50 protein-coding genes (2 of these 50 only partly in view) are annotated in these 57,671 nt (G+C 66.8%); 31 read left to right on the forward strand and 19 right to left on the reverse strand.

Annotation, left to right across the window (positions count from 1 at the left end):
• The 21 genes from CFB34_RS35925 to CFB34_RS36025 all read left to right on the forward strand — a co-directional run.
• Positions 1-549, forward strand: the 3' portion of a protein-coding gene (locus CFB34_RS35925) for an ABC transporter permease (protein WP_089444415.1). The gene continues 669 nt to the left of window position 1, outside the view; the window shows 549 of its 1,218 coding nt (coding positions 670-1,218); its start codon lies off the left edge, out of view; the stop codon is at positions 547-549.
• Positions 546-1,286 carry an outer membrane lipoprotein-sorting protein gene (locus CFB34_RS35930; protein WP_089444416.1) on the forward strand — a complete coding sequence of 247 codons (741 nt, stop codon included), beginning with the start codon at positions 546-548 and terminating at the stop codon, positions 1,284-1,286. The genes CFB34_RS35925 and CFB34_RS35930 overlap by 4 nt, the downstream gene beginning before the upstream one ends.
• Positions 1,276-2,595 (forward strand): hypothetical protein, encoded by a 1,320-nt coding sequence (locus CFB34_RS35935; protein ID WP_089444417.1) that lies wholly within the window; start codon positions 1,276-1,278, stop codon positions 2,593-2,595. The genes CFB34_RS35930 and CFB34_RS35935 overlap by 11 nt, the downstream gene beginning before the upstream one ends.
• Before the next feature lie 15 nt (positions 2,596-2,610).
• Entirely contained in the window at positions 2,611-3,720 is a 1,110-nt protein-coding gene (locus CFB34_RS35940; protein WP_089444418.1) for a hypothetical protein, read from the forward strand.
• A 58-nt stretch (positions 3,721-3,778) separates the two neighbouring features.
• The gene (locus CFB34_RS35945; protein ID WP_011350104.1) at positions 3,779-4,033 is read left to right on the forward strand and encodes an acyl carrier protein; all 255 of its coding nucleotides are present in this window, start codon (positions 3,779-3,781) and stop codon (positions 4,031-4,033) included.
• A gap of 7 nt (positions 4,034-4,040) precedes the next feature.
• The gene (locus tag CFB34_RS35950) at positions 4,041-4,925 is read left to right on the forward strand and encodes a hypothetical protein (protein ID WP_089444419.1); all 885 of its coding nucleotides are present in this window, start codon (positions 4,041-4,043) and stop codon (positions 4,923-4,925) included.
• A 1-nt stretch (position 4,926) separates the two neighbouring features.
• The gene (locus CFB34_RS35955; protein ID WP_089444420.1) at positions 4,927-5,550 is read left to right on the forward strand and encodes a hypothetical protein; all 624 of its coding nucleotides are present in this window, start codon (positions 4,927-4,929) and stop codon (positions 5,548-5,550) included.
• Between the two features lies 1 nt (position 5,551).
• Positions 5,552-6,535 (forward strand): ferritin-like domain-containing protein, encoded by a 984-nt coding sequence (locus tag CFB34_RS35960; protein WP_179243789.1) that lies wholly within the window; start codon positions 5,552-5,554, stop codon positions 6,533-6,535.
• 3 nt (positions 6,536-6,538) lie between these two features.
• Positions 6,539-7,522: a ketoacyl-ACP synthase III family protein gene (locus tag CFB34_RS35965; RefSeq protein WP_089444421.1), complete on the forward strand. Its 984-nt coding sequence runs from the start codon at positions 6,539-6,541 to the stop codon at positions 7,520-7,522.
• The gene (locus tag CFB34_RS35970) at positions 7,512-8,687 is read left to right on the forward strand and encodes a PLP-dependent decarboxylase (protein ID WP_089444422.1); all 1,176 of its coding nucleotides are present in this window, start codon (positions 7,512-7,514) and stop codon (positions 8,685-8,687) included. Before CFB34_RS35965 ends, CFB34_RS35970 begins: the two co-directional genes overlap by 11 nt.
• Positions 8,688-8,711: 24 nt before the next feature.
• On the forward strand, positions 8,712-10,292 hold the full coding sequence (locus CFB34_RS35975; RefSeq protein WP_089444423.1) for an acyl-CoA ligase (AMP-forming), exosortase A system-associated: 1,581 nt from the start codon (positions 8,712-8,714) through the stop codon (positions 10,290-10,292).
• A complete protein-coding gene (locus CFB34_RS35980; RefSeq protein ID WP_089444424.1) occupies positions 10,289-11,380 on the forward strand; it encodes a hypothetical protein in 1,092 nt (363 codons plus the stop codon). The genes CFB34_RS35975 and CFB34_RS35980 overlap by 4 nt, the downstream gene beginning before the upstream one ends.
• A complete protein-coding gene (locus CFB34_RS35985) occupies positions 11,380-13,230 on the forward strand; it encodes an acyl-CoA dehydrogenase (protein ID WP_179243790.1) in 1,851 nt (616 codons plus the stop codon). Before CFB34_RS35980 ends, CFB34_RS35985 begins: the two co-directional genes overlap by 1 nt.
• A gap of 1 nt (position 13,231) precedes the next feature.
• Complete coding sequence (locus tag CFB34_RS35990; protein ID WP_089444426.1) at positions 13,232-14,488, forward strand: citrate/2-methylcitrate synthase; 1,257 nt, start codon at positions 13,232-13,234, stop codon at positions 14,486-14,488.
• 40 nt (positions 14,489-14,528) lie between these two features.
• On the forward strand, positions 14,529-15,191 hold the full coding sequence (locus CFB34_RS35995) for a class I SAM-dependent methyltransferase (RefSeq protein WP_069249723.1): 663 nt from the start codon (positions 14,529-14,531) through the stop codon (positions 15,189-15,191).
• Positions 15,192-15,194: 3 nt separating this feature from the next.
• The gene (locus CFB34_RS36000; protein ID WP_089444427.1) at positions 15,195-16,268 is read left to right on the forward strand and encodes a TauD/TfdA family dioxygenase; all 1,074 of its coding nucleotides are present in this window, start codon (positions 15,195-15,197) and stop codon (positions 16,266-16,268) included.
• 13 nt (positions 16,269-16,281) lie between these two features.
• Complete coding sequence (locus tag CFB34_RS36005) at positions 16,282-17,295, forward strand: ABC transporter ATP-binding protein (RefSeq protein WP_089444428.1); 1,014 nt, start codon at positions 16,282-16,284, stop codon at positions 17,293-17,295.
• On the forward strand, positions 17,288-18,367 hold the full coding sequence (locus tag CFB34_RS36010) for an ABC transporter permease (RefSeq protein ID WP_089444429.1): 1,080 nt from the start codon (positions 17,288-17,290) through the stop codon (positions 18,365-18,367). The genes CFB34_RS36005 and CFB34_RS36010 overlap by 8 nt, the downstream gene beginning before the upstream one ends.
• A 62-nt stretch (positions 18,368-18,429) precedes the next feature.
• On the forward strand, positions 18,430-18,972 hold the full coding sequence (locus tag CFB34_RS36015; RefSeq protein ID WP_059590725.1) for a hypothetical protein: 543 nt from the start codon (positions 18,430-18,432) through the stop codon (positions 18,970-18,972).
• 2 nt (positions 18,973-18,974) lie between these two features.
• Positions 18,975-20,393 carry an FAD-binding oxidoreductase gene (locus CFB34_RS36020; protein WP_089444430.1) on the forward strand — a complete coding sequence of 473 codons (1,419 nt, stop codon included), beginning with the start codon at positions 18,975-18,977 and terminating at the stop codon, positions 20,391-20,393.
• A 32-nt stretch (positions 20,394-20,425) separates the two neighbouring features.
• A complete protein-coding gene (locus CFB34_RS36025) occupies positions 20,426-20,668 on the forward strand; it encodes a hypothetical protein (RefSeq protein ID WP_089444431.1) in 243 nt (80 codons plus the stop codon).
• Between the two features lie 108 nt (positions 20,669-20,776).
• Here CFB34_RS36025 and CFB34_RS36030 read toward each other — a convergent pair whose 3' ends face one another.
• From CFB34_RS36030 to CFB34_RS36040, 3 genes are read right to left on the reverse strand one after another with little or no spacing between them, the layout of a single operon-like run.
• Entirely contained in the window at positions 20,777-22,129 is a 1,353-nt protein-coding gene (locus CFB34_RS36030) for a TRAP transporter large permease (RefSeq protein WP_089429834.1), read from the reverse strand.
• Between the two features lie 4 nt (positions 22,130-22,133).
• Positions 22,134-22,706, reverse strand: coding sequence for a TRAP transporter small permease (locus CFB34_RS36035; protein ID WP_089444432.1), 573 nt, complete (start codon positions 22,704-22,706; stop codon positions 22,134-22,136).
• A complete protein-coding gene (locus CFB34_RS36040) occupies positions 22,703-23,689 on the reverse strand; it encodes a TRAP transporter substrate-binding protein (protein WP_089444433.1) in 987 nt (328 codons plus the stop codon). Before CFB34_RS36040 ends, CFB34_RS36035 begins: the two co-directional genes overlap by 4 nt.
• Before the next feature lie 872 nt (positions 23,690-24,561).
• On the opposite strand from CFB34_RS36040, the gene CFB34_RS36045 reads away from it, so the two are divergent.
• The 5 genes from CFB34_RS36045 to CFB34_RS36065 all read left to right on the forward strand — a co-directional run bounded on the left by CFB34_RS36045 (position 24,562) and on the right by CFB34_RS36065 (position 28,779).
• The gene (locus CFB34_RS36045) at positions 24,562-25,095 is read left to right on the forward strand and encodes a MarR family winged helix-turn-helix transcriptional regulator (protein WP_089444434.1); all 534 of its coding nucleotides are present in this window, start codon (positions 24,562-24,564) and stop codon (positions 25,093-25,095) included.
• A complete protein-coding gene (locus tag CFB34_RS36050) occupies positions 25,092-26,282 on the forward strand; it encodes an MFS transporter (RefSeq protein WP_089444435.1) in 1,191 nt (396 codons plus the stop codon). Before CFB34_RS36045 ends, CFB34_RS36050 begins: the two co-directional genes overlap by 4 nt.
• A gap of 332 nt (positions 26,283-26,614) precedes the next feature.
• On the forward strand, positions 26,615-26,965 hold the full coding sequence (locus tag CFB34_RS36055) for a VOC family protein (protein ID WP_089444436.1): 351 nt from the start codon (positions 26,615-26,617) through the stop codon (positions 26,963-26,965).
• A gap of 343 nt (positions 26,966-27,308) precedes the next feature.
• Positions 27,309-27,887 (forward strand): DUF4337 domain-containing protein, encoded by a 579-nt coding sequence (locus CFB34_RS36060; protein ID WP_089444437.1) that lies wholly within the window; start codon positions 27,309-27,311, stop codon positions 27,885-27,887.
• A 469-nt stretch (positions 27,888-28,356) separates the two neighbouring features.
• Complete coding sequence (locus CFB34_RS36065; RefSeq protein ID WP_089444438.1) at positions 28,357-28,779, forward strand: hypothetical protein; 423 nt, start codon at positions 28,357-28,359, stop codon at positions 28,777-28,779.
• 37 nt (positions 28,780-28,816) lie between these two features.
• Here CFB34_RS36065 and CFB34_RS36070 read toward each other — a convergent pair whose 3' ends face one another.
• Positions 28,817-29,809: an IS5-like element ISBmu2 family transposase gene (locus tag CFB34_RS36070; protein WP_006412423.1), complete on the reverse strand. Its 993-nt coding sequence runs from the start codon at positions 29,807-29,809 to the stop codon at positions 28,817-28,819.
• Positions 29,810-29,930: 121 nt separating this feature from the next.
• Here CFB34_RS36070 and CFB34_RS36075 point away from each other — a divergent pair, with 121 nt between their 5' ends.
• Positions 29,931-30,344 (forward strand): hypothetical protein, encoded by a 414-nt coding sequence (locus CFB34_RS36075; protein ID WP_143329564.1) that lies wholly within the window; start codon positions 29,931-29,933, stop codon positions 30,342-30,344.
• A 70-nt stretch (positions 30,345-30,414) separates the two neighbouring features.
• Here the strand turns inward: CFB34_RS36075 and CFB34_RS36080 are convergent, their stop codons facing one another.
• Both CFB34_RS36080 and CFB34_RS36085 read right to left on the reverse strand, forming a co-directional pair.
• Positions 30,415-30,984 carry a hypothetical protein gene (locus CFB34_RS36080; RefSeq protein ID WP_143329565.1) on the reverse strand — a complete coding sequence of 190 codons (570 nt, stop codon included), beginning with the start codon at positions 30,982-30,984 and terminating at the stop codon, positions 30,415-30,417.
• A 266-nt stretch (positions 30,985-31,250) separates the two neighbouring features.
• Positions 31,251-32,336 (reverse strand): helix-turn-helix transcriptional regulator, encoded by a 1,086-nt coding sequence (locus CFB34_RS36085; protein WP_242808763.1) that lies wholly within the window; start codon positions 32,334-32,336, stop codon positions 31,251-31,253.
• 410 nt (positions 32,337-32,746) lie between these two features.
• Here CFB34_RS36085 and CFB34_RS36090 point away from each other — a divergent pair, with 410 nt between their 5' ends.
• Positions 32,747-33,859 (forward strand): histidinol-phosphate transaminase, encoded by a 1,113-nt coding sequence (locus tag CFB34_RS36090; protein WP_089444441.1) that lies wholly within the window; start codon positions 32,747-32,749, stop codon positions 33,857-33,859.
• A gap of 63 nt (positions 33,860-33,922) precedes the next feature.
• Here the strand turns inward: CFB34_RS36090 and CFB34_RS36095 are convergent, their stop codons facing one another.
• From CFB34_RS36095 to CFB34_RS36105, 3 genes are all read right to left on the reverse strand, one after another.
• The gene (locus tag CFB34_RS36095) at positions 33,923-34,174 is read right to left on the reverse strand and encodes a hypothetical protein (protein WP_089444442.1); all 252 of its coding nucleotides are present in this window, start codon (positions 34,172-34,174) and stop codon (positions 33,923-33,925) included.
• A gap of 350 nt (positions 34,175-34,524) precedes the next feature.
• Positions 34,525-34,851, reverse strand: a complete 327-nt coding sequence (locus CFB34_RS36100; protein WP_143329566.1) for a hypothetical protein — start codon at positions 34,849-34,851, stop codon at positions 34,525-34,527.
• 55 nt (positions 34,852-34,906) lie between these two features.
• Complete coding sequence (locus tag CFB34_RS36105; RefSeq protein WP_089444443.1) at positions 34,907-35,395, reverse strand: RidA family protein; 489 nt, start codon at positions 35,393-35,395, stop codon at positions 34,907-34,909.
• A gap of 281 nt (positions 35,396-35,676) precedes the next feature.
• On the opposite strand from CFB34_RS36105, the gene CFB34_RS36110 reads away from it, so the two are divergent.
• The gene (locus CFB34_RS36110) at positions 35,677-35,976 is read left to right on the forward strand and encodes an H-NS histone family protein (protein ID WP_011350136.1); all 300 of its coding nucleotides are present in this window, start codon (positions 35,677-35,679) and stop codon (positions 35,974-35,976) included.
• Positions 35,977-36,137: 161 nt separating this feature from the next.
• On the opposite strand, the gene CFB34_RS36115 is transcribed toward CFB34_RS36110, so the two are convergent.
• The 6 genes from CFB34_RS36115 to CFB34_RS36140 form a co-directional block, all read right to left on the reverse strand.
• The gene (locus CFB34_RS36115) at positions 36,138-36,470 is read right to left on the reverse strand and encodes a cupin domain-containing protein (protein ID WP_089444444.1); all 333 of its coding nucleotides are present in this window, start codon (positions 36,468-36,470) and stop codon (positions 36,138-36,140) included.
• 192 nt (positions 36,471-36,662) lie between these two features.
• On the reverse strand, positions 36,663-37,502 hold the full coding sequence (gene aroE / locus CFB34_RS36120; RefSeq protein WP_089444445.1) for a shikimate dehydrogenase: 840 nt from the start codon (positions 37,500-37,502) through the stop codon (positions 36,663-36,665).
• A gap of 7 nt (positions 37,503-37,509) precedes the next feature.
• Positions 37,510-38,724 carry a CoA transferase gene (locus CFB34_RS36125; RefSeq protein WP_089444446.1) on the reverse strand — a complete coding sequence of 405 codons (1,215 nt, stop codon included), beginning with the start codon at positions 38,722-38,724 and terminating at the stop codon, positions 37,510-37,512.
• The gene (locus CFB34_RS36130) at positions 38,721-39,182 is read right to left on the reverse strand and encodes a MaoC family dehydratase (protein ID WP_089444447.1); all 462 of its coding nucleotides are present in this window, start codon (positions 39,180-39,182) and stop codon (positions 38,721-38,723) included. Before CFB34_RS36130 ends, CFB34_RS36125 begins: the two co-directional genes overlap by 4 nt.
• Position 39,183: 1 nt before the next feature.
• Entirely contained in the window at positions 39,184-39,576 is a 393-nt protein-coding gene (locus CFB34_RS36135) for a VOC family protein (RefSeq protein WP_089444448.1), read from the reverse strand.
• Positions 39,573-40,523 (reverse strand): 2-dehydropantoate 2-reductase, encoded by a 951-nt coding sequence (locus CFB34_RS36140; RefSeq protein WP_089444449.1) that lies wholly within the window; start codon positions 40,521-40,523, stop codon positions 39,573-39,575. Before CFB34_RS36140 ends, CFB34_RS36135 begins: the two co-directional genes overlap by 4 nt.
• A 104-nt stretch (positions 40,524-40,627) precedes the next feature.
• Between CFB34_RS36140 and CFB34_RS36145 the strand changes: the two genes are divergently transcribed.
• Positions 40,628-41,548 (forward strand): LysR family transcriptional regulator, encoded by a 921-nt coding sequence (locus CFB34_RS36145; RefSeq protein ID WP_089444450.1) that lies wholly within the window; start codon positions 40,628-40,630, stop codon positions 41,546-41,548.
• Between the two features lie 355 nt (positions 41,549-41,903).
• A complete protein-coding gene (locus tag CFB34_RS36150) occupies positions 41,904-42,443 on the forward strand; it encodes a cytochrome b/b6 domain-containing protein (protein WP_089444451.1) in 540 nt (179 codons plus the stop codon).
• Between the two features lie 254 nt (positions 42,444-42,697).
• Here CFB34_RS36150 and CFB34_RS36155 read toward each other — a convergent pair whose 3' ends face one another.
• The 4 genes from CFB34_RS36155 to CFB34_RS36175 form a co-directional block, all read right to left on the reverse strand.
• Positions 42,698-43,864 (reverse strand): porin, encoded by a 1,167-nt coding sequence (locus CFB34_RS36155; protein ID WP_069249746.1) that lies wholly within the window; start codon positions 43,862-43,864, stop codon positions 42,698-42,700.
• Positions 43,865-44,209: 345 nt separating this feature from the next.
• Complete coding sequence (locus tag CFB34_RS36160; protein ID WP_143329567.1) at positions 44,210-44,749, reverse strand: hypothetical protein; 540 nt, start codon at positions 44,747-44,749, stop codon at positions 44,210-44,212.
• Positions 44,750-45,157: 408 nt separating this feature from the next.
• On the reverse strand, positions 45,158-49,129 hold the full coding sequence (locus tag CFB34_RS39145) for a hypothetical protein (RefSeq protein ID WP_256979886.1): 3,972 nt from the start codon (positions 49,127-49,129) through the stop codon (positions 45,158-45,160).
• 112 nt (positions 49,130-49,241) lie between these two features.
• Positions 49,242-57,671, reverse strand: partial view of an autotransporter-associated beta strand repeat-containing protein gene (locus CFB34_RS36175; protein WP_089444452.1) — the 3' portion only. The gene runs 4,293 nt beyond the window's last position; 8,430 of the gene's 12,723 nt are visible here — the last part of the coding sequence; its start codon lies beyond the right edge, outside the window; it ends in the stop codon at positions 49,242-49,244.

Here is a 57,671-nt window from a genome sequence, read left to right on the forward strand (position 1 = left end):
ATCGCGGTGTTCCTGTCGGACACCGCACACACGCCGGCCGCCGCCGCGACGCTGCGCGCCGCGCTGCCCGCGCTCGACGTGAGGACCTGGGACCAGCTCGTGTCGCTCTATCACCAGGTCGTCGCGCTGTACAAGAACCAGTTCTCGGTGTTCGGCGCGATTCTCTGCCTGACCATCCTGCTGTCGATGAGCAACTGGATCCTGATGAGCATCGTCGAGCGCCGCCGCGAGATCTCGACGCTGCGTGCGCTCGGCGTGCCGGCCACGACGGTGCGCGGCGTGCTGATCCAGGAGACCGCCTTCCTCGGCCTGCTCGGCGCCGCCGCCGGCATCGCGGTGGCGCTGCTGACGATGGTCGCGCTCAATCACGCGCAGATCCACCTGCCCCCGCCGCCGGGCCGCGTGAAGTCGATCGTGCTCGAATTCACGGTCTCGCCGGCCGCCGTGGCCGCCGTCGAAGGCGCGTTCGTCGTGCTCGGGGTGGCCGCCGCGCTGCTCGCGACGCTCGGCCTCGCCAAACGCAACATCCTCGAAGGACTCGCCCCATGATTCGCATTCGCCACCTGGCCGCCGCGCTCGTCGCGTGCGCGCCGCTCGTGCATGCCGCCGACGCCCCGACGGCCCAGACCATGCTTGCCCGTGCCGACGCGTACCGCAGCACGGCCGCCGATACGCAGACGAACATCCAGATCACGAACGAAGTGGGCGGCCAGTCCGGCGACGCGACGCGCTACCTCGTCTATACGCGCGGCAACGGCGACACGCTCGCGCTGACGCGCAGCGGCGAGAACGACGGCCAGAAATACCTCGCGACGACGCGCGGCCACTGGTTCTACGTGCCGAACACGCGCAGCGCGGTGCGCATCAATGGGATGCAGCGGCTGCAGGGCGAGGTCGTGATCAGCGACATCACGCGCACGCACTGGGCGGACAGCTATCGCGCATCGGCCGCGCCGGGCGCGACGACGATCGCCGGCAAGCCGGCCACCGAGCTCGACCTGACCGCGACCGATCCCGACAACGTCTACCCGACGATCAAGCTGTGGGTCACGCCCGACACCGACGTGCCGGTGCGCGCGCAGTTCTTCCTCGCGAGCGGCCTGCTGTTCCGCAGCGCCGATTTCTCCGCACCGGTCGACGCGAACGGGCGCAAGGTCATCCGCAAGATCACGTATCGCAACGAGATCGAAAAGCAGCGCGCGAGTGTCGTCGACATCCTCGACGGCCAGCCGCGCAAGATTCCGTCGGGCTGGTTCAACCCCGACACGCTTGCCGATGGCCAGTGACAACCACGCCCATGTCGACGCCCATCGTGACCGCCGCCTTCCATCATCCGGCCGACTCTGGCCCGCCGCCGCGCTCGCCGTCCCGCTTGCGCTCGGCTGCACGCTCGCGCACGGAGAATCGCTGATGGAACAGTTGAGCACGCTGAACGGCATCGCGTACGCACGCACCGTCGACAGCATGGACGGGCACGCGCTGCTGGGCAACCTGATCGGCGACCAGCCGCGCAACCTGCAGGAGGCGGGCCTGCTCGCGCGCATCGACGGCGAGAACCTGTTCATGAACGCGCGTGCCGTGGCCAGCAATCACTCGCTCGGCGGGCAGGCCACCCGTTTCAACGAGGCCGGCGTGCGCTACGCATTCGACAACGGCATCACGCTCACCGCCGGCAAGCGGATCGATCCGCTCGATACGTCGCAGGCGTTCTTCCCGCTCGGCTTCTTCCAGAAGCGGGCCGCGACGGCCGACATCTACGACCGCTACGGCGATGTCGAAGGCACGCCGCTCGTCGAAGCGAAATGGGCCGGCGAACAGACCACGCTGCAGTTCATCGCCGGGGAAAACCGCACGCTGCGCAGCGACGTCGACAACCGCGACGTGCAGGGCGCGACGCAGCTCGTTCGCGGCGCGTACAACTGGTCGGGCGGCTCGGCCGCGTTGCTCGCGGGCCGGCACGCAGGCCGCGGCGGCGCCGGCGCAACGCTGTCGTTCGACGTCGCGCGCTCGAACACCGTCTATGCAAGCGCGTGGCTCGAGCGCGGCACGACGCGTCCGCTGCCCGCCTTCATCGCGAACGGCACGCCGCTCGATTCGCCGGCCGCGTACGACGCGGTCGATCGCCGCAACGATCGCCAGATCATGTGGCGCAGCGCGGTCGGCATGCAGAGCGCACTGCCCGGCAACTTCTCGCTGATCGTCGAGTGGTCGCACGACGAGGCGCGCTACGACGCGAACCAGTGGCGCCAGATGGTCGGCGCGGTCCGCGCGAACAACGCGCTGCTGCCCGTCGCGCCCGGCGCCGCGTTGGGCGGCCTCGGCGGCACGGCCAATTTCGTGAGCGTCGACGGCAACCTGCGCGACTACCTGTTCGCGCGGCTCGGCAAGAAGATCGGCCGCGTCGAATATTCGCTGCGCGGCGTCTATTCGCCGCAGGACAAGGGCCTGCTCGCGATCGCGCAGGTCGTCGCCGACGTGAACAAGCGCGTGAGCGTCGATGTCGCGGTCACCCGCGCGTTCTCCGACAGCAACTCCGAGTACCGGATGGTCGGTCTCGGCACCCGTATCGACGCCGCCGTGCGCGTGCGCTTCTGACAGGAACCCAGCCCCATGTCCACGCTTTCCGCTCCCGCTTCGTCCGCCGCCCCGCTCGCGCCCGCGCCGCTGCTGCTGCGCGTGGCCGACCAGGCCGCGTATCCGGTGCTGCGCCACTTCGACACGATCGCGTCGCTCGGCACGCCGCCGCGCGCGGCGGCCCGGCTCGTCGAAGCCGCTGCCGTGCGGCTGCTCGACAGCGAGATGGTGATCGCGCTGCATGCGGCCACGCCGGACGTGCTGCCCGATTCGTCCGCGTCGACGCCGCTGCGTCACGAGGAAGCGCCGCTCACCGAAGCGCTGCTCGAACAAATCAGCAGCGAAGGGTTTCATCACCTGTTCAAGCCGTTCATGCGCGCGTTCATCCGCATCATGTTCGGGCTGTTCTTCTCGGACGACCAGAACCGTCGCGCGTGCGACTGCATCGACAGCGGTCATAACTTTGCATTCCTGATGAGCGACGGCGGTGGGCCGACGCTCGCCGCGTGGCGCACCGTCGTGCGTAGCGACGACAACGGCCTCGCGCTCACTGTCGACAAGGTGTGGGGCATCGAAGCGCATCGCGACTGCATGGCGGTGGTCGCCGCGCGCTTGCCGGGCGTGATGTTCCCGGCCGCCTACCTCGTATGGCCCGACGAGTACCGCAAGCTGAAGCGCACGACCTGCGGCGCGCCGTTCCTCGCCGGCAACCTGCAGCTCGCGAACGTCGGCGGCCAGGTGCGCGCGCATGCCGAAGACCGCCTGCGCATCGGCGGCCCGACCGTGTTCAACAAGTACCTGACCGTCGTGCGCCCCTACTTCGTCCGCGCGCTGATGGCGCACGTCGGCTGGCTCGCGCAAACGGGCCGCATCGAACTCGACGCCGACGCACGCGCCGTCCACCGGTTCATCGCGGACGCCGCGCGCAGCCAGACCGACGACGCGCACTACAGCTTCGGCAAGGTGCAGCGCGTGCTCGCGATCAAGCTGCTGTCGAACGAATTCCTGACCGCGCTCGTGCGCGACGGCAGGGTGGCGACTTTCGACGACCAGCGCGACCTGCTGGCGTTTTCGAAGATGGAAGGCAGTTCGTACCGTTGTTATCACGAGCTTCGCAAGAGCCTGCGCTGCGAAGCCGGCAGTTGACCCACGCGACAGGCCGATCGATCCCGATCAACCCACTTCATTATCAGGAGCTCCTCTCATGACGACCCAGAACGTTCCGGCCGACGCGCTCGACATCCTGTCCCGCGAAGTCGCGAAGATCCTCAACGTCGAGACCGTCGACACCGACGCCGGCATCGGCGAACTCGGCATCGATTCGCTGAACATCGTCGAGCTGATCGTGTTCTGCGAACAGCTCTACGGTTCGATCGACCCGGAAGCGCTGAACATCACGCAGTACACGACGCTGCAGCAGCTCGACGCGCAGCTGCGCCGCCAGCAGCACGCTGCCTGACCCGACGATGCTCGCGCCCCTTGCGACCGTGGCGGCCCCCGCCGCCCAGCCGGCCCCGGCCACTGCGCTGACCGTGCAGGCGCTCGCGTATCGGCGCGTCGCGCCGTCGCGCGACGGCGCGGCCGTGCCGCTCGACGACACGGCCCGCGCGATCGGCACGCTCGCGTGCGCCGAACGCGAGCGGCTGTGCGGCGCGGTCGGCGCGGACGACTACGTGGTCAGCTCGACGATCCTGTCGATGCTGCTGATGAACGATTCGCCGCAGCATCGCGTGTTCGCGCAGGCACTGGCCGGCGCGAACGACTACACGCCCGACTGGATGACCTGCTCGTACGAATGCGCGGGCTGGGGCTACGTCTTGCGCCGCTCGCTCGCCACCGCGGCCGAGACCGGGCCGCGCACGCTGCTGCTGCAGATCGTCGACATCGACGTGCACGGCTTCACGTACTGGCACGGCAACCCCGCATGGGGCCGCTCGGGTTTCGGCGTGTGCTCGCTGCTCGTCGATGTCGGCCGCGAAGCGGCATCGTCGGCGCCGTCGGTGCTGGCCGAGGCCGCGCCGCCGGCCAGCGCAGTCGTGCGGCTGGGCCGCGACATCCGCACCTTCTGCGCAGCCCGCCCCGGCTTGCACGCGGCGCTGCCGTTCTTTCCGGCGACGTCGCGCCGCGCGTTGCTCGCGTCGGTCGGCAAGACGCCGCTGCTGCCGGACGGTCACGGGCAGTTCGGGCATGCGTTCGGCAGCGATCCGTGGCTGTCGGTGCTGCTCGCACATCGCGACGGTGACACGCCGCGCCGCGCGGCCGTCTGCTCGCTCGCGCTGAACGGCTATTACGCGATCGCCGACGTTGCGTTCGCGCCGGACGCGACGTTCTCTCTCGACGACGAGGCGTGACATGGTGCGACCCGTTCACTTCACCTACCGGATCGAGCGCGACGCGCGGCAGCCGGTCGCGGTTGCCGCGAGCGCGTACCGGATGCCGCTCGACACGCCGGCCGACTACGCGCGCGCCGCGCTCGCGGAAACAGCCGGCGACGTCTATGACGCCGGCGATGCACTCGGCGGCGATCGCCGCGTGTTGCTCGATCACGTCCAGTACTTCGCATTCCTTGCCGAAATCACGGCACGCATCCGCAACGACGTGCATCCGGACGCCCGCGTGTTCATCGAAGTCTGCGCGCCGTACTTCGGCGCGCTGCCGGCCGAACTGCTCGCGCCGCACGTGCTGCTCGGCGTGCACCTGTACGACGAAGCGTTGCGCGATGCCGCGCGCGGCGCCCCGGTCGTGTGGATCGGCGACCGGATCCTGCGCGACGCGGAGTTCGCCGGCGACAACCGCGTGTGCTGCGCGATCTGGCCGGCGCGGCTCGCCGACGCGTTCGACGCGCAGCTGCGCGGCCCGTGGCCGTCGTTTGCGATCCGCCTCGACCCGCACCCGGCCGCGCCGCGCGCCGCCGCCATGACGCTTACCGATTCCGCCCATCATTCCGGCGCCGCCGCGCGGCCGGGGAGACCTTGAAATGACTGACACGCTCACCGTAATGCAGGACACGGCCGACATCCGCTGGTCGATGCCCGTCGACGCCCTGATGTCGAACGACTACGCACTGCGCGAAGAGGCGCTGAACCGGTTGTACGAAAAGGCGAAGGCCGCGCAGTGGGACGTCGCGACCGACGTCGACTGGAGTCACGATCTCGATCCGGCGAACCCGCTCGGCATGCCCGACCCGACGCTGCTGATCTACGGCACCGAGCTGTGGGGCAAGCTGTCCGACACCGACAAGCGCGAGGTGCGCCATCACGCGCAGGGCTGGCTGCTGTCGCAGATCCTGCACGGCGAGCAGGCCGCGCTGATCTGCGCGTCGAAGCTCGCATCGGCCGAGAACGGCCTGAGCGCGCGGCTGTGCGCGGCCGCGCAGATGATGGACGAAGCGCGACACGTCGAGGCGTACGCGAAGCTCGTGAACGAGAAGCTCGACGTCAGCTACCCGATGAGCCGCTCGCTGAAGGGGCTGCTGCACGACACGATCACGAGCAGCGCGCTCGACATGACGAACCTCGGGATGCAGGTGCTCGTCGAGGGCATCGCGCTGTCGATCTTCCAGAGCGTGGTCGCGTACAGCACCGATCCGTTCATCAAGGACCTGTTCGTGCGGATCCAGCGCGACGAATCGCGTCACTTCGCGGTCGGCCGGATCACGCTGTGCCGCGTGTACTCGGAGATGAGCGCGGTCGAGCTGCGCGAGCGCGAGGAGTTCGTCTGCGAAGGCGCGGCCGTGCTGTACGAGCACCTGTGCGCGGACGACATCTGGGAACCGATGGGGCTGTCGAAGCGCGAATGCAGCGCGATGGTGCGCGAGTCGCCGGTCTCCAGCTCGATCCGCCGCTCGATCTTCCGGCGCCTGGTGCCGACGATCCGCGAGATGGGCCTGCTCACGCCGACCGTGCAGGCCACCTTCGAAAAACTCGACGTCCTCGACTACGCGGCGATGCCGCTCAACTGAACCATGACGACGACCTCCTCCCAAGCGTCACGCGATTTCTGGATCGGTATCGACGCGGTGGCCTACGAGCTGCCGGGCCTGCCCGTCGACATCGAGGCCTGGGCCGCCGAGCGCGACTACCCGGCGCAGCGGGCCGCGGCGATCGCGCAGTCGGGCAGCCGCTATTTCCACATGGCGCTCGACACGAGCGAGACCGATCTCGCGATCGCGGCGGCCGGCCGCCTGCTCGACACCGCGCGCGTGCATCCGTCCGACATCGGCGCGATCGTGCACGTGCACACGCAGCAGTTCAGCGTGCCGCCCGCGCCGCGCAGCCTGCCGCACGAGCTGGCCGCGCAGCTCGGCATCGAGCCGTTGTGGCTCGGCTCGGTTGCACAGCTGAACTGCGTGTCGGTCGCGGCCGGCATCGAGACGGTGCGCGCGCTGATGCGCCGCTATCCGCAGCTCGACGCGGCGCTCGTCGTGTCGTCCGACCGCGTGTACGGCGAGGATTACCGGATGCGCCAGATGACGGGCGTGCAGTGCGACGGCGCGGCCGCGATGCTGATCGCGCGCAACAGCACGAAGAACCGGCTCGGCGGCGTCGCGATCGAGACGCATGCGAAATGGCATCGCGGCTCGGACACCGTCGCTGCGAACGAGGCCGACCTGATCATGATGGAGTGGCCATACACCCGCAAGGCGATCGACGCGGCGGTCGCGCTCGAGCCGTACGCGCTCGACGCATACGAACTCGTGCTGCCGCACAACGCCGACCTGCCCGGCTGGAACGCGCTGTGCCGCGCGATGCGCGTGCCGGCCGAGCGGCTCTATGCGGAGAACATCCACGCGCGCGGCCACGCGTGCTGTTCGGATTTTCCGATCAACCTGGCCGACGTCGGGCTCGACGCGGTCGCGCGCGGCCAGCGCGTGCTCGGCGTGATGCAGTCGAACTGCGGCGCGTACGCGGCCGCCACGCTCCATCCGGTGGGCCGCCATGACGCCTGAGCACCCGCTCCCACCCGCCGGCGACCACGCGTGGATCGCCGACCTGCGCACGCCGTGCTACGTGTACGAGCCGGAAGTCGCGATCGCGCGCTACCGGTCGCTGAAGGCGCGGCTCGGCACGCGGCTGATCGTGTCGCTGAAGGCGAACCCGAACCAGGACATGCTCGCGCGCTGCGCGCATGCGTACGAGGATGGCGTCGAGCTCGCGAGCCGCGGCGAACTCGACGCGGTGATCGGCCGGATCAAGACGCCGCGCTACCTGAACAACCCGTCGATGGACGAGATGTTCATGCGCGCCGGGCTCGCGTCGCGCTGCCATTTCGTGCTCGACAACCCCGACGCGGTCGCACGCTTCGTGCCGCTGGCGCGCGAGGCGGCGGCCGGCGGCAGCACGCCGGGCGCCGTGCTGCTGCGCGTGAATGCCGGCGCGCTGGCCGGCGACGATGCACGCGCGCTGTGGCACGACCACTTCGGGATGACGCCGAACGAGGCGCACGACGCGGTGCGCACGCTCGCCGCCGCCGGTTTGCCGGTGGCCGGGCTGCACGTGTTCTCCGGCCCGCATTCGTTCATCCGCCAGGACGCGACGCAACCCGACACACTCGTGCTGCCCGAGCGGCTCGCGGCGCTCGCCCGCGATCTCGCGCCCGCCAACGGCGCGCCGCTCGCGTCGCTGAGCCTCGGCGGCGGTTTTGCCGACGATCATCCGGGCGATGCCGCGTTCGAGCGCTATGCAACTGCGCTCGCGCCGCTCGCCGGCCAGTACTCGCTCGCACATGAATCGGGCCGCGCGATCTTCGCCGATGCGGGCGTGTTCGCGACGCGCGTCGTCGCGGTCAAGACGTGGCAGGACCGCACGATCGCCGTCTGCGACGGCGGGCTGTCGCATGCGTTCCTGCTCGCGCAGACCGAATCGGTGATGCGCCGGCTGGCCGCGCCGTCGCTCGTGCGCCGCAAGCCCGCACCGCCGGAGCGCGGCGTGCCGACGATCTATGTCGGCAGCACCTGCAGCCGCGCGGACGTGATCGGCCGCGACGACACGGGCGCGCCGCCGCAGGTCGGCGACATCGCCGTATTCGCGCGCTGCGGCGCGTATCACCGCACGTACTCGATGGCGCATTTCCTGTCCCACGAAGCCGCGCACGTGTACGTGCGGCCTGCCTAGACCCACCTGAGAGAGAAGCCGATCATGAACGCCCTGATCAGCGTCGCCGACCTGCTCGAACACGGCGCCGCACGCTGGCCGCAGCATCCCGCGTATGCCGACGGCGGCGGCACGATGACCTACGAACAGCTCGCACGCGCGGTCCGCCGCGCGGCCGCCGCGCTCGCGTCGCGCGGCGTGCAGCCCGGCGAGCGCGTCGCCATCTACGCGCCGAAACGCATCGAAACCGTGGTCGCGATGCTGGCGGCCAACGCGCTCGGCGCGATCTTCGTGCCGGTCAATCCGCAGTTGAAGGAAGCGCAGATCGAGCACATCGTCACCGACAGCGGTGCGGCGCTGTTCATGACCGGCGCGCAGCGGTTGAAGCGCCTGCCGGCGCTCGCCGCGCTCGTCGGCGCACGCGCGATGCTGATCGAGGAACTGGCCGACGCGATCCACGCGCCCGGCACCGACACACCGGCACCGACACCGGCCCCCGCCGGCCGGCCGGTGGACGACGATCCGGCCGCCCTGCTCTACACGTCCGGCTCGACCGGCAAGCCGAAAGGCGTGGTCGTGTCGCATCGCAACCTGGTGTCGGGTGCGTTCAGCGTCGCCGCGTACCAGGGGCTGGCCGACGACGACGTCGTGCTCGGCGTGCTGCCGCTCAGCTTCGACGCGGGCCTGAGCCAGCTCACGACCGCGCTGGCCGCCGGCGCGTGCTATGCGCCGCTCGACTTCCTGCAGCCGGCCGAAGTGCCGCGCCATTGCGACGCGTTCGGCGTGACGTCGATCACCGCCGTGCCGCCGTTGTGGATGCAGCTCGCGTCCGCGGGCTGGAGCGACACGGCGCGCACGCGGATCCGCCGCTTCGCGAACACCGGCGGCCATCTGGCGACGCCGCTGCTGCACCGCCTGCAGGCGGTGTTCACGAACGCTTCGCCGTACCTGATGTACGGGCTGACCGAAGCCTTCCGCTCGACCTACCTGCCGCCGGCCGACGCGGCATTGCGGCCGACGTCGATCGGCAAGGCGGTGCCGAACGCCGAGATCCTCGTGCTGCGCGCGGACGGCAGCGAATGCGCGGCCGACGAACCCGGCGAACTCGTGCATCGCGGCGCGTTCGTCACGCTCGGCTACTGGAACCGGCCCGAGCTGACCGCGCAGCGCTTTCGTCCGCTGCCGCGCCGGCACGGCGAGATCCCGCGCCCCGACGTCGCCGTGTGGTCCGGCGACATCGTGCGGCGCGACGCGGACGGCTACCTATATTTCGTCGCACGCGGCGACGACATGATCAAGACGTCCGGCTATCGCGTGAGCCCGACCGAAGTCGAGGACGTGCTGTTCGCACTGCCCCATATCCGCGAAGCCGCCGTGTTCGGTGTGCCGCATGCGTCGCTCGGCGAGGCGATCGCCGCATGCGTCGTGTCGACGCTCGACGCCGACGCCTGCCGCGCCGACATCGCACGCGCGTGCCGCGACGCGTTGCCGACCTACATGAGCCCGCTCGTCGTCGAGCCGCTGCCGGCGTTGCCGCGCAACCCGAACGGCAAGATCGACCGCCCCGCGCTGAAAAACCAGTATCGCGACGCGTTCGCACCCACGAACGAGGAGACCGCCGCATGACCCTGTCGACGCTCGATGAAACCTGCCTCGGCGCGCGCCGCATCGCCGAGCCCGGCACGCTGGCCCTGTCGGGCGGCGTCGTGGTGCTGCCGCCCGCCGTCGTGTTCAGCGCGATCCAGGCGCAGGAACGCCATCCCGGCTACCGGCACCTGCTGCTGCCGCAGGCGCGCTTCGCGCGGCCGCGCGGAATGGGCGCGCTGACGCCCGACGAAAGCACGCGCCTCGCGCCGGGCGGCCGCCCCACGCTGCGGGTCGCGCCGCCCGGGCGCAGCCTCGCCGATCTCGCCGCCGACGCGGCGCTCGACCTGCGCGACCAGCTCGGCTCCGGGCAACTGGCCCGCACGACCCACGTGATCGTCGCGAGCTGCGCGCTCAACGAAGGGATCGGCGATTCGGTCGTCGGCCGCATGCAGTACGAACTCGGGCTGCAGCGCGTGACGCCGTTCGCGCTCGGCCAGAACGGCACGCTCGGCTGGTATTCGGCGCTGATGCTGCTCGACGGGCTGCTCGACGAAGGCGACCAGGCGCTCGTGATCCTCAGCGACAAGTGGCTCTACCCGTTCTTCCGCCAGTTCGGCGACCTGGTCGGCTACGGCGACGCGGCTGCCGCGCTGCTCGTGTCGCGCGCCGGCCCGGCGCCCGAGCCGGCCGACTGGGGCGGCGTGCGGTCCGTCGCGATGGAATTCGGGCCGTCGATCGCCGATCCGTGGGCCGACGCGCCCGGCACGTTGCGCGACACGCTCGCGCCGGTCGCCGCGCGTGCGATCCGCCGCGCGCTCGACCTGACCGGGCTGCGCGCCGGTGAGATCGACTGGTGCGTGCCGCCCGGCTTCGATCCCGGCTTCGCGGCGCGCGTGGCCGACGCCGCGTCGATCCCGGTCGCCGCCCGCATCCAGCACGAAGCGGCCGGCCACCTGTCGTCGGCCGAATCGGCCGCTGCGCTGATCCGGCTCGCCGGCGCGCTCGACGAAGGCGAACGCCGCACGGTGCTCGTGTGGGATGCGGCACTGCACGGCGCGGCGGCGGCGGCCGTCGTCGACCTCGCCGGCGGCCTCGATGCCGCGCTCGATATCGAAGGAGACGCGTGATGAGCGCCTACAAGGTGAGCCTGCGCGAGCTGCGCTTCTTTCTGTGGGAACTGTTCGAAGCCGACAAGCGGTTCCTCGCGGAGCACGGCCTGTACGGCACGCACGACCGCGCATCGATCGACGCGCTGCTCGAACGCGCACGCGATTTCGCGCTCGACCTCGGGCGCAGCTACCAGCAGGCGGACGTCGAGGGCTGCACGCTGCTCGACGACGGCCAGGTGCGCATTCCGTCGCATTTCCACGCGTTGTGGGCACGCTTTCGCGACGAATGGTCGAACACGCTGTTCGGCACCGCGCACGGGCTGCCGCCGATCGTCACGCAGATGATCTACGAAATGTTCATGGGCGCGAACCCGTCGTTCATGACGTACGGCGGCTTCACGCGCCCCGCGATCAAGCTGCTGCAGATGCACGGCACGCCGCATCAGAAGGCGCTGATCGCACCGCTCGAGGCGTACCGCTGGGATGCGTGCTTCTGCGCGACCGAACCGCAGGCCGGCACCGACCTCACCGCGGTCGCGCTGCGCGCGACGCCGCTCGAACGCGACCTCTACGCGATCGACGGCGAGAAGGTCTACATCTCGGCCGGCATGCACGAGCTGACCGAGAACACGCTGTATTTCGTGCTGGGCCGCATCGACACCGCGTCGCCGGACTCGTTCTCGCTGTCGTGCCTCGTCGTGCCGCGCTTCTGGCCGGACGAGGAAACCGGCGAGCTGCAGTCGAACCATGTCGACTGCATCGGCCTGCCGCGCAAGATGGGGCTCAAGGGCTGCGCGAACACGCACCTGGTGTTCGGTTCGAACGGCACGACCAAAGGCTGGCTGCTCGGCGGCCGGCGCAACGTCGGCCTGCTGCAGCTGATGCCGCTGATGAACCAGGCGCGGATGAGCACCGGGATGTTCGGCGTCGGCGTCGCGTCGAGCGCATACCTGCATGCGGTCGAATATGCGGGCCGCCGGCTTCAGGGCCGGCCGATCGAACGCGCGTCGAACACCAACGCAGCGCGCGTGGCGATCGTCGAGCACGCGGACGTGCAGCGCATGCTGGTCGACATGAAGAGCCGCGTCGACGGCTGCCGCGGCCTGCTCGGCAAGCTCGCCGCGACCGCCACGCGCGCGGCGATGCTCGAAGCGACGCCCGACGCCGACCCGGCCGAGATCGAGCGCCACCGCAAGCTGCAGCTGCTGCTGACGCCGATCTGCAAGGCGTTCATCTCCGACCAGGCATGGCGGATCTGCGAAACCGCGATCCAGGTGCACGGCGGGCTCGGCTATACCGATGCGAGCCCCGTCGAGCAGAACGCGCGCGACGTGAAGATCCTGTCGATCTGGGAAGGGACGAACTACATCCAGGCGCAGGACCTCGTGCGCGACAAGCTCGGCTTCGGCCGCCATTCGCGGCTGATCCAGTACTACCGCGACGAACTCGACGTGTTCCTCGCGCGCCAGCATCACACCGGCACGCATGCGGAGCTGCGCCCGCTGTTCGACGCGCTGCGCACGGGCGCCGACCGGATCGCCACCGCGCTCGACGACATCGCGCGCGACGTGCAGGACGGTCACACGCACCGCAGCAGCCAGTTCTACACGCGCTTTCTCGAGATGTTCGGCGTCGTCACGTCGGCATGGGTGCTGCTCGAATCGGCGACGATCGCCGCGCGCCGGCTCGACGCGCCGGACACCGCCGACACGCCGGCCGAACTCGCGTTCTATCGCGGCAAGCTGAAAAGCGCGCGCTACTACTTCGCGAACGTGCTGCCCGTGGTCGACCAGCACGCGGCCGTGATCGCCGCGATGGCGCATGCGGCGATCAGCGTCAGCAGCGACGAACTCGCGCAGGTGGAATGACATGGAGACGACGCTCGATTCCGGTACGTCCGCTTCGACTGCCGCAACCACCTCGGCCGGCGACGCGCCGCGCAACCTGCTCGGCCGCCCCGCGACACGCCATCGCGGCACCGACATCGACGGCGCGACGCTCGAACCCGAAGCGCTGCGCGTGCGCGATCTCGACCTGAACGCGCTGATCGGCACGACGACGTTCGAAGGCGCGCTCGCGCACCTGTGGTTCGACGTCGCGCCCGGCAGCGCCGCACATCGCGCACACGAAGCGGCAATCGGCGCGCGGCTCGCGGCGTTCGCCGATGCGCTGGCACCCGGTAGCGCCGCGCAATCCGTCGCTGCGGATCTCGGCGCGGCGGGTGTCGCGCCGGTGTTTGCCGCGGCGTCCGGCCTGCTGCGCGGCTTCGACGACGTGACGGCCCGCATGCACGGCGACGCGCCGGACGACGCCGATCTCGACACGATGCTGCTGTGCGCGTCCGCCGCGCCGTTCCTGCTGCATGCGGCGATCGAAGGCCGCCCGTTCGCCGCACGCCACGACGCGATCGGCGCATCGCTCGCCGGCACGTCGAGCCAGGCGCAACGCATGCTCGTGCTGACCGGCGCGACGCGTAGCGACGCAGCGGCCCAAGCGGCAATGGACATGCTGCTCGTCGCGTGGCACGCGGGCTTCGGCTACATCACGCCGACCGTGCTCGCGCCGCGGGTCGCGATCGGCACCGGCGTCACGCTCACGCAGGCGATCGCGTCCGGTTTCCTCGCGAGCGGGCCGTCGCACGTCGGCGCGGCGCTCGAAGCGATGCAGTGGCTCGCCGCGCTCGTGCAGTCGGTGCCGAGCGGCACCGGCGCACCGCCTGCCGCGCTCGACGCAACCGGGCGCGCGGCGATCGACGCCACGCTCGACGCGAAACGCACGCTGTACGGCTTCGGCCATCCGCTGTTCGTCGCGGATCCGCGTCCGCCGCACATGCGCGCGCAATTCGCGGCGCAAGGCTTCGACGGCGCGTACGTGACGCTGTTCGACGCGTGCTGCGCGCAAGCCGACGCCCGCCGCGCGTTGCGCCCGAACATCGATTTCCTGACGGCCGCGACGTTGCTCGAACTCGGTGTCGCCGCGCCGTCGTGGGGCGTCGGCGTCGGGCTCGGCGCGCGCATCGCGGCGATGGCCGCGCATGCGGTCGAACGGCGCCGCCGCCCGGCTTTCGGTGTCAACAGCGCGACCGCGCGACGGCTGCTGGCCGCCGTGCCGGTCGGCTGGCTGTGAACCCTTTATCCCTTCGGCACCCTTCTGCAAAAGGAACGTCATGCTGCTCAAGAACCTGCGCCCGGCGAACGACTACGATCGCTTCGCCACCGAAACGCTCGAACCGTGGGACCTGCTGTTCATCAGCCGCATCCGCCAGCTCGCACGCGGGATGACGCCCGGCGTGATCGCCGACATCGGCACGGCCACCGGCGTCGTGCCGGTGCGGCTCGCGACCGACCCGGCGATGCGCGGTTGGCGCTACGTCGGCATCGACCTCGATCCGGCGATGCTCGACGAAGGCCGCCCGCGCATCCACGAACTCGACCTCGACGACACGATCGAGATGCGCGTCGGCGATGCGCTCGCACTGCCGTTCGACGACGGCACGCTGACGATGGCCGTCGGCCGCGCGACGCTGCACCACCTGCCGAACAAGGCACTGAGCCTCACCGAGATGTATCGCGTGCTGGAACCGGGCGGCATCGCGCTCGTGCACGACATGCGCCGCGACGCGCCGCAGCACCTGCTCGACCGCTTCACCGAGATGCGCGCCGCCGCCGACTATCCGCCGACCCACGTCGAGGAAAAGATCACGCTCGACGAGGCGCATGCGCTCGTCGCCGAAGCCGGTCTCGCGGCAGTCGCGTCGATCTACAGCCCGAGCGCCGGGCTCGGCGCGCTCGGCTTCGAGATCCTGCTGAAGAAACCGGCGCTGGCCTGAGTGATGACCGACCTCGCCTTCCTTGCCGCGCACGCCGCCGCGCGGCTCGGTGCCGACGACGTGCACTGCGCGGCGGTCGCGCCCGGCGCGACGCTGCCGCTGTGCGTGACGCCGCGCAGCGCCGAACTCGCGACCTCGCCGGAGATGTTCGTCGCGTGGTACCGCTCGCGGCTCGACACGATCGACACGCTGCTCGACGCGTGCGGCGCGCTGCTGTGGCGCGGCTTCGCGGTGCCCGACACCGCCGCGTTCGGCCAGCTCGGCGCGCTGTATCCGCCGCACGCGAACGGCTATACGGCCGGCGCCGCGCCGCGCAAGCAGATCGACGGCCAGGTGTACGAGTCGACCCGCATGCCGCCGCCGTTCAAGATCGGGCTGCATCAGGAGATGGCCTACATGCCCGCGTTCCCGCGCCTCGTCGCGTTCTATTGCCGGCAGCCGGCCGACGCGGGCGGCGAGACGCCGATCTGCGACATGCGCCGCGTGACGGCGCGCGTGCCGGCCGCGCTGCGCGAACGGTTCGCCGAGCGCGGCGTGATGTACCTGCGCAATTTCGCGGCGCCCGGCGCGCGCGCGGACAGCCTCGCCGCCCATCCGGGCATGCCGTTCGCCGAATACCACCGGCCGTGGGACGACGCGTTCGGCACGACCGAGCGCGACGAGGTCGAGCGGCTCTGCGCGGAGCGCGGCGTCGGCTGCCGCTGGCTCGACGACGGCAGCGTGACGGTGTCGCACGTCGGCAGCGCGCTGCGCACGCATCCGCGCACCGGCGAAACCGTGTGGTTCAACCAGGCAACCGCGCAGCACCCGAATCCGCGTTCGATGGGCGAGCTCAGCTACCGCTACCTGCAACGCATGTACGGCGGGCGCGCGGCGTTCCCGTACGAGATCCGCTATGGCGACGGGTCGCCGATGCCGTTCGACGATCTCGTCGCGATCTACGACGCGTTCGACGACGAGGAGCGCGCGTTCCCGTGGCAGGCCGGCGACGTGCTCGTCGTCGACAACATGCTGGTCGCGCACGGCCGCAACCCGTACCGGGGCGCGCGCGACACGCAGGTCATGCTGTTCGACTGACAGGAAGCCGACGATGAGCGACTCGTTCCTCGCCTCCGTGCGCGCGCTGTTCGGCCCGCACACCGCGTTCGACCGGCCGCTGCGCACGGCCACGCAGCCGCTGCCCGATGCCCACGCGCCCGGTGCGGCGCTCGGCGCGCGCGCGATCGACGTCGCGGCCGGCGATTTTCATTTCTCCGCGCGGCAGGTGCGGTTCCGGCTCGGTGCCGTCACCGCGATCGTCGGGCCGAACGGTTCCGGCAAGACCACGCTGCTCGAAACGCTGCTCGGCTTCCGGCGCGGCGGCACCGACGTGCGCGTGCTCGACGTGCCGGCCGCGCGCTTCATGCGCGATACGCCGTCGCTGCGGCGCATCGGCGCGCAATTGCAGAAGGTCGAGTATCCCGACCATCTCCGCGTGTCGGAGATCGTCGCGCTGCACCGCGCGATGTACGTGCACGCGGATGCCGCGGTCACGGATGCGCTCGGCATCGCCGAACTGCTCGACAAGCCGTGCCGCGCGTTGTCGAAGGGGCAGCGCCAGCGCATCGATCTCTACGTGGCGCTCGCGCACCGGCCCGAACTCGCCGTGCTAGACGAACCGTTCACCGGCCTCGACCGCCGCTATGCGGGCGTCGTGATCGACCTGCTGCGCCACCGTGCGCGCGGCACGAGCGTCGCGATGATCTGCCACGCCGAGGAAGAGCTGGCCGTCGTCGACGATCTCGTGTGGGTGCGCGACGGCGGCGTGCGCTACCAGGGCGACAAGGACGCGCTGCGCGCCGAGCTCGTCGGCGAGGCGCGCGCGGTCCTGCACTGCCGCGACGAAGCCGACGCACGCGCGCTGCGCAAGCGGCTCGCGGCGCTGCCTGGCGTGACCGGCGTGCGCGTGTCGGCTGCACACGTCGTCGAGGTGTTCGGCGATGCGACGCTGCATCCGAACGTGCACCGCATCGTCGGCGAACAGGGCATCCAGCATCTCGCGCTCGCGCCGAGCACGCCGGGCGACCTGCTGCGCCTCTGTACCGAGGGCCCCACCCATGACTAAGGTGTTCCTGATTCTCGTGCGCAACGAGCTGCTCGGCTATCTGCGCAGCCGCTCGTCGCTGTTCTGGACGCTCGTGTTCCCCGTGTTCCTGCTGAGCGTGATGCTGTTCGCGTTCGGCGGCTCGGGGTCGCTCGGCACCGCGGACATCGCGTTCGCCGTCCCCGGTGGCGCGACCCCGTTCAGCCGCGCCTGCGAAGCGCAGATCGTCGACAGCCTCACGCACAGCGACACGGTGAAGGCGACCTTCGACGGCCGCGGCGCGGCGGCCGATCGCGTGACCGTCGTGCTCGGCAACGACGAGCGCACGCCGGCCACGATCCGCTACGACTTCAACGGCTCACTGGCGGTCAAGGCCGCGTCGCGCGTCGTCGAGATCGCGCTCGCACGCTGCGCCGCGCAGCGGCTCGGGCTACCCGCCGCGCAGGCCCGCTTCGAGAACGCGGCGCCCGCGCGCCGCCCGTTCGACTACGGCGCGTTCTTCGCGACCGGCATTCTCGTGATGGCGTTCATGGCGATCGGCCTCAACTCGACGACGACCGCGATCGCGTCGCTGCGCGAACGCAACACGTTCAAGCTGTACGTGTGCTTCCCGGTCTCGCGCGGCGTGTTCCTCGCCGCGCTGATCGTCGCGCGGATGATCATGATGGCGCTGTCGGCGCTCGTGCTGCTGACCGTCGCACGCGTCGCGTTCGGCATCGCGCTGCCGATCGCGACGCCCGACGGGCTGCGCGCGCTGCCGATCGTGCTGCTCGGCGCGGCGATGGTGCTCAGCGTCGGCGTGCTGCTCGCGAGCCGCGCCAAGTCGCTCGCCGCCGCCGAACTCGCGTGCAACGTCACCTACTACCCGCTGCTGTTCTTCAGCGACCTGACGATCCCGATGCACGACGCGCCGGCCTGGCTGAAGGCGGTGCTCGCGTTCCTGCCGACCAACCAGTTCGCGGTCGCGCTGCGCGGCGCGTTGGTCGACGGCGCCCCGTATGCGCAGCTCGCGCCGCAACTGCTCGGCATGACCGTGAGCACGGCGCTGTTCCTGTTCGCCGCCGCGCGGCTGTTCCGCTGGCACGACGCTTGACGCGTCGCCCGCTGTTTCGATGTTTCGCTGTTTCGACGTTTCGACGAAGGAGAATCCCCCCGATGAAATCGAGCAATCCCATTACCGACTACCTGCTGCACGCGAGCAACTTCCTGCCGGCGATCGTGTTCCTGTTCTACGGCCGGCTCGGCCCCGAACAGCCGGACGTGCGCTGGACGCACGCGTTCCTGATCGGCGGCGTGCTCGCGCTCGTGCACGGCGCGTGGCTGATCCGCCGCGCGGACCGCAACAGCATCGCGATCGGCGTCGACCTGTTCCTCGTGATCGGCGCGGTGCTCGCGCTCGTGTCGCCGACAGGTAGCCGTTTGTGGGGCGAGGAACTCGGGCCGGCCGCGATGCTCGTCTGCGTGCTGGTCGTCGGCATCGTGCATACCGCGTGGTCGGACGGCGGGTTCGTCGACGGCACGTTCGTCGACCATGCGCGCGCACGCTCGCTGTCGATCGTGCTGCTCGCAGTGACCGTCGTCGCGCTCGCGGTGTCGATCGCGATGCGCCACAGCCCGCTGTGGGGCGGCGTCGTGCCGCTGATCGCGCTGGTCGTCGTGCGCGGCCGGCTGCGCAAGCAGCTCGTGCGGGCTGGCTGACGATGAGCGCGCTGCCGGACCGCGCCGCGCAGCGGCACGCGCTCGCCGCGACGCTCGATGACGGCTGGCTCGACGGGGCATCTTCCGACGAGTGTTCATCGTATGTAACGGATGTGACGCTCCACGGCGGCATCGCGCTCGGCGTCGCGCGGCCCGCGTCGACCGCCGACACGAGCGCACTCGCCCGAGTCGCTGTCGCGCACCGCATCGCGCTGGTCGCGCAGGGCGCGCGCACCGGGCTCGTCGGCGCCGCCGTGCCCGATCGCAGCGGCACGCAATGCGTGGTGTCGTTCGACCGGATGCGCGCGGTGCGCGCGTTCGACGCGGCGAATCGCAGCATCACGGTCGAGGCCGGCGTGCGGTTGTCGGACATCAACCGCGTCGCGGCCGAAGCCGGGCTCTGCCTGCCGATCGATCTCGGCAGCGATCCCACGGCCGGCGGCCTCGTCGGCGCGAATGCGGGCGGCAGCCGCCTGATCAAGTACGGCGACGTGCGCCGCAACGTGCTCGGCGTCGAAGTCGTGCTCGCCGACGCGGCGGGCACCGTGATCGACGCGCTCGCGCCGCTGCGCAAGCGCAACGCGGGCTTCGACGTCACGCAATGCTTCATCGGCGCGAACGGCGCCAACGGGCTCGTGACGGCCGTGTCGTTCGCGCTTGCGCCGCTCGAACGGTCGTCGTGCGCGGCGTTCGTCGCGTTCGCGTCGTACGACGCGGCGCTCGCCGGCCTGCTCGCGTTCGAGCGCGCGTTCGGCGAAATGCTGTCGGCATTCGAATTCATGTCGGCGGCAGCCGTCGGCTGTGTCGCGGCCGCGTATCCGGCGTCGCGTGTTCCGTTCGAAGCCGACGCTGCCGCGTGCTATGCGCTCGTCGAGATCGCGACCGGCATGCCGGGGCTCGATGCGCTGCTCGAGGAACGCACGGTCGCGACGCTCGACACGCTGGCAGGCGAGCACGTGGTGCTCGACGCGGCCTGCGCGCCGGCCGAACGGTTCTGGCGGATCCGCGACGCACTGCCGGCCGCGGTGGCGCAGGACGGCATCCCGCTGTCGTTCGACGTGTCGTTTCCGCGCGGTGCGCTGGCCGCGTTCGTCGCCGACGCCGAGCAGTGGATCGCGGCCGTGCATCCGTCGCTGCGTTGTCACACGTTCGGGCATTTCGGCGACGGCGGCTGCCATCTCGTCGTGTCGATCCCGCACGCGTGTGCGGAACGTTACGGGCCGCTGCAGCAGGTGGCGCTGCGCGGCGCACTGTACGACCGCGTCGTGCGGGCCGGAGGCTGCTTCAGCGCCGAGCATGGCGTCGGGCCGGTCAACGTCGCGTACTACCGCAAGCATGTGCCGGCCGCACAACGGCAGGTCGCCGCCGCCATCCAGCACGCCGTCGACCCGCTGGGTCTGATCGGGCGTGTCCGCTATTGACGCGCCGTCACGCGGCGCCACGGAGAATTCGCATGATCCTTCGACACCCACCCGGCCTGGGTACCGTTTCCGAACCGGATGACGAACCGCCTTTGTCCGGCATTCCGGCCACGCTGCCCGACTCGGGGGTCGTGGTCAACGTGCGAGGGGTGGCGTACGTGATCCAGCTGCCGCCGCGCGATCATGCGCGCCCGGCGCTGTGGCGCGAGCTTGAGGATTGGCGAGGCGACCGGTCTGCGGGCGGTAACGGCGAGCCGGATGCGCGGCAGGATTGAGCATCGATGTGCGTTCTGATGCCTTGAAAAGCCACCGCAGAAACGACAACGGCGCCGGACAACCTAGGTCGTCCGGCGCCGCGTCGGGAGCAGCATACGACTGGAGAATCAGAACACCGCGTGCCCGCTGATCAGGCTCGGCAGCCACGTCGAGAAGAACGGCAGGTACGTGACGATGTTGATCGCGCTGAAGATCGCGAGGTAGTACGGCCACGCCATCTTCGTGGTCTCGCCGATCGACACGTTGCCGATCGCGCAGCCGACGAACTGCACCGAGCCGATCGGCGGATGCACGAGGCCGAGCGAGCAGTTCAGCAGCAGCATGATCCCGAACTGCACCGGCCCGACGCCGCACGCCATCGCAATCGGCAGGAACAGCGGCGTCGTGATCAGGATGTGCGCGGCCATGTCGACGAACGTGCCGAGGAACACCTGGATGATGTTGATGTACAGCAGCATCAGCCACGGCGCGGCGGTCGACTGCTTCAGCAGCCCTTCGATCGCATCCGGGATCTCCAGGTACGACATCTGGAAGCGCAGCATGTTGGACACCGCGATCAGCAGCAGCACGACGCCCGTCGTGCGCGCCGCATGCGACAGCGCGCGGCGCAGCTTCTCGGCCGTCAGCGTCCGGTAGACCACCGCGGTCAGCACGAGCGAGTACACGACGGCGATCGCGGCCGCTTCGGTCGCGGTCGCAATCCCCTTCGCGACGCACACGAGGATGATCGCGATCACCATCAGGCCGGGCACCGCGCCGACGAAGCTGCGCAGCACCGCATACCAGCCGGGGAACGCGGGCAGTGCGGACGAGCCGTCTTCACGGCGCGGATAGCCGTGACGCACGGCCTGCCAGTACGCAGCGGCCAGCACGAAGCCCATCACCCACAACACCGGCAGCAGCCCCGAGAACAGCAGGTCGCCGATCGACACGCCGCTCACCGGCTGGCCGTGCAGCATCCCGGTGATGCCCTGCGCGGCGAACGCATAGATGATCATGTTGGTCGACGTCGGCATCAGCGCGCCGGCGAGCGACGCATGCGTCGTCACGTTGACCGCGTACGCGGCGCTGTAGCCTTCGCGCTTCATCAGCGGAATCACCACGCCGCCCATCGCCGACGTATCGGCGGTCGGCGAGCCCGACACGCCGCCGAACAGCGTACACGCGACGACGTTCGCCATCCCGAGGCCGCCGCGGAAGTGGCCGACGGTCGCCTGCGCGAAGCGCAGGATCCGGTCCGCGATGCCGCCATGCAGCATCAGTTCGCCGGAGAAGATGAAGAACGGCACCGCGAGAAACGAGAACGCATTCATCCCCGAGATCATCGCCTGCATCGCGGTCGCGATCGGCAAGCCTTCGACCAGATAGGTCAGAACGCAGGCGATGCCGAGCGCGAACGACACGGGCACGCCGAGCACGAGGAAAATCAGAAAACTGACGGACAGGATCGCGAGTTCCATGGCGTTATTGTCCCGGCGTAGAACGACGAAGCGCGAGCAGGTGCTCGAGCGAGAAGAGGATGATGGCGATCGCCGCGGGCATCGCGATCAGGTAGCGCACGCCCTCGGGCAGCCCGATGATCGGGATGCGGTCGCCCATCGTCTCGGCGGCCATGCTGCCGCAGCCGATCATGATCATGATCGCGAACGCGACCAGGCTCAGATGCTGGATCGCGATGACGACGGTGCGCGCCTTTGGCGACAGCCGGCGCACCAGCGAATCGAGGCCGATATGGCCGCCGTCGCGCACCTTCATCGCCGCACCGAACATCGCGATCACGATCACGAGCAGCAGCGCGATCGGCTCCACGAAATCCGGTGCGTTCTCGAACACGTAACGCATCACGACCGCGTAGAACACCAGCACCGTCAGCACCGCGAGACACGCCGACGCGATCACGGCCAGCACGCGGAACAGCACGTCGTTCACGCAACGCAACAGCGGCGCGGCATGCCGGCGTGGCGCTGTTGCGCCGTCCGGGGCGGCGGCCCCGCCGCCCGCGGCGGTTGCGCCGTTCAGGGAAGTGCGGCGTGTCACTTGGTGGCCTCGATCTCGTCGACGATCTGCTTCATCTGCGGCGTCTTCTCATACTTCGTCCACAGCGGCTGCATCGCCTTCACGAACGCCGCGCGGTCGATCTGCGCGGCCGGCAGGATCTTCGCGCCGCCCTTCGTCACCAGCTGCTGCGCGGACGCCTCGCGTGCCGTCCAAAGCTTCTGGTAATACGGCACCGAATCGGCCGCCGCCTTCCTGATCGCCGCCTGCTCCTGCGGCGACAGCGTGTCCCAAACCTTCTTCGAGAACACCAGCACTTCCGGTGTCATCGCGTGCTGCGTCTCCGAGTAGTCGGGCGCTACTTCGTAGTGCTTGGTTTCCTCGTACGACGGCATGTTGTTTTCGGCTGCGTCGACGAGGCCCGTCTTCAGGCCCGTGTACACCTCGGCGAACGGCATCGGCGTCGGCGTGCCGCCCATCGCCTTGATCTCGTCGACCATCAGGTCCGACGGTTGCACGCGCACCTTCAGCCCTTTCATGTCGGCCGGCGAGCGCACCGGACGCTTCGCGTAGATCGAGCGCGCGCCGCTCTCGTAGAACGTCAGCGCGATCATTCCCTTCGCGGTGAACGCATCGAGGATCTTCTGGCCGGCCGGGCCGTACATCGCCTTGCGGAAATGATCGACGTCGCGGAACAGGAACGGGAACGACGGGATCAGCGATTCCGGCACGATCTCGTTGAACGACGCGCCGTTCACGCGCGCCATGTCGATCGCGCCGATCCGCACCTGGTCGACCGTGTCCTTCTCCGAGCCGAGCGCGCTGTTGCCGAACACCTTGATCGAATCCTTGCCGCCCGTCTGCTTCGACAGCTCGTCGCCCATGAACTTCACGGCCATGTTGGTAGGGAAGCTGTCGCCGTGCACGTCCGCCGAGCGGAACACACGCGCCTGGGCGGACATCGCGAAGCCGGCCATCAGCGCGACGGCCAGGGCGATACGGGAGCGGTTGAATCGGTGCTTCATCGTCAGTCTCCTTGATGGTTGTGCTCTTTGTGGCGCGACGATCCGTCGGCATGCGCATGCTTCGGCGCCGTGCTCGCTGACCGCAGAGTCATACGTCGTATGACGTGTTGACGCGAATGTACGTCGGTTAATCGTTTAACTCACTTGGTGCATACCCGTAGAGCGGCTGTCATGGCGGGTTTTGGGTATATTTCAGGGAATCGTTTTCTCTGTTTATATGAATTTGGGCGAAACGTTTTCTGGGAAGGGGGGCGTGTTCGATCTGGGTGGTCGGCTGGCCGCTTCCATCGGCACTGGAAACCAAACTTTCGCTTCGTTTTCAGTTGTTGTAGGATGACTGATCACAAAATTCGCAGGTCAACGCGATGTCAGGAGCGCACTCCGGCCATGCGCCGCCGCGAGCGGCACGACCGGAAGAAACGAAAAGGAATCCGGGCAGCGGCGGGCGCCCTCGTCTACCCCGCCGTAAGGCGCCGGAGTACGCGTGACTTGCGCCACGGGTTCGCGACTCTGCGTGCCCAAGTTACTGCGACTGCCCTACGCATTGCCGACAACACCTCGCGATGTCGACGTCCGGAGTCGTACCTAATAGGTCGCAAGTTCGCGTAGGGTGCACGGCTCACTCCATGCTTTTGCGACTTTCGACCCAGTCGATGTAGCCGGCTTGGCTCGCAACGCCGGGGGCGGCGGCCGGCCGGGAGCAGCCGATCGCCGATATTGCTCTTTGGTCATCCAGATGGCTCTTCTACAGCGGTCAACAGTCATTCGGTGCGCGGACGCGCAATAGGCTGTATCTAAACCTGCCGCCCTTGTGTTTTCACTCAAATATGTGCAGACTGCATATGTGCATGATGCATGTATTGGGGTGCCCTATGACACAGCGTACGGAAAATCTACTCGGCGCACTCGCCGTGCTCGTCACGGACGAGATGTTCGCGCTGCACTCCCTTCCAGCTCTCGCCGGCCCCACTGCGCGGGCGATGCTCAATGCAATCGGCCAATATCCAGACGCCTCTATCGAACTATTGCGCGATGCCGTCGCACTATCGCATCCCGCAGCTGTGCGCGCCGTAGCCGGTCTGGTCGATGCCGGCCTCGTTGAGAAGCGAGCCGGTGTCGATAAACGTTCCGTCGCGCTGGCGCTGACTGCCAGTGGCCGACGGGAAGTAAAGCGTTTGCAGAGCGCGCGCGAAAATATCCTGATGCGCATCGTGGGCCATCTCGATAGCGATGAGCGCCGAGTGCTCGAAGACCTGATGATCAAGATGCTCTGGCACGAGACGCGCGACCCTGCCCAAGCGATGCAGCTATGTCGCTTTTGCGACGACGGGCCATGCCTCAAGGCAGGCTGCCCGATTGAATGCCGCGAAGAAGGGTTACCCATGCCGGCCCGGAGTGCGCCATGAAACCTTCAGCAGGGGTGCCTTGGTCAGCCATCGCCGCACTGACCGCCGTGTCGATGCTCGCGCAGATCGGGCAGTTCGGCATTGGCTTCATCGTGCTACCGGTCTGGCTCGCTCATCAAGGCCTCGACGCGCAGCGCGCTGGCCTCTTCGCCGCGTCGCAATGGGCTGGCATGCTCGTGGGTCTGGCGGCGGCCCCGGTGCTGATTGCTCGCATCGGCGCAAGGCGAACGGTATCGCTCGGCCTCGCGGCCAGTATCGTTGCGTTTTCGTCCATCGGCTGGTTGTCGTGGCCGCTCTGGATCGTGCCAGGCATCCTGACCGGACTGGGCATTGGCCTGCGCTGGATCGCTAACGAGTCGTGTCTGTATAGTCTCGTTCCCGAGGAGTTGAGTGGCCGGGTGGTCGGCGTACATGAGACGCTCATTGCGACAGCTGGCGTAATCGCGCCGGCACTGGCCGCTTGGTGCGGTCCAGACGGTTCCGCGACGGTTGTCGCCGGCCTGTCATTTACATCTGCGGCAGCTATCCCACTCTGGTTGACCGCATCGGGGCATCCGCCAAATCTCGTTGCACGTGAGGCGACCGCTCACGGAGGCGTCCCGACCGGGCCAGTGAGCGCACTTGTATGCCTCGGCATGGTAGTGGTGGCTGTTGGTGGAATCATCGACGGCGCGCTATATGGTCTCTTCCCACTCTACGCCGGTGCGCGTGGAATGAGCGGCACACAGGCAACCCTGCTGCTGTCTTGCCTCGGCCTGGGCGGGATGCTGCTGCAATTTCCAGTCGGCTGGCTGGCTGACCGCGCTGGTCTGGGATTCACGGTGATCGTGTGTGCGATGACGAGCACGCTGGCACTCGTCACCTTCGCGCTCGCCACGCCAATGACGTGGTTGTTTCCGGCGAGCGGCCTCGTAGTCGGAGGCATGAATAGCGCGTTCATCACACTGGGCATGTACGCGGCTGCACGCAGCGAGAAGACTGCGCTCGTAAGGAACATGCGGCTAGTGTCGCTAGCGTTCACGGCCAGCTCGATCGTCGGGCCGCTCGTCGCTAGTGCTGCGATGAAGATGTTCGGAAACGACGCATTAATGTGGCCGCTTGCGATCGCGAGTGGCGTGCTTGCCGTATTTACGCTCGGCATATGCGAGGGAAAGCGAGAGCGCAGACAACCCTCTCCAGCGAACTGAGCCACCACAGACAACCGCTCCCCATGACTGTGGGTGCCCGCTTGTACGTGCAGAAATCGTACCCAAAGCGGCCGCTGAGCCCCTCAAAGGCCGAAGGGCAGGAACGGGTCGGACAGCGCCTGCTGATACCGAGTTCAGACTGGATCTCCCTTCAATTGAAAGGAGATAGGAAGCGACGTTCCGACGTAACAATCGCACGTCCGCGTGTGGACGGTCATGCCTGTTGCATGATGCGTAAGCGTCAATCACTGCATGAGTCTGGCGGACGCTGCTGTGAGCCAATTATTTTGGCGTCTGATACATTCAGTTGGAATCCATATCGGGGATACGTCATGAAGCTTCGTACCGTGTATTTGAAGGTGAGTGATATGGGGAAGTCCACTTCCTTCTGGGAGCGACTTCTCGGATATGAACCGCTTAAGCAGTCCGGCAAGTGGACTGAATTCATGGTCGGCACAAACAGACTGGGCCTTTTGTTAAACGATTTCGGAGATGAGATAAAAGGTAGCAGCTCCGTGCCTGTCTTTGAGTTCGAAGAAAATGCGCTTCACGAATTCGTGAAGCGGGCTACGGAAAACGGAGCCTCCGTCGTGTTGGACGGATTGAAGGTCGAGTCCATGAAAAGCATCGTATTGAGCAGCCCGGACGGACACGAGTTCGAGCTTTGCATGTGCCGCAATTAACCAACTGCTTTGCAGTTCGTCGCATGTCGTACGAACGACCGCTTGCCGGCGACGAAGGGCCGTTGAAAGAGCCGCGACGAATGTCGTTTCCGGGTCGACTGCTGTCGACTCATACTGGGGAAATGGCAATTCGTGCACAATGTCGAACCATCGCCCTTTTGGCGGGAGTCGGCGTTCAAATCGCGTGAGGTTCCGCAGACCATGTCTGTTCGTTCATACTTTCGCACGAACGGACTGCCCCAATTGAGCTGCGACCCAGCGATAGTGCCACCACTTTTGCTACACGTCCTCACGTGCGTGGGAACCGCGTGCAAGCCCTCCAACTCATGCGAACGTTCTTGTTATGCCAGAAGACTTCGAAGTTCACGGCCCGCACGATCATGCAGTAGAGCACCCTGCGGCGCATGAAGAAAGCCACGGAGCGGCGCGCATCGCCGTGATGACTGCTGTCCTCGCCTGCTTCGGCGCGATTTCCGCGTACCAGAGCGGTGCGGACGAGAATTTAGCGTTGCTGCACAAGAACGAGGCCGCGATACAGAAAACGGAGGCAGCTAACCTGTGGGCCTATTACCAGGCAAAGGGCGAGAAGCAGAATCTGGCCGAGCTCGGAGCGGCGTTGAGTCAGGAAGCGTCGCCGCAAAGAAAGCGTTTCGAAGCAGACGCGGCGCGGTATCGCGAAGAGAAGGAGCCGATCCGCAAGCGCGCCGAAGCGCTCGAGCAAGAAGTCGTGAAGAGCAATGCTGCAAGCGAGGAGCGGCTACACCGACATCATCGTTGGGCGCAGGCCACTACCATCATCCAGATCTCGATCGCGCTTGCTGCGATCACGATTCTCACGCGGCGGAAATGGATGCAACACCTGTCGATGGGGGCTGCCGCGATCGGCGTCGTACTGACAGGGTTGGCGCTCTTCGGTGTGTGAGCGGCCCGACGAACGGGCGCTTGCGGCCACTAAGAGTCATTCGGAATGCCGGCTGCTCGGAAGATTAATAGCCTGTTCCGCTTTCACAAACCGCCGCACGGCCACAGAAAGAGTTACATGTGCGGCATTGGCCCACGCATGCAAGACCGGCTGATCGAGGCGGGTATCTCCAACATAGCGGAATTGTGGGCTGCGGACGCACAGTTTCTCAAGCGAACTCGGAACAGCATCGTCGGGCTGCGTTTCACGCGCTGTTGCATGGCGAAGATTTGCCGACACCGATCAATATCACGCTTCGTATCGCGACACAGTTCTGGACCATTCGGCAGCCGGCCATAGCGCAGCTTCGTTCGTGTTGTTATGATGGAACGGTAAGTCGGTTAGTTTGGTGTCTAAGGTGCGTCCGCGCAAAAACATATCTAAGCGTCTGGCGTTCTGCTGCCTAATAATTAACAAAACAGAGGAATACATGGACTTTGACGAAGATGGCTTACCAACTCCAGAGTCTCTGATTTTTATAGAGCAGATTGAACGGCAGGCGGCACGAGACGCCATTACGCAGCAACACAACAAATCAGTGCAATCAATCCGCGCACTTGGCGAAAGCATTCTGCAGCATTGCCTTAGAACGGTTTCGTTCGATCGTGACCTATTGCGCATGGAGGGGGCGCTCAACTCTTCAATCGTCACTTTTTTGAAAAGAGCAGGCTTTTTCGTAAGGATTGGTGATTCCCATAGAAGCGACTACCTGCATGGATTAGACGATAACGGGAAAGCCGTCGCGATGAAGGTTCCTAGGGAAACGCTGATCAATGGACCAACTTCCGAAGTTGCAGGCGAGATGGCTTCAAATTTTCTGGATGACGAAGCGAATCGGCGCTCAATTCAGTGAATTTGGCGCGTAAGCGAGCCTCCCCTGCTCGCATTTTTCATACGCATGACGGACTGCTCCCATGGACCGATCGCAACAGATTTCGCGCAATCACCAGATTCGCCAGAGCGAACAGGCTGAACAGTTGCGCGGTGTTCTTGGCCAAGCCCTTGTATCGGGTCTTGCGATGCTGAAACAGATTCTTGACGATATGAAACGGATGCTCAACCCGCGAACGGATCTGCGCCTTGGTTCGCTCGAGCGCGATCACCAGGTCCTTCAGCGCTCCTTCTTGCATCGCCTTGATCTTTCCCCGCCTGGCAGCGACGTGCCACTTCACGGCCTTGCCCGCCATTTCCTCGCGCTTGTCGACGCCAATGTAGCCCGCGTCGGCGAACACCTGCTCTTCATGCCCGTGCAGCAGGGCATGAGCTTGCGATACATCCGACACGTTGGCCGCCGTGCCAACCACACTGTGAATCAGGCCCGAGTCGGCGTCGACGCCAATGTGGGCTTTCATGCCAAAGTGCCATTCGTTGCCCTTCTTCGTTTGATGCATTTCCGGGTCACGGCTCTTCCCGGCATTCTTGGTCGACGGCGGCGCTTCAATGATCGTCGCGTCAACCAGCGTGCCTTCCTTCATCATCAGCCCACGCTCGCACAGCGAGATGCCAATCTCGTCGAACAACTTCCGTGTCAGTTCGTGTTCGATCAGCAGGCGCCGGAACTTCAACAGCGTGGTTGCATCAGGCACGTTCTCGATCGCCAGATCGATGCCGGCGAAGGCTCGCAGCGTGATGCTGTCATACAGCGCGTCTTCCAGTCCTTCGTCCGACAGTCCGTACCACTGTTGCACGAAGTAGATTCGCAGCATCCGCTCAAGGCCAATCGGCGGGCGACCTCGCGTGCCCTTCGGATAGTGCGGTTCGATGGCCGACAGCAAGCGCTGCCACGGAACGACCTTCTCCATCTCTTCCAGGAAGCGTTGGCGCCTCGTCACTCGCTTCTTGCCTGCAATTTCCGCTTCCGCGAAGCCGATCTGCCTCTTCATCGTCGTGGGTCCGTTCCGTGAGCTGTCTTCTAAACGTCCTCGGCTACGTCTGCGATGACCGCCGAGCCGAATAAATCAGCGTTTCCCTAGAGAAAGAGACAATCCGAAGGTTGTCTCGGACGTGATTGTAGAGCGAGATGGTGAACGAATTGAGCTTAAGACGGCATCGTTCGCATCGCCCAAGGAAAGCATCCCGTCGGAATTATTCAACAAAGATTTGCGTCATCTTCAACGTCATGTTTTAGAAGACCTGGAAACATTTCCTTGGGAAGGCTTGCTCAGGATCAACCGCGAAGCTGAAATGGCGATTTTCGTTTGCGACAAGATAATCGCGGAACAATCGGATCGGTTCTGCGCCTTGGTTGGAGACTTATCATCTTCCGACCGGGTCGTTCGTCGCAATCACGACGGCGTTACATACGTGATTGAGACTGGCTTTTATACCCCAGACCAACAGCTGAACGTCCAAAGCAGCAAACCAATCGTGGTTGAGGAATTTATTGTGCTACTTGCAACACCCTCCGAGCGAGAATGACCGTCATTTGTGTTTTATCTGTCATCGGCTTAAGGCCAATGGCCTTTAGGTGTAGCCGTCGAAGATCGGATTAGATGTTGTTCGCCACAAATTGATCCCAAGCGGCAACGCATTTTTCTGCCAGTTCAAACGCATCCATGGGGCCATCGCTGGCATCGATCTCATACTTAATCGAGATCGCGGGGATTTCTCCGCCAATGTTCAACTGTAAGTGACTTCCCGTGATTTGGGGAGTCGAACCCGATCGCTGCGTCTTTAACGTCAGATGCTTTGTGGCATTGCAGATGTCCGCGCAAATCGCAAGCTCGAGGGTCGCATTAATGAACGACTCGACACTCGACCAACTGCCGCACGCAGGATCGTTCTTGATCCAGTCCTTTACGTGGTAGCAGTGCTGAAAAAACGTAATAACCACGTCGTCGTAATTGCTTGCATGCTGATCGTGAGGCCTTCCGTCGTTCACTTGTCGAAATTTCTGCAAATAACGCTTCGTACGTTGAAGCTGTTGTTCCCATTTTGCACTCATGTGGTCCGTCTCTTGTAATAAGAAGTCGCTGTGAAGGTCTGCGGCGCGGCGACAGCGGCGTGCTTCACCATGGTCAGGAAGTAACTGCAACGCCGCAGAGATGATTTTACCCACGTGACCCTCGTAAGAGTTTGCGGTCATCTGCCCGGAACGTCATTATTTCGGCCGCTCAAATACCCTAGCGTATGTCTGTATCGGGTCGGCTACAGTCTACGGCGTATAACGAAATGCCACTGCGTTGGCGCCGCAGCAAACCAATCGCACAAACTCCGACACACCACCCGAGCATCGGTGGTGCGACTGGCCGCAAGTCACTTATTTTCTGCGCACGCAGTTGCCGATAACCTATCCCCTACGACCACGCCCCTCCGCCCGCCCCCTCACGTCTGCATAACCAGCGACGTCAACTGCGCCGCCCGCGCCACCGCCGTCTTCCCATAGATCGATTTGATCTGCGTGCGGATCGTCCCGATCGACACACCGCGCAACCCGGCGCATTCCTGCGGCGACAGCCCATCGCAACACAGCAGCACCGCAAGATCAGCCTCGGCCGACGACAGCCCGTAAAACACGCGCAGCCGCTGCGCACGGGCCGACGGCGAACTCAGGTCGGCGGCCGTCATCAGCGTCGCGACGCCCGGCCGCTCGCGCATCAGGCGCGATTGCTCGGGCACCGGCATCAGCGCCAGCGGCAACGGTTCGCCCGTTGTGCGCCGTAACAACAGCCCGCCGCGCGCGTGCGCTTGCCGCCATTGCGCATCGTCGACGCACCCTTCCGGCGCGAATCGCCCGTTCACGACCCGCAGCGCCGGTTCCGCCGCGATCAACTGATCGGCCGCGCGATTCGTGTAGCGCAGCTCACGCTGCGCGCCGAGCAGCAAGACGGGCACCGGAAGCACATCGAGCGCCGATTCGGCGGCGGCCACGCGCGCCTCGAGCTCGCCGATCCGCGCCTGGATCTGCAGCGCGCGGCTGATGTGCATCCCCATGTTTTCGATCGCGTGGCGCTGATCGTCGGACAGCCCCTGCGATTCGAGGCCGCCCTGGACGCTGAGGAATGCGCCGGAGCCCTCGCTGCGATGGATGTACAGGCCCGAGATGCTGCCGAGCCCGAAAGGATGAAGGAATTCCTGATAAAACGCGCTGTGCGCGCGCTGGTGCGCGGAAAGGTGCTTGACGTCCTCGAACCAGCGGCCCGCCGGCCAGTCGGCGGCGACCGGCACAACCGGGTCGTACCGATAGAACTCGGTGTTGTAGGTGTCGTAACATGCGGCGACCCATGACGCGTCGTCACCCGCCGCCTGCTCGATCGCCGGCACCCGCGCCGCGTCGTCGAAAGACAGCAGCGTGACCATGCGCACGCCGACCCACGATCGCAGCCCGTCCAGCACCGTTTCCCATCGTTGATCGCCCAGCGCCGCAGCGTAGACGTCATCGATCCATGCGGATGGAATCAACCCGTTCATTGGCATCTGGCCACCCCGCGCCGTGCGTTTTTGTCGAACGTCTCCTGCGCATCTTAGTCAATCGGCGCCCACGTTTAAATCACTCGTTCGCGTTTGATCGAAATACCACGTTTGTTAGCGTTTATCGTCAGACGTAATGGCCGTTATTCCGGCATGCACGGTGCCGCCGGCTTTTCATCCGGATCACGGTATGCCATGATGCAGCGCATGACGATTCGAAACACCACGCTCTCGCTGCACCATCACCACGGACGCCCGCTGTTGCGCCGTGGCTCGTTTCGCATCTAGCAATTGCATCGGGTGAATGCCCGATCAAGACGACAACCAAGGCGCCTCCGGCGCCTTTTTTGTTTTTTGCGGCCTTGAAAGCGGACCGCGCCGATCAATCGAACCCGTATGGAGTGTTTTCAATGCAACAGCCGTGGAAAGACATCGCCTTGTCGGATTTACCGCTCCGCGAGGATCTCAAGTTGCAGCATGCGTACGGGGCGCCGCAGCTCGATGTGCCGGTCTGCCTGAACGTCAACGAGAACCCCTATCCGCCGTCGGCCGCGCTCGTCGCGCGCATCGCGACCGCGGTGGCCGACGCCGCGCGCGCGGCGAACCGCTATCCCGACCGCGACTTCGCCGAGCTACGCGCGCATCTCGCGGCGTATCTGACGCACGACACCGGCGTGACGGTCGACGCATCGAGCGTCTGGGCGGCCAACGGTTCGAACGAAGTGATCCAGCAGATCCTGCAGGCATTCGGCGGCCCCGGCCGATCGGCGCTGGCCTTCACGCCCGCGTATCCCATGTATGACGAATACTGCCGCACGACTTTCACGCGCCTGCATACCTTGCCGCGCACCCGGGATTTCGCGCTGGATCGGGATCGGGCCCTCGACAGCATCCGCGCGCACCAGCCGAGCGTCATCCTGCTGACGTCGCCGAACAACCCGACCGGCACCGCGCTGCCGGTCGACGATATCCGCGCGATACTCGACGTCGCGCCGGGCATGGTCGTCGTCGACGAAGCCTATGCGGAGTTCCGGCGTCACGGCGTCCCCAGCGCGGTGACGCTGCTGCCGGAGCATCCCCGGCTCATCGTCACCCGCACGCTGAGCAAGGCGTTCAAGTTCGCGGGCGGCCGCGTCGGGTATTGCGCGTGCGCGCCTGCGATCGTCGACGCGCTGAAGCGGGTTCGATTGCCCTACCACCTGTCCGCGTTCACCCAGGCGGCGGCCTGCGCGGCGCTGGTCGCGCGCGACGAGATGCTGTCGCAAGTCGACGCGATCAAGGCCGAGCGCGATTCGACCGTCGACTGGCTGCGTGGCCTGGGCCTCACGGTGGCCGATTCCGATGCCAACTTCGTGATGTTCGGCGAGTTTGCGGATCGACACCGGATCTGGAGCGGCCTCCTGCGCCACGGGGTCCTGATTCGGGAGTCCGGCCCGCCGGCGTATCTTCGCGTGTCGATCGGCACCGGCGCGGAGATGGCCGCGTTTCGTGCGGCGCTGCTCGACGTGATGGCGCTCGAATAAGCGACCGGCCATCCGGTCGACGACACGATGAAGCGCATGCCCGCGCCGTATCCGACGATGTGCTTACTTCATCGTCGAAAACCGCATTTCCATCGCGTTGATCTTCGCGAGCACCGCTTCGCTGAGCGTTCTGACGTGGCGCGGCACGTCGGGCGCCGACAGCAGCTCCTCGATTCGCCCGCGCCAGTAGCTCGGATGCCGCACGCGCCCCGCACCCGACATCGACACATCGTCAGCGTTCGTCTCGCTGTCCAGGAGAGCCACCATTCTCTGAATGTGAGAGAGCTCTCGTTCCGCATAGTCTCGTGCCAGCATATTGATTGAAATTCCCCGAAATACGACAGCAGGCCTTCCGTCATCAACGCGCCATCGTGTTGCGGTGTAAAGCATTCACCGCACACGTCAGTCGCCATCGTACGCAGAAGCTGTGTCAGTAAACCGCACGGGCATTTGCTGATTTCGATACGGAATGGGGCGCCTGTCCGATTGCTCCGACGACTTCCGGCCCCGATGCCCTGTGGTCAATCGTAGGCTGACTGTTGGGCAATGACATCTCCCAAAATGGAGATACGGGGCGAGATTGGCGGGGCGGGGATTTCGGAATTTTCCGGTCATCGGGCGGTGTGCGGAAGGCATGCGGTTGCCGGCCGAAGACAAAATCGCGATCAGTTGACTAACTCGACGACGCGCGTCCGGCACATGACTAGCCGGCAAGCACGACGCGAGCATGCAACGCTGCGCCGTGGATCGCGGGCGACCTGCGCGCCCTGCTCAACAAATCGGTGTGCGAGATCGCCTTGACACAGGTCGAGCGACAACACAGCCCATTTGCCCAATTCGCCACGCACCTTCAAATCGCAGATATCGAACGCCGCCTGAAGCTTCGCGAGATCCTCATCGGCGAGCAGGCTGTCGAAGTCCTTTCGCGGTAATTGCGTGCTTTGCTTTCCGTATTGCTGGCGCGTGCTTCCACCAGCAGGCGCATCGTGCATCGGCTATAGGAATGTTTCGCACAACTACACACTTGCGAGACGGGGCCCACCGAAGTCAGATACCGACATCGCCATGCTTCAACCCGAAAATGAAATCCACTTCCACGGAAGCCCCTTTGGGCAATTGCAGCACACCGACCGACGTACGCGTATGAACGCCTGCGTCGCCAAGCACTGCGTACAGCATGTCGGATGCGCCGTCGGCGACTTCGCTTTGCATCGTGAAGCCGGGCGCGCTTCGCACATACACGGTGATGCGCGGCACGGTCGCTATCGCGTCGAGCGTGCCGCAGTGCTTCCTGATCAGCGACAGCGCACGCAGCACCGATACGCCGGCGGCACGACGACCTTCGTCGAGCGAAACGGATTCCCCCACTACGCCCACGAAATGCACCACGTCGCCGATCCGCGGAATCTGGCCGGCAATGTAGGCCGTGTTCCCGTCGACCAGAATGGGCGTGTACTTTCCGCCGATCCTGATTTCCTCGTCCGGATTGAAGCCGAATTCGGCGGCGACCTGCGTCAGCTTATCGTCTCTGTTCATTGGTGAATTCCCCGATACTTCAGAAAAATGTAAAGAATAATTAATTCTCGCTCACTTGTCTCGAGGAAGAAATGCCGCCGTGAACGATCAAAGCGACGTGCCGCCGCCGTTAAAAGTTTCCGGGTAATCCTCTATGTTTTCTCATACATGACACACTTTTCAGGTGTTCGAAGCAGTCCAGCATGGCTTTATCGATGACAAATCTCGTAGTCGAAGCGAATTTGCTCAAAATTTTCCGCTGAAACCGCTATCATATGTGTACTCAACCTGAAGAGTGATACATGGCAACGTACAAGGAATTGAAAGCTCAAATGGAAGCTTTGGCCGAGAAAGCCGAAGCTGCACGTGCCGCGGAATTCCAGGCGATCGTCGACGACATCCGCACCAAGGTTGCGGAATTCGGCATTACCGAGAAAGACATTTTCGGTACGCGTCGTGGTCGACCGGCCAAGCAAGCGGCCGCCCCCGTGCAGGCAAAGTATCGCGACCCGAAGACCGGGGCAACCTGGTCGGGCCGCGGTCGCGCGCCCGCATGGATCAAGGACGCGAAGAATCGCAATCGATTCCTGATCCAGGAATAGGATTCTCGACGCGCACCGGCGCGCGCTAGCGCGCCGCCCTGCTATTTGGGCATCGATACCGGCGGCATTTAAAAGCCGTTCCGGTGTGGTGAAGATTTGCGCCATCCGGCGCGTGGTTGCACGCTACGCGCCGGATTTCGTGTCGCCCGAACTTTCCTGATTCAAGGTTCGTAATAAATCGCAAGCCAGACGGATTGCGTTGTTTCGTGCGTCCACGCAACGCGATGTCGGCAATGCGGCTCGATCAGCACGTAGTCGCCGGGATGCATTTCATGGCGCGTCGGACCTTCTTCGAATTCGAGTACGGCTGCGCCCGACAGCAATACGACCCATTCGGCGCGCGAGTCGTCATACCAAAAGCCATCGGGGCTCGCGTGCCCCATCGACACGATTCGCTCTACGTTCAGACGCTGCCCGGTGACGAGGCGGTCGATTTGTTCATCTTTACCGCGCTGGCCGTCGGTGGTGAAAAGATTGCCGGTTTGAAGTTGCATTGGGGTGGCCTCGTCGATGATCGCCGGGGGAAAGAATCGCGCATCGAGTGACGGGGAATATTCACCTCAGTCCAACGATCACCATTGACGCCGACTCGTTTCGCCGGAAAGTGCATCATAGCGTTTCGCATACCGCCGAACGTGTCGTGATCGAGGCCGACTACATCAGCATGCTTTCATACCGTCTCCCGTTCACACGCGATCCAGTGGAACGGTAAGCAGGTCGATCACGGCTTGCGTCTCGGGGCGCACGCCGCGCCACCACGCAAAGGCTTCCGCCGCCTGCTCCACCAGCATGCCAACGCCGTCGGCCACACCGGCGACCCCCGCATCGCGCGCCAGTCGCAAGAACGGCGTGAGGCGCTTGCCATAGGCCAGTTCATAAGCCGTGCCGTGCGCGCTGAAAACGCCGGGCGGCACGGGCGGCAAATCGCCCGTCAGACTCGCGGACGTCGCGTTGACCACCAGATCGAAGCGCCCCATGCGCTCGAGTTCCCCGTAAGCGCACGCCGTTATCGGGCCATACGAAGCCAATTGCGATGCCAGCGCTTGCGCTTTCTCGACATGACGATTCGCCACCACCAGTTGTGCGGGGCGCGCGCCCAGGAAGGGAAGCAACGCACCGCGGGCCGCGCCGCCGGCACCGAGCAGCAACACACGCTTGCCCGCGAACGGCGTGTGAAGATTCACCTCGATATCACGCAGCAGGCCGATGCCGTCGAAGTTGTCTGCGAGAATCCGGCCGCCCTCGAACTTGAACGCGTTCGCCGCGCCTGCAAGCGTCGCGCGCTCGCTGCGCTCATCGGCCATGTCGAATGCCGCAAGCTTGAATGGCGCCGTGATGTTCATGCCCTTGCCGCCGGCCGCGATAAATTTCCGCACCGCTACCGCGAACGCGTCATCCGGTTCGCGCGGCCCCTCGATGGCCGTGTAGTGCATCGCCTGTTGCGTCGCTTCGGCGAAAAGACCATGAATCAGCGGGGATTTCGTATGGCCGATCGGATTGCCGATCACCGCATAGGTATCGCTCATCGTCGTCTCACTTGTCGAACAGCACGCCGTCGGTTTGCATCGCATCGATCTCAGCGGGCGTGAAACCCAGCGATTGCGCGACTTCGCTATTGTGCTGCCCCAGATCGGGGGCCACCTCGCGGATCGTGGTATCGCACTCGGAAAACCGGAACGGCAGATTCGGCAGGCGCAGCGTGCCGTAACGCGGATGCTGCTGTTCGACGATCATGCCGCGGGCCTGGATTTGCGGATCGGCAATCACTTCGTCGATACGTTGCACCTTCGCGCAAGGCACATCGATACCGTCGAGCAGTTCGAGAATCTGCGTCACCGTGCGCGCGGCGACCCACGGCTCGACCACGCCGAGAATGTCCAGCCGATGCGTATTGCGACCCACGCTATGGTGAAACCGCTCGTCGGTACCAAAGCCGCGCGGCCCGCCGCTCGCTTCGATCAGCGACGCGAAGCGCTTCCACGCATCGTCCACCTGCGCGGCGATCACCAGATCGCCATCGATCGCGCGAAACACCCCATACAGCGTCGAGCCGGGCATGTCGTGCCCGGTCTGTTCGGGAAGCACATCGGCCAGCGTGTAGCACTGGACCGCATATTCGTGCATCGAGACGAGCGTGTCGTAAAGTGCCATGTCGATATGCTGCCCTCGCCCGCTTTTCACGCGGCCGAGCAGTGCCGCATTGATGGCCGCGACCGCGTGAATGCCCGTGTACATGTCCCCGAGCGAAATACGCAGCAGCGGTGGACGGTCGCCCGGCGTGCCGACCATCTGCATGATGCCGCTCTTGGCCTCGGCGATCAGTCCGAAACCCGCGCGATGGGCGTCCGGCCCCGTGTGGCCATACGCGGAAATGGAGCAGTAGACCAACCCTGGATTGCGCGCGGAAAGCGCTTCGTAGCCGAGCCCGAGTTTGTCGAGCGCGCCGGGCCGATAATTCTCCACGAATACGTCGGCCGAATCGCAAAGCCGCTCCATGAAGGCCTTTCCGCGTGGGTCCTTCATGTTCACGCTGACGCCGCGCTTGCCCATATTGAGCTGCAGAAAATAGCCGCTCGAGCGATCGTCAAGCACGGTCGCGTGCTGGCGTCCCGCATCGCCGCTGCCCGGTCGCTCGACCTTGATCACTTCCGCACCCAGCGCCGCAAGGCAACGCCCCACGTACGGACCCGCGAGAAAGTGGCTGTAATCGACGACACGAATCCCTTCGAGTGGACGCGCCTGTTTCATCGTTCGGCTCCCGGCCGGCGCGGCACCATCAGGCGATGCTCGCCTCGCTGCACGACTTCGCCGTGCTGATTGATCAGTTCCGACGGAAGCGTCACGATGCCCCAGTCCGGGCGGCTCTTGCTCGGGCGCATCGCGCCGATGCGAAACTTCACATGCAGCACGTCGTCGACCTTGATCGGCAGAACGAAGTCCCAGCTCCAGCCCAGCGACATGCCCGGCACAAAGCGATAATCGCTCCGGGTCTTCAGGCCGTCGGCAATCGAAAGACCAAACAATCCATGCGCGACGAGGCACCCAAAGTGGCTCGCGTTCGCATACGCTTCATCGACGTGCACAGGGGTGTGATCGCCCGTGAGATCGGCATACGCGAGAATGCGTTCCTTCGTGACGGTGTAGTGCGGGCTCACGCATTCGTCGCCTTCGCGTGCGTCGTCCCAGTATTTTTCGACGATGGTCATGTCATGCCTCCGCGCGCGGATTGATGGCGAGCGCCTGCTCCACGCAGCGCGCGGGTTTCGCCTGAATGAATTCGATGGCAAGACCATCGGGCAAACGCAGCCAGTTCGCCCCTTGCGGCATGGGCTGCACGTCGTGGCGGCGGGCGGCGGCGAGCGACGCTTCGACGTCCTCGCACATGATGCCGAGATGGCCAAGCCTTCCTTCGGGGCCCGAAAAATCCGGCTGGTGGATGAACTGCATGCCGCCGAGGGTCCAGTACTGACGCGGCGCTTCGGTCGTGCCGTCGACCTCGCGCATCGTCATGCCGAACACCTCCTCGAAAAAACGGATGTGCCAGTGGATGTCGCGCACGAAGACGGCGACGTGTTCGAGATAGGCTTTCGGTTGGCTCATGCTTGCGCCTCCGCTTTCCGGCGGTCGGCCATCGCGCGCTCGATGCCCTTGATGCACGCAACCAGCGTGGCGTTGACAGGCGTCGGCACACCGTAACGCGCGCCCCAGCGCACGACCGAGCCGTTGATGAAGTCGATCTCTGTCACGGAACCTTTTTCGAGGCTCTGCAGCATCGACGTTTTGAACGCAGCGGGCAAACCCTCGGCGGCAAGCGACCACGCCTGCTCCGGATCGTTCATCGACAGTATGACGCCTGCCGCCTTCGCGGCCGCGATCGCTTCCGCGACGGCCGCCAGCGAAGTGGCCTTGAGCAGCGGCTCGTCATAAAGCTGGCCGTAAGTCAGCGACGTGATGCCGGTCAGCGCGCCCGTCGCGACGTTCACGAGCAGCTTGTCCCACATGGTGCCGACGATGTTGTCGCTGACCTGCGTGTCGAGGCCCGCGTGGCTGAATGCGTCGGCAATACGTCGAACGCGATCCGTCACGCGTCCGTCCAGTTCGCCGATGATGGTGTGCTTGCCCGCGACGCCCGACTCGATATGCCCGATGCCGCGCAGTACGCCACCCACATAGGTCTTGCCCGCGAGCACGCGTTCGCGGCCCACCACGTCGGCAAGAATGTCTTCGTGACCGAGGCCGTTTTGCAGTGACAGCACCAGCGTTTCAGGTCCCACCAGCGCTTGCGCGCCGCGAATCGCCGCATCGGTGTGGAACGATTTGACGAGCACGATCACGATCTCGGCCGCCCCTGCTTCGTCCGGCCGGGTGGTCGCGCGAACTTGCACCTGGCGCGTGCCGCTTGCGTCATCGACGCGCAGGCCGTGGACCCGCATCGCATTGACATGATCGGGCGAGCGGTCGATCAGCCAGGTCTCGTGGCCGCCTTCGGTGAGCGTCGCGCCAATCGCGCAGCCCAGCGCGCCGGCACCCAGAATGGCAATTTTCAAGTGCGTCTCCTTAATGTGTGACGTCACGATAGGAGCCGCCGTATCATGTCGCAATACAATGGATACAATGACATCATTGCATCAAGCAATAACATAGACCTGCGATGATCCCGACCGATCTGCCCGACCTCAAGCTGCTGCAATTGTTCGACCTGCTCTACGACACGCGCAGCGTCACGCGCGTGGCCGAACAACTCGGCCAGAGCCAGCCGACCGTCAGCATCTGGCTCGCGCGGTTGCGCGAGCATTTGCACGATCCCCTTTTCATCCGGACGCCCGGCGGCATGGCGCCCACCCCGCAAGCGGATGCGCTGATCGGCCCGTGTCGGGAAATTCTCGAATCATTGCGGCGCTTCTCGGCGTGGGAAATCGCCTTCGATCCGGCGACCGCGCAGCGCCGTTTTCGCATCTGCATGACCGATGCGAGTCACGTGACGCTGCTGCCGCGCCTGCTCGCCTACGTGCGCGCACAAGCGCCTCGCGTGCGCCTGGAAGCCGCGCGGATCGACGGCAACACGGAGCGCGCGCTCGAATCCGGCGAAGCCGATCTTGCGATTGGCTACGTGCCGTGGCTGAGCGGCGGCATCTATCAGCAACAGCTTTACGAGCAGGATTGGGTGTGCCTGGCGAATCGCCATCATCCGCGTATTCGCAAGCGGCTCGGCGTCAACGCGTATCGCACCGAAGGCCATGTGGCGATCACGGGGGGAACGGGCACGGCGCTGCTCGATCAGGCGCTCGTGCGCGAGCGCATTGAACGGCAGGTGGTGCTTGAATTGCCCGGTTTTCTGGGGCTCGGCGCCATTGTGCAGACCACCGATCTGATCACGACCTTGCCGCGCCATATCGGCGAGACGCTGGCTCAGGCCAGCGATCTTTCGGTACATCCCTGCCCCATTCCCGTCGAGGGCTTCGCCGTCCGGCAACACTGGCACGCGCGCTACCACCAGGAGGCCGGCAATCGCTGGCTGCGTTCGGTCGTCGCCCGGCTGTTCGGCATGTCTGGAGCGGACGTTACAGGCTGACGGCGTTACCGTTTCGGCATCGATGTCTGCGGGTCCGTCGCAACGGTCACGCGCACGGTCGCGGAAAGATGGATGCCGTGACGGAAAGCGACCGTTGGCATGGCCGTCGGACATCAGTGAGGGTCGCGCCGGAACGAGCCGCACCTCATGCGTCGCGAGTATTGCGGCCGGTGCGATGCCGCCAAGGACACCGATTCCTTTCAATACATCTCGATTGCCTTCCACATGAAAGGAATGGCGATCGATCCGTGCCGCGGGAATAAAACCAAGCCGGCTCCGGTATATCGGGGCGTCAGGCCGCTCACCACGCCGAACGAGCCGGTGCACGACGCCCAACCGAAACGGAGAGACCGCAATGTCACACCCCAACCACGTCACCTACACACGCTTCGCGATCGCCATGCACTGGTCGATCGCCATCTTGATCCTGTTGAACCTGATGATCGGGATCTACATGGATACCTTTCCGCACAACTCGTCTCAGTTCAACGGCATCCTGTTCTATCACGCGTCGATCGGCAGCCTGATCTTCATGCTGACCGTGCCGCGCCTCGCGTGGCGTGCGACGCATACGCCGCCGCCGCTGCCGGCCAGTGTTCCGGCCTGGCAGGCGCGAATCGCCGGCGCACTGCACGGCGTGCTGTACCTGCTGCTGTGTCTCGTGCCGCTGACCGGCTACGTGCACCGCCTCGCTGGCGCGCATCCGGTCAGTTTCTTCGGCATCACGGAATTGCCAGTGCTGGTTGGCCGCGACGAACCGCTGCGACTCCTGACCGATACGTTGCATCGCGCGCTGGTGCTGACGCTGGGCTTGCTGCTGGTCATGCACGTCGCGGCCGGGCTGAAACACAAGTTCGTCGATCGGGACGGTGTCGCGGAGCGGATGGGAATCTGAGCGCGACGCGGCGGTTGATGTTCGCCAGAAGTGGCCCGTTGATCATTGGAAACCCCAGCAACCGTCATTCGCCGCTGAACGCAATGCGGATGCGGGATGATCGTCCCGCCATGCAGCAACTTCGTCACTGTCTGCACAACGAACGATCCAGGAGGGGAATTTTCAGCTCACGACACCCGCTCGAGGGGGGTGCTGCCGGAAGAATGCGTTTGCCGGAGTAGTGCAGCCACTACTCCGGACTTCCACGCCGGCGATCAGAAGCCGTGGTACATACCGATGTTGACTTGAACCTGGTTGCCACCCGATGCGGTGTTGCCAAAGTCCGCAACGGAAGCCTGCGCACCCTTGGCATGAACGTACCCGCCCATCGCGTACAGCGCGGTGCTCTTCGACAGCGAGTACGTCGCACCCAGCGACACCTGGTTGATCGACGCCATCGTGCGGCCCTCGGCAGCCAGCGCGGGCGTGGCCGCGGAGCCGTAGACATACGTGTATCCGGTCGCCAGCGACAGCGCCGGCGTTACCTGGTACTGCAGGAGCGCGCCCAGTACGTTGAAGTGGATCGACGGCTGGCCAGCGTTGCCCTGGTACTGCGCGTTCGAGTAGCGCAAGCCGGCCGTGTACGGACCAATCTGATATTGCGTGGCGACTTGCGCGATGCCCGCGCTCTTGAACGCATTGCCGCCGTTGTAGCCCGAACTCGGATAGCCCAGCGCACCACCGAAACTCGGTTGCGCCGTTGCGTTCGTCCACCCGTTCTCACCCTGGTTTGCCGCATGGAAATAGCCGCCGGCGACCGTCAGACCGCCCTGAGCGTAGTTCGCCGCCACCGACCACGATTGGCCCGAACCCATCGAACCGGCCACGCCGCCGAACGAGTACGCGCCTTCGGCCTGGAAGCCATGGATGAGCGGCGAAATGTACTTCACGGCGCTGTTCTGGTTCGTCGTGTTGTCGTTGTTGTCCACGTCGCCCGGGGTCGAGAACGTCGACGCCGAAATGGCGTCGCCCGTCAGCACCTGAACCATTTCCGTCACGGCGTCGAGCTGGCGCCCCAGGCGCACGGTACCGTACTGATCGGAAGCGAGCGATACGTATGCCTGGCGGTTGAACAACGAACGCGTGGAACCGATGGGCCCCTGGCCGCCTATGCCGCCCGTACCAATGTTGAAGCCGTTTTCGATCTTGAAGATCGCCTTGAGCCCGCCACCGAGATCCTCCGTCCCCCTGAGGCCCCACTTGTTCGAACCTGCGGCACCACCATCGAGGCCGAACCGCTTGTGGCCATTGATGTTCGACGTGTAGCCGATACCTGCATCGAGCATGCCATACAGGGTGATCGACGACTGTGCCATTGCTGCCGACGATGCGGCGAAGGCGGCAACAGCGATAACGCTGACCTTGATTTTCTTGTTTTTCATCTGTATTTCACTGTCAGGAGGGGTTGCGGGATTGTTTGAAACGGGTTTTGTTGTATTCGAATGCAGATGACGGCGCACGGCCTGCGCGTCGTCTCAGGTTGCAACAGCCGGCGTCATGTTCTCCAGATCGGCATATTCGTCTCGATCATTTCGTTATCCTCAAAATTTCATGCGGGAAGGCGCCTCGCATCTCGACCTATCCGGCATTCCCTCGATTGGAACCACCGCGACGTCCCGCCTGGACGAAGCCGCTGCGTTGCTGCCGTTGTCGCTCCAGCTGCTATCGAATTCGCCATCCGGACGAGCAGACGGGTCGAATCCGCGAAACCGAAACACTCGAGCGGATCACCGCGCGGAACCGAACGTTTCTTCGATGGCAATTCGAAGAAGCATTGGGTCGTCACGTTCCACACGCACGCCATACCCACGAGCGAGGTCGGCGAAGACGAAACCGGGCCACGCTCCACCCACGACAACAAGCGGCATGGAAATGCCGACCGCCGTCGCAGGCTGGTCGAGCGTCCGGTTCAGCCGCTGGAGAAGCACGCGACCTTTTCGCCAATCACCCACGCAACCGGGACGCGCTCTGCAGGTGCGAAAAACCATATCAGGAACATAAATCGTCGTCAAAATTTGTTTGATATAAGTTAATCGCGTTTGATACCCTTGCGGACTATCGGGATTTCCCTGATAGGAATTGGCACCGGGATGAAGTGTTGGAAAAACCGAGCCGTCGGACAAAGATCTCGTGCGGAACGGGCGCGCCAGGCGGGAGTGGCAGACGTTCTCTACCGTGATATCGCGTCGCTCCCGAAATGGCCGCGGGGCATCGCCATTCAGGTTGGCATTGCGCTGATGCGCGTCTTCTACGCCGAACGCCGGCACGGACGCGACGCTCGAAGCGGCGTCGGCTAAACGGTTCGCATCGGAGACCGAAGCGAATTTCTCACTGAATGCATTGCGGTTATTCGGGACACGGGATTGCCCAATGCAATGAGGGATACAGGACGCTGGCGCGCCCCCGACCTAATCCGGAACGTTGGATCTTCAAAGTCGACGCAGTGTCATTGCCTGGATCGCCACGTGCAAGGGTCAGCGTTCACGCGCCATTCCGGGATGCGCCCACGTCCCGTCAGCTGCGTTGAGGATGACGCCCTCGACAGGTTGTTCAAAACGGGGAATGGAGATGGGGCGTCGCAAATGATGAGACCGCCATCCTGCGACCGTCGATCGTGTCGAACATGAAACGTAGCGGCCGCCCAATCCATGCGGCGGCCGCGGAAGCGACGTCGCCTACTTCTTGACCACCGGAACGGTGAGCGAACTGACGAGCGCCGTCACCGGTGCCAGCAGACCGCCACCCGTCACAGCGCCGCCCCCTTGCCCGGAATTGCCGTTCAGCGAGACAGCCAGTGCCGGGACTACGCCGGCCACCGAGCCGACTGCCGAACCGACAGAATGCACCGCCGCGTTGACGATCGTCGCGCCGCCGGAGACAAGCGTGCCGACTGCATTGGTCGCACCTCCGACTGCACCCGCTGCCGTGCCGCCGTTGAGTGCGACACTCAGTGCCGGCAACGTGCCGGCGATCGCGCCGGTCGTACCGGTTACGGTGTTCGCCAGCGTGCTCGCGACGCCGGTCGTCACCGTCGCGAGGGATCCGGCTGCACCGCTTGCGCCGTTGAGGACGCCGGTTCCGGAACCGATGATGCCGCCGACGCCGCTCGTTGCAGGTCCGATCAGCGACGTGACGGCCGATGCGATCGGCGTGATCGCGGCCGTGCCGCTGCCGGCGATTCCGGTTACCGCGCCGGACGCCGCACCGATTGCGCCGTTGGCTGCACCGATCGGCAGCGATCCGCCGAGGGTGCCGACGATGCTGGTGATCGGCGTGATCAGCGCGCCGCCATTGCCCACGACACCGGTGACGGCGTTGACGACGCCCGTGCCGGTGTTGGCGACCGTGCCCACGACGCCGCCCAGGCCGCCGATCGCACCCCCGCTGCCGCCAACGCCACCCAGTGCGCCGGTCAACGTGCCGACTGCTCCGGTTGCCGTGTTGGCTACCGTGCCGACGACGCCACCCAGGCCGCCTGCCCCGCCACCAGTCCCGCCGATGCCGCCCAAGGTGCCCGTTACGGTACCGATCGCGCCGGTCGCCGTATTGGCTACCGTGCCAACGACGCCGCCCAGGCCGCCTGTCGCGCCACCCGCCCCGCCGATGCCACCCAAGGTACCCGTTACGGTACCGATCGCGCCGGTCGCCGTATTGGCTACCGTGCCGACGACACCGCCCAGGCCACCCGTCGCACCACCCGTCCCGCCGATGCCGCCCAGGGTTCCCGTCAACGTACCGACTGCACCGGTTGCCGTGTTGGCTACCGTGCCGACGACACCGCCCAGGCCGCCGATCGCACCACCACTGCCGCCAACGCCACTCAGGGCTCCCGTCAACGTGCCGACTGCTCCGGTTGCCGTGTTGGCTACCGTGCCAACGACACCGCCCAAGCCACCCGTCGCACCGCCAGTCCCGCCGATGCCACCCAAGGTGCCCGTCACCGTGCCAACCACACCGCCAAGACCACCAGTCGGATCACTACCGCCCACGCCACCCAACGCGCCAGTGACCTCGCCAACCGCACCAGTTGCCGCATTGGCTACCGTGCCAACGACGCCACCCAGGCCACCCGTTGCACCACCCGTCCCGCCGATGCCGCCCAAGGCTCCCGTCACCGTGCCAACCACACCACCGAGACCACCAGTCGATCCACCGCTGCCGCCGACACCGCCCAGCGCACCCGTCAACGTGCCGACCGCACCGGTTGCCGTGTTGGCTACCGTGCCAACGACACCACCCAGACCACCCGTTGCTCCACCAGTCCCTCCGATGCCGCCCAAGGCGCCCGTCACCGTGCCGACCACACCGCCGAGGCCACCAGTCGATCCACCGCTGCCGCCAACACCGCCCAGCGCACCCGTCAACGTGCCGACCGCACCGGTCGCCGTATTGGCTACCGTGCCAACGACACTACCCAGACCACCCGTCGCGCCACCAGTCCCGCCGATGCCGCCCAGGGCTCCCGTCACAGTGCCGACCGCACCGGTCGCCGTATTGGCTACGGTACCAATGACGCCACCCAGACCACCCGTTGCGCCACCAGTCCCGCCAATACCACCCAAAGCTCCCGTCACCGTGCCACCCACACCGCCGAGGCCACCAGTCAAACCGCCGCTGCCGCCAACACCGCCCAATGCACCGGTCAACGTGCCAACTGCACCGGTCGCCGTATTGGCTACCGCGCCAACGACACCACCCAGGCCGCCTGTCGCGCCACCCGCCCCACCGATTCCTCCCAAAGCCCCCGTCACCGTGCCAACCACGCCGCCGAGACCACCAGTCGGATCACCACCGCCCACGCCACCCAGCGCACCGGTGACCGTGCCAACCGCACCGGTTGCCGTATTGGCTACGGTGCCAATGACGCTACCCAGACCACCTGTTGCGCCGCCCGTCCCGCCAATGCCACCCAAAGCTCCCGTCACCGTGCCAACCACGTCACCGAGACCACCAGTCGAACCGCCGCTGCCACCCACGCCACCCAGCGCACCCGTCAACGTGCCGACTGCACCAGTTGCCGTATTGGCTACCGTGCCAACGACACCGCCCAGACCACCCGTTGCACCACCCGTCCCGCCGATGCCGCCCAAGGCGCCCGTCACCGTGCCAACCACACCGCCGAGGCCGCCCGTCGATCCACCGCTGCCACCCACGCCACCCAGCGCGCCAGTGACCGTGCCAACCGCACCGGTTGCCGCATTGGCTACCGTGCCAACAACACCACCCAGGCCGCCCGTTGCACCACCGGTCCCGCCGATACCGCCCAACGCGCCAGTCACCGTACCGACCACACCGCCGAGGCCGCCGGTCGATCCACCGCTGCCGCCCACGCCACCCAGCGCACCCGTCAACGTGCCGACCGCGCCGGTTGCCGCGTTAGCTACCGTGCCAACCACGCCACCGAGGCCACCGGTCGAGCCACCGCTTCCACCCACGCCACCCAACGCGCCAGTGACCGTGCCAACCGCACCAGTCGCCGCGTTGGCTGCCGTGCCAACGACACCACCCAGGCCACCCGTTGCACCACCGGTGCCGCCAATACCGCCCAAAGCTCCCGTCACCGTGCCGACCACACCGCCGAGCCCACCAGTCGGATCGCCGCTGCCGCCAACGCCACCTAACGCTCCTGTCACTGTGCCAACCACGCCACCGAGACCACCCGTCGATCCACCGCTGCCACCCACGCCACCCAACGCGCCAGTGACCGTGCCAACCGCACCGGTTGCCGCATTGGCTACCGTGCCAACGACACCACCCAGGCCACCCGTTGCACCACCGGTCCCGCCGATGCCACCGATGCCGCCCAACGGTCCCGTCACCGTGCCAACCACGCCGCCGAGACCACCAGTCGATCCACCGCTGCCACCCACGCCACCCAGCGCGCCAGTGACCGTACCAACCGCACCAGTTGCCGCATTGGCTACCGTGCCAACGACGCCACCCAGGCCACCCGTTGCACCAACAGCCCCGCCGATGCCACCCAAGGCTCCCGTCACCGTACCAACCACACCGCCAAGCCCCCCCGTCGATCCACCACTGCCGCCCACGCCACCCAGCGCACCGGTGACCGTACCGAGCACGCCCCCGATACCGCCCGTAGCGCCACCGCCACCGCCTCCACCAATCCCGCCGAGTGCCCCCGTCAGAGAACCGGCCACGCCCGCGACCGGCGCGAGCAATCCGTCACCCAGACTGATGGCCGCACTCCCCGCCGCCGACCCTGCCGCCCCGATCGCGATACCGCCGGCATTCGTCGGGCCGCCAACCGAGACGATCGCGTTCCCCCATCCCGCCACGGTGCCGACGAGCCCCCCGGCCGCCGACGAACCGCCGCCGATGATCACGCCATCGGCATTACTCAGGCTTCCCGGCACGGACGTCACGACCACCGCCTCCGACGCGCTGGCGGCCACGCTGAACAAAGCCGCGACCGACAAGGCGATGCCTGTCAATTTCACGTTCATTTTCGTTTTCATGAAGACCCTCATTTCGGTTGAACAACCGCGGAACAGCTCGAACGACGACGCCTGGACCTGCCGCCCGAAGGTGGCGCGAATCGTTTGCGGATCGCCCGATACGACACGTGTTGAAACGGGTTTGAACAGGCCGGTGCAGCGGAATGGCAACCATCGCGACAAACACTTCATGCCAATTGATCTGCATCACGAAACATCAGTCATGCGAATCGAACCACCAACCATGAAACCATCGATCAACCATCGGCCGCTCACGACGACGACATCGCGAGCGGCCGCCCCCTTAAAACTTCCACAGCAGATTGCCGTACAGCGCGTGGTCGCTGAAGCTTCCACCGATCTGGCCGCTATACGACAACCCCAGCGACAGGTTCTTCGTGACGGCCGCATCGACCCCGACCTCGAGCACCGCGGCATCGCGCGCGACCGGCACGCCGACCACGCTGAACGGTGAGCCGCCGCTCGCGAACGCCAGCGTCGAACCCGGCTGCGTATTGCCGAACGCATGCCGCCAGCCGACGGTGCCGAACGCGGTGACCTTGCCCTTCGTCGTGACCGCGACATCGGTCGAGGCGCGTACGCCGAGCGTCGAGAAGCCGAGGCCGGTCGTGCTGGAATCGCCCTGCAGTGCTGCCGCGCCACCGTTCTCCCTGAAGCTGCCGGTATGCAGGCTCGCATACGCGAGTCCGACGAACGGTTCGAGTGCGACGTTGCGGATGGCCGTCGAGTAACCGATCTCGGTGAACACCTGCGTCGCGTTCGCGTCGTAGCTGGCGGTGTCGTGGTCGGAGAAGCCGCCGAACGACGGATTGCGCTCGCTATGCACGCGGTACCACGACTGCGCGAGGCCGCCGCGCACGTTCCACGCGTCGTACCGGCCGCTGGCGTACAGCGCGATCGTCTCGCCGTTCACCTTCGCCGACTGGTTCTGGTCGGCATTGAGCAGGGTGCGCGACGCGCCGCCCGCGATACCGACGCGCCAGTGGCTGCTGACCTCCGCATCCGTGCCGACGACGAAGCCATACAGGTTGCGATCGACCGACGCGACGCCGTCGCCGTCGAACCGGCTATGCGAGCCGTACAGCCGGCCCCACACCGCCGGCTTGAACGACTTGGCCGGTGTACAGCCGTTCTCCGACGCCAGGCGCCGGTCGAGCGACGCCGCGTGATCGTCCGCCGACACCGGCGCCTCGCAGCCGCACAATGCGCCGCCCGGCTGCGAGCCGAGACGCGCGCGATCGAGCACCGCGTCGCGCACGTAACGACTGTCGGACAGCAGCACGCTTCTCGTGCTCGGATGCAGATCGCCGTCAAGCTGCGCGAACGCGCGGTTGGCAGTCGGCGCATCCGACGTCAGCACGGTGTCGAACAGCGGATTGCCGGCGCCGAGCGTGCCGATCGCACCGGCCACCGACTGTCCGTCCGGCGTCGTCGCCACCGACGAGAACGGCGTGCCGTTCGGTGTCAGCGACATCAGCACCTGCGCCGGGTTGTACGTGAGCGTCGGCGTGAGGAACGCATACGTCGAGTTCACCGCGCTGAACTGCCCTTGCACGCCCGCGCCGGCATTCACGATGGTGTAGAGCTTGCCCGGCTGGTACTGCCCGGTCGCCGCGACGACCTGCACCGACCCGCCGTTGAGCGTCGTGGTGCCGGTGACGTCGAGACCGCCGCTCTGCTGCGGCGTGGCGCCGACCTGCAGCGTCGAACCGGGCTGGAACGTCGCATTGCCCGCCACCTTCAGCGGCTGCCCGAGCTGCATAACCGACGCGGTCCCGCCACCCGACACGACGAGGCCGCCGATCGTGCCGGTCCCGGTGACGGTCGCGCCGTTGCCGACGGTCACCGGCGAGCTGGCCAGCGAACCGGTGACGGCGAGCGTGCCGCCGGCCACGGTCGTCGGCCCGGACAACGTGTTCGTGCCGCTCAGCAGTTGCGCGCCCGTGCCGGCCAGCGTCAGCGGCCCGGTACCCGACAGCGTGCCCGCGAACGTGCTGGTGCCCGCGGTGTTGACCGTCAGCGGCGTATTGCCGAGGTTCACGTTCGAGCCCGTCGCGCCCGACAGCGTGCCGATCGACTGCGGCGCAGCCGAGCCCGCCAGGTTCAGCGTCGCGCCGCTGCCCGCGAGGATCATCGGGCTGGTCGGCGCGAGGCTGCCGGCCCCGGCGAGCGCCAGCGTGCTGCCGCTGCCGATCGTCGTGCCGCCCGTGTAAGTATTGGCGCCGCTCAGCGTCTGCGTGCCGCCGCCCTGCACCGCGAAGCCGCCGGTGCCCGCGATCGTGCCGCCGAAGGCGCCGCCTCCCGGGCCGGCCACCGTGAGCGTGTTGCCGCCGAGATTCACGGTCGAACCCGCCGTGCCCGACAAGGCACTCGTCGTCTGCGGGCTGCTCGCGTGAGCCACGTCGAGCGTCGCGCCGGTGCCGGCCAGCGTGACCGCGCTGCCGGACGACAGTCCGCCGCTGCCGCCGACCGCCAGCGTGCTGCCGCTGCCGATCGTCGTGCCGCCCGTGTAGGTGTTGGCCCCTGTGAGCGTCGTCGTCGACGGGCCGCTGACCGCCAGGTTGCCGCCGCCCGAAATCGGCCCGCTCAAGCCGAGGTTGTTGGCGCCGCCGACCGTCAGCGTCGAACCCGTGCCGAGATTCACCGCGTTGCCGAGCGTCGTGCCGGCCACGCTGGTGCCGAGCGTGCCGCCGTTACCGCCGACGCTCAGCGAGCCGCTGCCGAGTGCTGTCGGCGTGCCGGCGACCAGCGTGCCGCCGCCCGTGACGCTCGTGCCGCCGGTGTAGGTGTTGGCGCCGGACAGCGTCGTCGTCGCCGGGCCCGTGACCGACAGAGTGCCGTTACCGGAAATCGCGCCGGTCAGGCCGAGGCTGTTCGGGCCGCTTACCGTCAGCGTGGAACCCGTCCCGAGGTTCACCGCATTGGCCAGCGTCGTGCCCGGCGTGCCGGCTGCCAGCGTGCCGCCTGCGCCGCCGGTGTTCAACGCGCCGGTCCCGAGCGCCGTATTGCTGCCCGCGACCAGCGTGCCGCCGCCGGTCAGGTTCGTGCCGCCCGAATACGTGTTCGAACCGGTCAGCGTCTCGGTGCCCGTGCCGCCCAGCGTCAAGCTGCCGCCCGTGCCGGCGATCGTGCCGCCGTACGTGCCGCTGCCCGACCCGCCGAGTGTCAGGTTGTTGCCGCCGAGGTTCACCGTCGAACCGGCCACGCCCGACAGCCCGGTCGTCGTTTGCGGCGTCGTCGCGCCGCTGACGTCGAAGGTTGCGCCCGCACCGGTCAGGCTCAGCGGACTGCTCGCCGACAGGCTGCCGCCTGCGCCGATCGCCAGCGTGCCGTTGTTGATCGTCGTCGCACCGCTGTACGTGTTGCTGCCCGTCAGCGTTTCCGTCCCCGTGCCGGCCATCGTCAACCCGCCCGTGCCGCCGACCGTCCCACCGAACGTGCCGCTGCCCGACCCGCCAAGCGTCAGCGTATTGCCGCCGAGGTTCACCGCCGCCCCCGCGACGCCCGACAACGCGCCCGTCGACTGCGGCGTCGTGGCCGCGCTCAGATCGAGCGTCGCGCCCGTGCCGGACAGATCGACCGCGCTGCCCGACGACAGGCTGCCGCCCGCGCCCACCGCCAGCGTGCTGCCGTTGCCGATCGTCGTGTTGCCCGTGTAGGTGCTCGTACCGGAGAGCGTCGTCGTCGACGGGCCGGTCACGGCCAGGTTGCCGCTCCCCGAGATCGCGCCGCCCAGGCCCAGATTGTTCGCACCGCCAACCGTCAGCGTCGAACCCGTGCCGAGATTGATCGCGTTCGTCAGTGTCGTGCCCGCGACGCTCGTGCCGAGCGTGCCGCCCGCGCCGCTCGTGTTCAGCGCACCCGAGCCGAGTGCCGAACCGTTGCCGGCGAGCAACGTACCGCCGCCGTTCAGGTTCGTGCCGCCCGAATACGTGTTGTTGCCCGTCAGCGTTTCGGTGCCCGTGCCCGACAACGTGAGGCTGCCGCCCGTACCGGCGATCGTGCCGCCATACGTGCCGCTGCCCGTGCCGCCCAGCGTCAGCGCATTGCCGCCGAGGTTCACCGTCGAACCCGCTACGCCCGACAACGCGCCCGTCGACTGCGGTGCCGTAGCCGCACTCAGGTCCAGCGTGGCCCCCGCCCCAGCCAGATCGACCGCGCTGCCCGACGACAGGCTGCCGCCCGCGCCCACGGCCAGCGTGCTGCCGTTGCCGATCGTCGTGCCGCCCGTGTACGAGCTCGCGCCGGTGAGCGTCGTCGTCGACGGGCCGGTCACGGCGAGATTGCCGCTGCCCGAGATCGCGCCGGCGAGGCCCAGATTGTTCGCACCGCCAACTTTCAGCGTCGAACCCGCACCGAGGTTCACCGCATTGCCGAGCGTCGTGCCGGCCACGCTGGTGGCGAGCGTGCCGCCCGCGCCGCTCGTGTTCAGCGCCCCCGTGCCGAGTGCCGAACCGCCGCCGGCGATCAGCGTGCCGCCACCGGTCAGGTTCGTGCCGCCCGAATACGTGTTGTTGCCCGTCAGCGTTTCGGTGCCCGTGCCGCCCAGCGTCAGGCTGCCGCCGTTGCCGGCGATCGTACCGCTGTAAGTGCCGCTGCCCGACCCGCCGAGCGTCAGGTTGTTGGCGCCGAGGTTCACCGTCGAACCCGCCACGCCCGACAACGTGCCGGTCGTTTGCGGCGTGGTCGCGCCGCTCAGGTCGAAGGTTGCGCCCGCACCCGTCAGGCTCACCGGCGTCGTCGCCGACAGGCTGCCGCCCGCGCCGATCGCCAGCGTGCCGCTGTTGATCGTCGTCGCGCCGGTATAGGTGTTGGCCCCCGTCAGCGTTTCGGTGCCCGTGCCGGTCATCGTCACGCCGCCCGTGCCGGCGATGTTGCCCGCATAGGTGCCGCTGCCCGTGCCGCCGAGCGTCAGGTCGTTGGCGCCGAGGTTCACCGTCGAACCCGCCACGCCCGAGATCGCACCGGTCGATTGCGGCGACGTGGCGCCGCTCAGGTCGAGCGTCGCGCCGGACGTCGTCAGGCTGACCGGGCTGCTCGACGACAGGCTGCCGTTACCGCTGATCGCCAGCGTGCCGCTGTTGATCGTCGTCGCCCCCGTGTACGTGTTGCTGCCCGTCAGCGTTTCGGTGCCGGTGCCCGACAGCGTCAGTCCACCCGTGCCGCCGATCACACCCGCATACGTGCCGCTGCCCGACCCGCCGAGCGTCAGCGTATTGCCGCCGAGGTTCACGTTCGTGCCCGTTCCGCCGGACAGCGCGCCCGTCGTCTGCGGCGAGGTTGCCGCGCTCAGGTCCAGCGTCGCCCCGGTGCCCGACAGGTCGATCGCGCTGCCCGACGACAGGTTGCCGCCAGCGCCCACCGCCAGCGTGCTGCCGCCGCCGATCGTCGTGCCGCCCGTGTAGGTGTTCGCACCGGACAGCGTCGTCGTCGACGGGCCCGTGACCGCCAGGTTGCCGCTGCCCGAGATCGCACCGCCCAGGTCGAGACCGTTCGCGCCGCCGACCGTCAGCGTCGAACCCGCGCCCAGGTTCACCGTGTTGCCCAGCGTCGTGCCGGGCGTGCCCGCAGTCAGCGTGCCGCCCGCGCCGCTCGTGTTCAGCGCGCCCGTGCCGAGTGCCGTATTGCTGCCCGCGACCAGCGTGCCGCCGCCGGTCAGGCTCGTGCCGCCCGTGTACGTGTTGTTGCCCGTCAGCGTCTCGGTGCCGCTGCCCGACAGCGTCAGGCTGCCGCCCGCACCGGCGATCGTGCCGCCGTACGTGCCGTTGCCCGTGCCACCCAGCGTCAGGTTGTTGCCGCCGAGGTTCACCGTCGAACCGGCCACGCCCGACAGCGTGCCGGTCGTCTGCGGGGTCGTCGCGCCGCTCACGTCGAACGTGGCGCCCGCACCGGTCAGGTTGACCGGGCTGCTCGCCGACAGGCTGCCGCCCGCGCCGATCGCCAGCGTGCTGCCGCCGCCGATCGTCGTTGCGCCCGTGTACGTGTTGTTGCCGGTCAGCGTTTCGGTGCCCGTGCCCGACAGCGTCAGCCCGCCCGTGCCGCCCACGGTGCCGCCGAACGTGCCGTTGCCCGAACCGTTCAGCGTCAGCGTGTTGCCGCCGAGGTTCACCGTCGTGCCCGAGACGCCCGACAGCGTGCCCGTCGTCTGCGGCGTCGTGGCCGCGCTGACGTCGAGCGTCGCCCCCGTGCCCGACAGGTCGACCGCGCTGCCCCCCGACAGGCTGCCGCCCGCGCCCACCGCGAGCGTGCTGCCGCTGCCGATCGTCGTGTTGCCCGTGTACGTGCCGGTACCGGTGAGCGTCGTCGTTGCCGGGCCGGTCACCGACAGGTTGCCGCTGCCGGCAATCGCGCCGCCGAGGCCGAGATTGTTCGCACCGCCAACCGTCAGCGTCGAGCCCGTGCCGAGATTGATCGCGTTGGTGACCGTCGTGCCGGCCACGCTGGTGCCGAGCGTGCCGCCCGCGCCGCTCGTGTTCAATGCGCCCGTGCCGAGCGCCGCGCTGCTGCCCGCGAGCAGCGTGCCGCCGCCGTTCAGGTTCGTGCCGCCCGAATACGTGTTGTTGCCCGTCAGCGTCTCGGTGCCGCTGCCCGACAGCGTCAGGCTGCCGCCCGCACCGGCGATCGTGCCGCCGTACGTGCCGTTGCCCGTGCCGCCCAGCGTCAGGTTGTTGCCGCCGAGGTTCACCGTCGAACCGGCCACGCCCGACAGCGTGCCCGTCGTCTGCGGGGTCGTCGCGCCACTCACGTCGAACGTGGCGCCCGCACCGGCCAGGTTGACCGGGCTGCTCGCCGACAGGCTGCCGCCTGCGCCGATCGCCAGCGTGCCGCTGTTGATTGTCGTCGCACCCGTGTACGTGTTGCTGCCCGTCAACGTTTCGGTGCCCGAACCGGACATCGTCAGCCCGCCGGACCCGCCGATCGTGCCGGCATAGTTGCCGTTGCCGGCACCGGCGAGCGTCAGCGTATTGCCGCCGAGATTGACGTTCGTGCCGGCGACGCCCGACAGCATCCCGCTCGTCTGCGGCGAGGTCGCCGCGCTCAGGTCCAGCGTCGCGCCCGAGCCGGAGAGGTTGAGCGCGCTGCCCGCGGACAGGCCGCCGCCCGCGCCCACCGCCAGCGTGCTGCCGCCGCCGATCGTCGTGTTGCCCGTGTACGTGTTCGCACCCGTGAGCGTCGTCGTCGACGGGCCGCTCACCGACAGGCCACCGCTGCCGGAAATCGCACCGCCGAGGCCAAGATCGTTCGCACCGCCAACCGTCAGCGTCGAACCCGCGCCGAGATTCACCGTGTTGCCGAGCGTCGTGCCCGCCACGTTCGTGCCGAGCGAGCCGCCCGCACCCGAGACGTTCAACGCACCGGTACCCAGTGCGCTGCCGTTGCCGGCAATGAGCCCGCCGCCGTTCAGCGTCGTGCCGCCCGTGTACGTGTTCGGGCCCGTCAGCGTCGTCGTGCCCGAGCCGGTTTGCGCGAGGCTGCCGTCGCCGGCAATCGTGCCGCTCAGGCCGAGGTTGTTCGCGCCGTTCAGGCCGAGCGTCGCGCCCGCGCCGAGATTCACCGCGTTGCCGAGCGTCGTGCCGCTCACGCTGGCGTTCAGCGTGCCGTTGCCGTTCACGTTCAGCGCGCCGGTGCCGAGCGCCGTATTGCTGCCCACGCTCAGCCCGCCGCTGTTCAGCGTCGTGCCGCCGCTGTAGGTGTTCGAGCCGCCGAGCGTGGTCGTGCCCGTGCCCGACTGCGCCACGCCGCCCGCCCCGGAAATGATGCCGCTGAGGCCGAAGTCGTTGATACCGCCGAGGTTCAGGGTCGAACCGCCGCCGAGGTCGAACCCGTTGGCGAGCAGGATGTTGGCCGTGCTCGCGTTGAGCGCGCCGCCGGTGCCGCTCACGTGGACCGTGCCCGTGCCGAGCGCCGTGCTGCTGCCGACGGACAAACCGCCACCGCTCAGCGTCGTGCCGCCCGTATAGGTGTTGGCGCCGGTGAGCGTCGTCGTCCCGCTGCCGGTTTGCGCGAGACTGCCGCCGCCGGAGATGAGCCCGCCGAGGCTCAGGTCGGCCGCACCGTTCAGGCCCAGCGTCGCGCCTGCGCCGAGATTCACCGCATTGCCGAGCACGGTGCCGGCGACGTTCGCCGCCAGCGAGCCGCCCGCACCGGCGAGGTTCAGCGCGCCGGTGCCGAGCGCCGTGTTGCTGCCCGCGATCAGCGTGCCGCCGCCGGTCAGGTTCGTCCCGCCTGAATAAGTGTTGTTGCCCGTCAGCGTCTCCGCGCCCGTACCGCCCAGCGTCAGGCTGCCGCCCGCGCCGGCGATCGTGCCGCCGAACGTCGCGTTGCCCGAGCCACCGAGCGTCAGCCCGTTGCCGCCGAGGTTCACCGTCGAACCGGCCACGCCCGACAGCGCGCCCGTCACCTGCGGCAACGTCGCGCCGCTGAGGTCGAACGTCGCGCCCGCGCCGGCCAGATTCACCGCGCCACCCGCCGACAGGCTGCCGCCCGCGCCGATCGCCAGCGTGCCGCTGTTGATCGTCGTCGCGCCGGTGTAGGTATTGATACCCGTCAGCGTCTCGGTGCCGGTGCCGGACAGCGCCAGGCCGCCCGTGCCGCCGATCGTGCCGCCGAAGGTGGTGTTGCCCGCGCCGCCCAGCGTCAACGTGTTGCCGCCGAGGTTCACCGCCGAGCCGGCCACGCCGGCCAGCCCGCCCGTCGCCTGCGGCGACGTGGC

Origin of the sequence: Burkholderia sp. HI4860 (assembly GCF_002223045.2) — a bacterium.
GTDB lineage: Bacteria > Pseudomonadota > Gammaproteobacteria > Burkholderiales > Burkholderiaceae > Burkholderia.

Excerpts from the sequence above, each read along its gene's own strand:
- CFB34_RS35930 (WP_089444416.1), top strand. The coding sequence starts at position 546 with ATGATTCGCATTCGCCACCTGGCCGCCGCGCTCGTCGCGTGCGCGCCG.
- CFB34_RS35935 (WP_089444417.1), top strand. The coding sequence starts at position 1,276 with ATGGCCAGTGACAACCACGCCCATGTCGACGCCCATCGTGACCGCCGC.
- CFB34_RS35940 (WP_089444418.1), top strand. The coding sequence starts at position 2,611 with ATGTCCACGCTTTCCGCTCCCGCTTCGTCCGCCGCCCCGCTCGCGCCC.
- CFB34_RS35945 (WP_011350104.1), top strand. The coding sequence starts at position 3,779 with ATGACGACCCAGAACGTTCCGGCCGACGCGCTCGACATCCTGTCCCGC.
- CFB34_RS35950 (WP_089444419.1), top strand. The coding sequence starts at position 4,041 with ATGCTCGCGCCCCTTGCGACCGTGGCGGCCCCCGCCGCCCAGCCGGCC.
- CFB34_RS35955 (WP_089444420.1), top strand. The coding sequence starts at position 4,927 with ATGGTGCGACCCGTTCACTTCACCTACCGGATCGAGCGCGACGCGCGG.
- CFB34_RS35960 (WP_179243789.1), top strand. The coding sequence starts at position 5,552 with ATGACTGACACGCTCACCGTAATGCAGGACACGGCCGACATCCGCTGG.
- CFB34_RS35965 (WP_089444421.1), top strand. The coding sequence starts at position 6,539 with ATGACGACGACCTCCTCCCAAGCGTCACGCGATTTCTGGATCGGTATC.
- CFB34_RS35970 (WP_089444422.1), top strand. The coding sequence starts at position 7,512 with ATGACGCCTGAGCACCCGCTCCCACCCGCCGGCGACCACGCGTGGATC.
- CFB34_RS35975 (WP_089444423.1), top strand. The coding sequence starts at position 8,712 with ATGAACGCCCTGATCAGCGTCGCCGACCTGCTCGAACACGGCGCCGCA.
- CFB34_RS35980 (WP_089444424.1), top strand. The coding sequence starts at position 10,289 with ATGACCCTGTCGACGCTCGATGAAACCTGCCTCGGCGCGCGCCGCATC.
- CFB34_RS35985 (WP_179243790.1), top strand. The coding sequence starts at position 11,380 with ATGAGCGCCTACAAGGTGAGCCTGCGCGAGCTGCGCTTCTTTCTGTGG.
- CFB34_RS35990 (WP_089444426.1), top strand. The coding sequence starts at position 13,232 with ATGGAGACGACGCTCGATTCCGGTACGTCCGCTTCGACTGCCGCAACC.
- CFB34_RS35995 (WP_069249723.1), top strand. The coding sequence starts at position 14,529 with ATGCTGCTCAAGAACCTGCGCCCGGCGAACGACTACGATCGCTTCGCC.
- CFB34_RS36000 (WP_089444427.1), top strand. The coding sequence starts at position 15,195 with ATGACCGACCTCGCCTTCCTTGCCGCGCACGCCGCCGCGCGGCTCGGT.
- CFB34_RS36005 (WP_089444428.1), top strand. The coding sequence starts at position 16,282 with ATGAGCGACTCGTTCCTCGCCTCCGTGCGCGCGCTGTTCGGCCCGCAC.
- CFB34_RS36010 (WP_089444429.1), top strand. The coding sequence starts at position 17,288 with ATGACTAAGGTGTTCCTGATTCTCGTGCGCAACGAGCTGCTCGGCTAT.
- CFB34_RS36015 (WP_059590725.1), top strand. The coding sequence starts at position 18,430 with ATGAAATCGAGCAATCCCATTACCGACTACCTGCTGCACGCGAGCAAC.
- CFB34_RS36020 (WP_089444430.1), top strand. The coding sequence starts at position 18,975 with ATGAGCGCGCTGCCGGACCGCGCCGCGCAGCGGCACGCGCTCGCCGCG.
- CFB34_RS36025 (WP_089444431.1), top strand. The coding sequence starts at position 20,426 with ATGATCCTTCGACACCCACCCGGCCTGGGTACCGTTTCCGAACCGGAT.
- CFB34_RS36030 (WP_089429834.1), bottom strand. The coding sequence starts at position 22,129 with ATGGAACTCGCGATCCTGTCCGTCAGTTTTCTGATTTTCCTCGTGCTC.
- CFB34_RS36040 (WP_089444433.1), bottom strand. The coding sequence starts at position 23,689 with ATGAAGCACCGATTCAACCGCTCCCGTATCGCCCTGGCCGTCGCGCTG.
- CFB34_RS36045 (WP_089444434.1), top strand. The coding sequence starts at position 24,562 with ATGACACAGCGTACGGAAAATCTACTCGGCGCACTCGCCGTGCTCGTC.
- CFB34_RS36050 (WP_089444435.1), top strand. The coding sequence starts at position 25,092 with ATGAAACCTTCAGCAGGGGTGCCTTGGTCAGCCATCGCCGCACTGACC.
- CFB34_RS36055 (WP_089444436.1), top strand. The coding sequence starts at position 26,615 with ATGAAGCTTCGTACCGTGTATTTGAAGGTGAGTGATATGGGGAAGTCC.
- CFB34_RS36060 (WP_089444437.1), top strand. The coding sequence starts at position 27,309 with ATGCCAGAAGACTTCGAAGTTCACGGCCCGCACGATCATGCAGTAGAG.
- CFB34_RS36065 (WP_089444438.1), top strand. The coding sequence starts at position 28,357 with ATGGACTTTGACGAAGATGGCTTACCAACTCCAGAGTCTCTGATTTTT.
- CFB34_RS36070 (WP_006412423.1), bottom strand. The coding sequence starts at position 29,809 with ATGAAGAGGCAGATCGGCTTCGCGGAAGCGGAAATTGCAGGCAAGAAG.
- CFB34_RS36085 (WP_242808763.1), bottom strand. The coding sequence starts at position 32,336 with ATGAACGGGTTGATTCCATCCGCATGGATCGATGACGTCTACGCTGCG.
- CFB34_RS36090 (WP_089444441.1), top strand. The coding sequence starts at position 32,747 with ATGCAACAGCCGTGGAAAGACATCGCCTTGTCGGATTTACCGCTCCGC.
- CFB34_RS36095 (WP_089444442.1), bottom strand. The coding sequence starts at position 34,174 with ATGCTGGCACGAGACTATGCGGAACGAGAGCTCTCTCACATTCAGAGA.
- CFB34_RS36100 (WP_143329566.1), bottom strand. The coding sequence starts at position 34,851 with ATGCACGATGCGCCTGCTGGTGGAAGCACGCGCCAGCAATACGGAAAG.
- CFB34_RS36105 (WP_089444443.1), bottom strand. The coding sequence starts at position 35,395 with ATGAACAGAGACGATAAGCTGACGCAGGTCGCCGCCGAATTCGGCTTC.
- CFB34_RS36110 (WP_011350136.1), top strand. The coding sequence starts at position 35,677 with ATGGCAACGTACAAGGAATTGAAAGCTCAAATGGAAGCTTTGGCCGAG.
- CFB34_RS36115 (WP_089444444.1), bottom strand. The coding sequence starts at position 36,470 with ATGCAACTTCAAACCGGCAATCTTTTCACCACCGACGGCCAGCGCGGT.
- aroE (WP_089444445.1), bottom strand. The coding sequence starts at position 37,502 with ATGAGCGATACCTATGCGGTGATCGGCAATCCGATCGGCCATACGAAA.
- CFB34_RS36125 (WP_089444446.1), bottom strand. The coding sequence starts at position 38,724 with ATGAAACAGGCGCGTCCACTCGAAGGGATTCGTGTCGTCGATTACAGC.
- CFB34_RS36130 (WP_089444447.1), bottom strand. The coding sequence starts at position 39,182 with ATGACCATCGTCGAAAAATACTGGGACGACGCACGCGAAGGCGACGAA.
- CFB34_RS36135 (WP_089444448.1), bottom strand. The coding sequence starts at position 39,576 with ATGAGCCAACCGAAAGCCTATCTCGAACACGTCGCCGTCTTCGTGCGC.
- CFB34_RS36145 (WP_089444450.1), top strand. The coding sequence starts at position 40,628 with ATGATCCCGACCGATCTGCCCGACCTCAAGCTGCTGCAATTGTTCGAC.
- CFB34_RS36150 (WP_089444451.1), top strand. The coding sequence starts at position 41,904 with ATGTCACACCCCAACCACGTCACCTACACACGCTTCGCGATCGCCATG.
- CFB34_RS36155 (WP_069249746.1), bottom strand. The coding sequence starts at position 43,864 with ATGAAAAACAAGAAAATCAAGGTCAGCGTTATCGCTGTTGCCGCCTTC.
- CFB34_RS39145 (WP_256979886.1), bottom strand. The coding sequence starts at position 49,129 with ATGAAGTGTTTGTCGCGATGGTTGCCATTCCGCTGCACCGGCCTGTTC.